The sequence below is a fragment of the Pseudomonas sp. RT4P38 genome (assembly GCF_054897765.1).
The window spans coordinates 1,602,279-1,658,232 of record NZ_CM142703.1 but is presented as its reverse complement, the minus strand read 5'-3'; the positions used below and the strand labels follow the sequence as shown (position 1 = coordinate 1,658,232).

The 55,954-nt window shown below is 57.0% G+C and carries 60 protein-coding genes (1 of these 60 running past the window's edge); 42 read left to right on the top strand and 18 right to left on the bottom strand.

From position 1 onward, the window contains the following. Positions 1-262: 262 nt before the first annotated feature. Genes ACYZT7_RS07635 through ACYZT7_RS07615 form a run of 5 tightly spaced genes read right to left on the bottom strand, consistent with a single transcriptional unit; the run spans position 263 to position 4,483 of the window. Complete coding sequence (locus ACYZT7_RS07635; RefSeq protein ID WP_462040562.1) at positions 263-625, bottom strand: Mor transcription activator family protein; 363 nt, start codon at positions 623-625, stop codon at positions 263-265. A 30-nt stretch (positions 626-655) separates the two neighbouring features. Then, entirely contained in the window at positions 656-973 is a 318-nt protein-coding gene (locus tag ACYZT7_RS07630; protein WP_462040561.1) for a hypothetical protein, read from the bottom strand. Position 974: 1 nt separating this feature from the next. Beyond that, on the bottom strand, positions 975-2,156 hold the full coding sequence (locus ACYZT7_RS07625; RefSeq protein WP_462040560.1) for an ExeA family protein: 1,182 nt from the start codon (positions 2,154-2,156) through the stop codon (positions 975-977). Further along, entirely contained in the window at positions 2,156-3,931 is a 1,776-nt protein-coding gene (locus ACYZT7_RS07620; protein ID WP_462040559.1) for a transposase family protein, read from the bottom strand. The genes ACYZT7_RS07625 and ACYZT7_RS07620 overlap by 1 nt, the downstream gene beginning before the upstream one ends. A gap of 3 nt (positions 3,932-3,934) precedes the next feature. Further along, the gene (locus ACYZT7_RS07615; protein WP_462040558.1) at positions 3,935-4,483 is read right to left on the bottom strand and encodes a hypothetical protein; all 549 of its coding nucleotides are present in this window, start codon (positions 4,481-4,483) and stop codon (positions 3,935-3,937) included. 100 nt (positions 4,484-4,583) lie between these two features. Between ACYZT7_RS07615 and ACYZT7_RS07610 the strand changes: the two genes are divergently transcribed. The 9 genes from ACYZT7_RS07610 (at position 4,584) to ACYZT7_RS07570 (ending at position 11,654) form a co-directional block, all read left to right on the top strand. Continuing rightward, positions 4,584-6,136, top strand: a protein-coding gene (locus ACYZT7_RS07610; protein WP_462038968.1) for an IS3 family transposase whose coding sequence is annotated in 2 segments (ribosomal slippage) — positions 4,584-5,046 and positions 5,046-6,136 — 1,554 coding nt in all. Because the reading frame shifts where the segments join, the coding sequence is not laid out codon by codon here. Between the two features lie 289 nt (positions 6,137-6,425). Then, positions 6,426-6,851 (top strand): structural protein, encoded by a 426-nt coding sequence (locus tag ACYZT7_RS07605; protein WP_462040557.1) that lies wholly within the window; start codon positions 6,426-6,428, stop codon positions 6,849-6,851. Continuing rightward, complete coding sequence (locus ACYZT7_RS07600) at positions 6,842-7,060, top strand: DUF7940 domain-containing protein (RefSeq protein ID WP_462040556.1); 219 nt, start codon at positions 6,842-6,844, stop codon at positions 7,058-7,060. The genes ACYZT7_RS07605 and ACYZT7_RS07600 overlap by 10 nt, the downstream gene beginning before the upstream one ends. 25 nt (positions 7,061-7,085) lie before the next feature. Next, a complete protein-coding gene (locus tag ACYZT7_RS07595) occupies positions 7,086-7,391 on the top strand; it encodes a DUF2730 domain-containing protein (protein ID WP_462040555.1) in 306 nt (101 codons plus the stop codon). Further along, positions 7,388-7,681, top strand: a complete 294-nt coding sequence (locus ACYZT7_RS07590) for a VpaChn25_0724 family phage protein (RefSeq protein ID WP_462040554.1) — start codon at positions 7,388-7,390, stop codon at positions 7,679-7,681. Before ACYZT7_RS07595 ends, ACYZT7_RS07590 begins: the two co-directional genes overlap by 4 nt. A 2-nt stretch (positions 7,682-7,683) precedes the next feature. Beyond that, positions 7,684-8,235: a phage protein Gp27 family protein gene (locus tag ACYZT7_RS07585; protein ID WP_462040553.1), complete on the top strand. Its 552-nt coding sequence runs from the start codon at positions 7,684-7,686 to the stop codon at positions 8,233-8,235. After that, positions 8,232-9,836 (top strand): hypothetical protein, encoded by a 1,605-nt coding sequence (locus ACYZT7_RS07580; protein WP_462040552.1) that lies wholly within the window; start codon positions 8,232-8,234, stop codon positions 9,834-9,836. The genes ACYZT7_RS07585 and ACYZT7_RS07580 overlap by 4 nt, the downstream gene beginning before the upstream one ends. Beyond that, positions 9,833-11,254 (top strand): DUF935 domain-containing protein, encoded by a 1,422-nt coding sequence (locus tag ACYZT7_RS07575; RefSeq protein WP_462040551.1) that lies wholly within the window; start codon positions 9,833-9,835, stop codon positions 11,252-11,254. The genes ACYZT7_RS07580 and ACYZT7_RS07575 overlap by 4 nt, the downstream gene beginning before the upstream one ends. Position 11,255: 1 nt before the next feature. Beyond that, on the top strand, positions 11,256-11,654 hold the full coding sequence (locus ACYZT7_RS07570; RefSeq protein WP_462040550.1) for a phage head morphogenesis protein: 399 nt from the start codon (positions 11,256-11,258) through the stop codon (positions 11,652-11,654). Here ACYZT7_RS07570 and ACYZT7_RS07565 read toward each other — a convergent pair. Next, positions 11,568-13,120, bottom strand: a protein-coding gene (locus tag ACYZT7_RS07565) for an IS3 family transposase (protein ID WP_462037356.1) whose coding sequence is annotated in 2 segments (ribosomal slippage) — positions 11,568-12,658 and positions 12,658-13,120 — 1,554 coding nt in all. Because the reading frame shifts where the segments join, the coding sequence is not laid out codon by codon here. The genes ACYZT7_RS07570 and ACYZT7_RS07565 overlap by 87 nt on opposite strands. A gap of 105 nt (positions 13,121-13,225) precedes the next feature. On the opposite strand from ACYZT7_RS07565, the gene ACYZT7_RS07560 reads away from it, so the two are divergent. Continuing rightward, positions 13,226-13,768: a phage head morphogenesis protein gene (locus tag ACYZT7_RS07560; protein WP_462041759.1), complete on the top strand. Its 543-nt coding sequence runs from the start codon at positions 13,226-13,228 to the stop codon at positions 13,766-13,768. Between the two features lies 1 nt (position 13,769). Further along, complete coding sequence (locus ACYZT7_RS07555) at positions 13,770-14,252, top strand: phage virion morphogenesis protein (protein ID WP_462040549.1); 483 nt, start codon at positions 13,770-13,772, stop codon at positions 14,250-14,252. Between the two features lie 173 nt (positions 14,253-14,425). On the opposite strand, the gene ACYZT7_RS07550 is transcribed toward ACYZT7_RS07555, so the two are convergent. The 3 genes from ACYZT7_RS07550 to ACYZT7_RS07540 all read right to left on the bottom strand — a co-directional run bounded on the left by ACYZT7_RS07550 (position 14,426) and on the right by ACYZT7_RS07540 (position 16,875). Further along, on the bottom strand, positions 14,426-14,812 hold the full coding sequence (locus ACYZT7_RS07550; protein ID WP_462040548.1) for a hypothetical protein: 387 nt from the start codon (positions 14,810-14,812) through the stop codon (positions 14,426-14,428). Continuing rightward, positions 14,809-16,191 carry a hypothetical protein gene (locus ACYZT7_RS07545; protein ID WP_462040547.1) on the bottom strand — a complete coding sequence of 461 codons (1,383 nt, stop codon included), beginning with the start codon at positions 16,189-16,191 and terminating at the stop codon, positions 14,809-14,811. The genes ACYZT7_RS07550 and ACYZT7_RS07545 overlap by 4 nt, the downstream gene beginning before the upstream one ends. Before the next feature lie 324 nt (positions 16,192-16,515). Next, entirely contained in the window at positions 16,516-16,875 is a 360-nt protein-coding gene (locus ACYZT7_RS07540; protein WP_462040546.1) for a DUF6124 family protein, read from the bottom strand. A 585-nt stretch (positions 16,876-17,460) separates the two neighbouring features. Between ACYZT7_RS07540 and ACYZT7_RS07535 the strand changes: the two genes are divergently transcribed. The 12 genes from ACYZT7_RS07535 to ACYZT7_RS07480 all read left to right on the top strand — a co-directional run bounded on the left by ACYZT7_RS07535 (position 17,461) and on the right by ACYZT7_RS07480 (position 27,268). After that, positions 17,461-18,861, top strand: coding sequence for an AAA family ATPase (locus ACYZT7_RS07535; protein ID WP_462040545.1), 1,401 nt, complete (start codon positions 17,461-17,463; stop codon positions 18,859-18,861). Positions 18,862-18,864: 3 nt separating this feature from the next. After that, positions 18,865-19,509, top strand: a complete 645-nt coding sequence (locus tag ACYZT7_RS07530) for an HNH endonuclease (RefSeq protein ID WP_462040544.1) — start codon at positions 18,865-18,867, stop codon at positions 19,507-19,509. A gap of 166 nt (positions 19,510-19,675) precedes the next feature. Then, positions 19,676-20,482, top strand: a complete 807-nt coding sequence (locus tag ACYZT7_RS07525) for a Shedu anti-phage system protein SduA domain-containing protein (protein WP_462040543.1) — start codon at positions 19,676-19,678, stop codon at positions 20,480-20,482. Between the two features lie 218 nt (positions 20,483-20,700). Continuing rightward, positions 20,701-21,402 (top strand): hypothetical protein, encoded by a 702-nt coding sequence (locus ACYZT7_RS07520; RefSeq protein WP_462040542.1) that lies wholly within the window; start codon positions 20,701-20,703, stop codon positions 21,400-21,402. Between the two features lie 395 nt (positions 21,403-21,797). Next, positions 21,798-22,814 carry a phage protease gene (locus ACYZT7_RS07515; RefSeq protein ID WP_462040541.1) on the top strand — a complete coding sequence of 339 codons (1,017 nt, stop codon included), beginning with the start codon at positions 21,798-21,800 and terminating at the stop codon, positions 22,812-22,814. 9 nt (positions 22,815-22,823) lie between these two features. Next, positions 22,824-23,192 (top strand): head decoration protein, encoded by a 369-nt coding sequence (locus ACYZT7_RS07510; protein ID WP_462040540.1) that lies wholly within the window; start codon positions 22,824-22,826, stop codon positions 23,190-23,192. A 13-nt stretch (positions 23,193-23,205) separates the two neighbouring features. Then, positions 23,206-24,186, top strand: coding sequence for a major capsid protein (locus ACYZT7_RS07505; protein ID WP_462040539.1), 981 nt, complete (start codon positions 23,206-23,208; stop codon positions 24,184-24,186). 3 nt (positions 24,187-24,189) lie between these two features. Continuing rightward, positions 24,190-24,621 (top strand): gp436 family protein, encoded by a 432-nt coding sequence (locus ACYZT7_RS07500; protein ID WP_462040538.1) that lies wholly within the window; start codon positions 24,190-24,192, stop codon positions 24,619-24,621. Next, on the top strand, positions 24,621-25,109 hold the full coding sequence (locus tag ACYZT7_RS07495) for a Gp37 family protein (RefSeq protein WP_462040537.1): 489 nt from the start codon (positions 24,621-24,623) through the stop codon (positions 25,107-25,109). Before ACYZT7_RS07500 ends, ACYZT7_RS07495 begins: the two co-directional genes overlap by 1 nt. Next, positions 25,106-25,312, top strand: coding sequence for a hypothetical protein (locus tag ACYZT7_RS07490; protein ID WP_462040536.1), 207 nt, complete (start codon positions 25,106-25,108; stop codon positions 25,310-25,312). The genes ACYZT7_RS07495 and ACYZT7_RS07490 overlap by 4 nt, the downstream gene beginning before the upstream one ends. A gap of 6 nt (positions 25,313-25,318) precedes the next feature. Next, positions 25,319-26,743, top strand: a complete 1,425-nt coding sequence (locus ACYZT7_RS07485; RefSeq protein WP_462040535.1) for a phage tail sheath subtilisin-like domain-containing protein — start codon at positions 25,319-25,321, stop codon at positions 26,741-26,743. Then, positions 26,744-27,268, top strand: coding sequence for a phage major tail tube protein (locus tag ACYZT7_RS07480; protein WP_462040534.1), 525 nt, complete (start codon positions 26,744-26,746; stop codon positions 27,266-27,268). A 261-nt stretch (positions 27,269-27,529) separates the two neighbouring features. On the opposite strand, the gene ACYZT7_RS07475 is transcribed toward ACYZT7_RS07480, so the two are convergent. From ACYZT7_RS07475 to ACYZT7_RS07465, 3 genes are all read right to left on the bottom strand, one after another. Then, entirely contained in the window at positions 27,530-28,243 is a 714-nt protein-coding gene (locus tag ACYZT7_RS07475; protein ID WP_462040533.1) for a hypothetical protein, read from the bottom strand. A gap of 101 nt (positions 28,244-28,344) precedes the next feature. Next, positions 28,345-28,767 (bottom strand): hypothetical protein, encoded by a 423-nt coding sequence (locus ACYZT7_RS07470; RefSeq protein ID WP_462040532.1) that lies wholly within the window; start codon positions 28,765-28,767, stop codon positions 28,345-28,347. A gap of 64 nt (positions 28,768-28,831) precedes the next feature. Next, positions 28,832-30,100, bottom strand: a complete 1,269-nt coding sequence (locus ACYZT7_RS07465; RefSeq protein WP_462040531.1) for a phospholipase D-like domain-containing protein — start codon at positions 30,098-30,100, stop codon at positions 28,832-28,834. Between the two features lie 409 nt (positions 30,101-30,509). Here ACYZT7_RS07465 and ACYZT7_RS07460 point away from each other — a divergent pair, with 409 nt between their 5' ends. The 3 genes from ACYZT7_RS07460 to ACYZT7_RS07450 all read left to right on the top strand — a co-directional run bounded on the left by ACYZT7_RS07460 (position 30,510) and on the right by ACYZT7_RS07450 (position 32,929). After that, the gene (locus ACYZT7_RS07460; RefSeq protein WP_462040530.1) at positions 30,510-31,289 is read left to right on the top strand and encodes a hypothetical protein; all 780 of its coding nucleotides are present in this window, start codon (positions 30,510-30,512) and stop codon (positions 31,287-31,289) included. Between the two features lie 81 nt (positions 31,290-31,370). Continuing rightward, a complete protein-coding gene (locus ACYZT7_RS07455; RefSeq protein WP_462040529.1) occupies positions 31,371-31,955 on the top strand; it encodes a hypothetical protein in 585 nt (194 codons plus the stop codon). A 92-nt stretch (positions 31,956-32,047) separates the two neighbouring features. Beyond that, on the top strand, positions 32,048-32,929 hold the full coding sequence (locus tag ACYZT7_RS07450) for a TIR domain-containing protein (RefSeq protein ID WP_462040528.1): 882 nt from the start codon (positions 32,048-32,050) through the stop codon (positions 32,927-32,929). 569 nt (positions 32,930-33,498) lie between these two features. Here ACYZT7_RS07450 and ACYZT7_RS07445 read toward each other — a convergent pair. After that, positions 33,499-35,051 (bottom strand): IS3 family transposase gene (locus ACYZT7_RS07445; RefSeq protein WP_462038968.1). Its coding sequence is split into 2 segments (ribosomal slippage): positions 33,499-34,589 and positions 34,589-35,051, totalling 1,554 coding nucleotides; the frame shifts between segments, so codons are not numbered across the junction. Positions 35,052-35,625: 574 nt separating this feature from the next. Here ACYZT7_RS07445 and ACYZT7_RS07440 point away from each other — a divergent pair. Then, positions 35,626-35,994, top strand: coding sequence for a DUF6124 family protein (locus tag ACYZT7_RS07440; protein ID WP_462040527.1), 369 nt, complete (start codon positions 35,626-35,628; stop codon positions 35,992-35,994). Between the two features lie 98 nt (positions 35,995-36,092). Here ACYZT7_RS07440 and ACYZT7_RS07435 read toward each other — a convergent pair whose 3' ends face one another. From ACYZT7_RS07435 to ACYZT7_RS07425, 3 genes are all read right to left on the bottom strand, one after another. Further along, complete coding sequence (locus tag ACYZT7_RS07435) at positions 36,093-36,530, bottom strand: hypothetical protein (protein ID WP_462040526.1); 438 nt, start codon at positions 36,528-36,530, stop codon at positions 36,093-36,095. Between the two features lies 1 nt (position 36,531). Beyond that, on the bottom strand, positions 36,532-36,735 hold the full coding sequence (locus ACYZT7_RS07430) for a hypothetical protein (protein ID WP_462040525.1): 204 nt from the start codon (positions 36,733-36,735) through the stop codon (positions 36,532-36,534). A gap of 75 nt (positions 36,736-36,810) precedes the next feature. Continuing rightward, positions 36,811-37,104 (bottom strand): hypothetical protein, encoded by a 294-nt coding sequence (locus ACYZT7_RS07425; RefSeq protein WP_462040524.1) that lies wholly within the window; start codon positions 37,102-37,104, stop codon positions 36,811-36,813. 160 nt (positions 37,105-37,264) lie between these two features. Between ACYZT7_RS07425 and ACYZT7_RS07420 the strand changes: the two genes are divergently transcribed. Next, positions 37,265-37,579, top strand: coding sequence for a phage tail assembly protein (locus ACYZT7_RS07420; protein ID WP_462040523.1), 315 nt, complete (start codon positions 37,265-37,267; stop codon positions 37,577-37,579). Positions 37,580-37,638: 59 nt separating this feature from the next. Here ACYZT7_RS07420 and ACYZT7_RS07415 read toward each other — a convergent pair whose 3' ends face one another. After that, complete coding sequence (locus ACYZT7_RS07415; RefSeq protein WP_462040522.1) at positions 37,639-37,899, bottom strand: hypothetical protein; 261 nt, start codon at positions 37,897-37,899, stop codon at positions 37,639-37,641. A gap of 22 nt (positions 37,900-37,921) precedes the next feature. Here ACYZT7_RS07415 and ACYZT7_RS07410 point away from each other — a divergent pair, with 22 nt between their 5' ends. Genes ACYZT7_RS07410 through ACYZT7_RS07390 form a run of 5 tightly spaced genes read left to right on the top strand, consistent with a single transcriptional unit; the run spans position 37,922 to position 43,186 of the window. Further along, positions 37,922-40,510, top strand: a complete 2,589-nt coding sequence (locus tag ACYZT7_RS07410; protein ID WP_462040521.1) for a phage tail tape measure protein — start codon at positions 37,922-37,924, stop codon at positions 40,508-40,510. Further along, positions 40,510-41,391: a phage tail protein gene (locus tag ACYZT7_RS07405; protein WP_462040520.1), complete on the top strand. Its 882-nt coding sequence runs from the start codon at positions 40,510-40,512 to the stop codon at positions 41,389-41,391. The genes ACYZT7_RS07410 and ACYZT7_RS07405 overlap by 1 nt, the downstream gene beginning before the upstream one ends. After that, on the top strand, positions 41,391-41,597 hold the full coding sequence (locus tag ACYZT7_RS07400; protein WP_462040519.1) for a tail protein X: 207 nt from the start codon (positions 41,391-41,393) through the stop codon (positions 41,595-41,597). Before ACYZT7_RS07405 ends, ACYZT7_RS07400 begins: the two co-directional genes overlap by 1 nt. Further along, positions 41,585-42,616 (top strand): phage late control D family protein, encoded by a 1,032-nt coding sequence (locus ACYZT7_RS07395; protein WP_462040518.1) that lies wholly within the window; start codon positions 41,585-41,587, stop codon positions 42,614-42,616. Before ACYZT7_RS07400 ends, ACYZT7_RS07395 begins: the two co-directional genes overlap by 13 nt. An 18-nt stretch (positions 42,617-42,634) precedes the next feature. Next, on the top strand, positions 42,635-43,186 hold the full coding sequence (locus ACYZT7_RS07390) for a phage baseplate assembly protein V (RefSeq protein WP_462040517.1): 552 nt from the start codon (positions 42,635-42,637) through the stop codon (positions 43,184-43,186). Between the two features lie 10 nt (positions 43,187-43,196). Here ACYZT7_RS07390 and ACYZT7_RS07385 read toward each other — a convergent pair whose 3' ends face one another. After that, positions 43,197-43,949, bottom strand: a complete 753-nt coding sequence (locus ACYZT7_RS07385; RefSeq protein ID WP_462040516.1) for a hypothetical protein — start codon at positions 43,947-43,949, stop codon at positions 43,197-43,199. Positions 43,950-44,093: 144 nt separating this feature from the next. On the opposite strand from ACYZT7_RS07385, the gene ACYZT7_RS07380 reads away from it, so the two are divergent. From ACYZT7_RS07380 to ACYZT7_RS07340, 9 genes are all read left to right on the top strand, one after another. Continuing rightward, a complete protein-coding gene (locus ACYZT7_RS07380) occupies positions 44,094-44,471 on the top strand; it encodes a GPW/gp25 family protein (protein ID WP_462040515.1) in 378 nt (125 codons plus the stop codon). Then, positions 44,455-45,576 carry a baseplate assembly protein gene (locus ACYZT7_RS07375; protein WP_462040514.1) on the top strand — a complete coding sequence of 374 codons (1,122 nt, stop codon included), beginning with the start codon at positions 44,455-44,457 and terminating at the stop codon, positions 45,574-45,576. The genes ACYZT7_RS07380 and ACYZT7_RS07375 overlap by 17 nt, the downstream gene beginning before the upstream one ends. Next, positions 45,569-46,114: a phage tail protein I gene (locus tag ACYZT7_RS07370; RefSeq protein WP_462040513.1), complete on the top strand. Its 546-nt coding sequence runs from the start codon at positions 45,569-45,571 to the stop codon at positions 46,112-46,114. The genes ACYZT7_RS07375 and ACYZT7_RS07370 overlap by 8 nt, the downstream gene beginning before the upstream one ends. Beyond that, on the top strand, positions 46,114-47,058 hold the full coding sequence (locus ACYZT7_RS07365; protein ID WP_462040512.1) for a glycine-rich domain-containing protein: 945 nt from the start codon (positions 46,114-46,116) through the stop codon (positions 47,056-47,058). The genes ACYZT7_RS07370 and ACYZT7_RS07365 overlap by 1 nt, the downstream gene beginning before the upstream one ends. A 47-nt stretch (positions 47,059-47,105) precedes the next feature. Continuing rightward, positions 47,106-47,306, top strand: a complete 201-nt coding sequence (locus ACYZT7_RS07360; protein ID WP_310263617.1) for a Com family DNA-binding transcriptional regulator — start codon at positions 47,106-47,108, stop codon at positions 47,304-47,306. Next, positions 47,267-48,118: a DNA cytosine methyltransferase gene (locus ACYZT7_RS07355; RefSeq protein WP_462040511.1), complete on the top strand. Its 852-nt coding sequence runs from the start codon at positions 47,267-47,269 to the stop codon at positions 48,116-48,118. Before ACYZT7_RS07360 ends, ACYZT7_RS07355 begins: the two co-directional genes overlap by 40 nt. Positions 48,119-48,565: 447 nt before the next feature. After that, positions 48,566-50,089, top strand: a complete 1,524-nt coding sequence (locus ACYZT7_RS07350) for a fumarate hydratase (protein WP_462040510.1) — start codon at positions 48,566-48,568, stop codon at positions 50,087-50,089. Positions 50,090-50,298: 209 nt separating this feature from the next. Continuing rightward, positions 50,299-54,918 carry a SpvB/TcaC N-terminal domain-containing protein gene (locus ACYZT7_RS07345; RefSeq protein WP_462040509.1) on the top strand — a complete coding sequence of 1,540 codons (4,620 nt, stop codon included), beginning with the start codon at positions 50,299-50,301 and terminating at the stop codon, positions 54,916-54,918. Beyond that, positions 54,915-55,954, top strand: the 5' end (the start) of a protein-coding gene (locus tag ACYZT7_RS07340) for an RHS repeat domain-containing protein (protein ID WP_462040508.1). Its footprint extends 1,765 nt past the window's final position; only the first 1,040 of its 2,805 coding nucleotides appear in the window; the start codon lies at positions 54,915-54,917; the stop codon falls past the right edge of the window. Before ACYZT7_RS07345 ends, ACYZT7_RS07340 begins: the two co-directional genes overlap by 4 nt.

Below are 55,954 nucleotides of genomic sequence, written 5' to 3'. Positions count from 1 at the left end.
AAGCCATGACTTCGTGTGTGAACCATTTCCCCTCACCCTAACCCTCCCGAAGCGTCGGACCGCCCCAAGGGGCGAGGGGACTGACCGATGTGTTTATAAGAAATTCTGCGACCTGAAATATCGAGTCGAACTCAAGTGTTTAGGGCTGAGATAAATCCCAACGTATAAGCGAGATAAATCCGGTCCATTCCGGGATAGGCTGGCACAAATTGGGACACCCCGTGCAATAGAGTTGCAGCCTACGCAACAAAAGGAGCCCCGTTCAGTCATCAACTGACGGGGCAAACATATCGACCTGGCGACGGGCTATCTCATCCTTGCGCACCGCCTTCACTATCTTATAAATCCACTGAAGCGACACTCCCCACTTACGCGCCAGGTCGCTCTGGTTGGTGCCGTTGAATTCTTCAAAGATCTGCCGATCTCGCCGGCTCAGCTTGACCGCCAGCCCCATCGGAAAATAAACATTCTGACCACCCCAATGCGCCGCCATACGATCGGCGACCTCCTTGGCCACATGACGGGCAGAACCCTCATCCATCGACACCAGCTCTTTCAGCGCAGCCGCAACGTGTTCAGTCAGATCAATCAGCAGTTCCGGCCCCTTGCTTCGGAAGTCACTCATACATCACCACCGCGGCATCAAGGGCCTGGCTCATTTATCCTGCTCCTTCACCAACGACAACCAGACCACATCAACACCCCGAACCGCCACGCTATTGCAGGTAAATTTCCCCGAAGGCACATAACGAATCCCCCGCAGTTGATCCCCGAAACGACGCAGAAACAACCCGACACTGTCCGGTTCAATAAAAATCCTGTTGTCCAGAAACACCAAATGCTGGACCGCAATCCCAACCTCACGCAAATCCCGAGTCAACTCATTGAAGGCCGAAAGCTTCGCCGGGAACTCCTCAGTCAGGATGCTCAACGGCCCAACCATCGGCGCAACTGCCACATTCAGATTGGTCATATCACACCCCCTTCACGACATCGGCAGTGACCATAGGCACACCCAGTTGAACGGCCAAATTCATCGCCGCAATCACCAGGTTGCCGATCGCCAAGGGGTAAAGCAGCGACACAGTCACATCCCGCCCTCCATGGCGTGTTGGCTGAGACAACCGCGCCGCAATCGCCTGAATGGCACCCTCATCGATGACTTCCCCCAGCGCCTTACCCGCCCGATCGAAGCGAAACGTCAAAAACTCCGCCAAGCGCGAATTTTCAACCGGCGTCAGCGAGACCCGTTCACAACGCTGCACCACCTCACGCACATCGGCATTGCGCTCACTCAACTTCACCCCCAGCTCAGGCTGGCCAATCATGATAATGCTGACCAACTTAGTGAACCCGACCTCCAACTCCAGGATGCGCTTAAGGTGCTTGAGTGTCGGAATCGGCAAGCTATGGGCCTCCTCAATCACCAGACAATGGCGATACCCGGCGGCATGCGACTCCTTCAAAGCCTTATGCAACTGGGCGAACCGCGCCTCAGGGCTGCTCTTGGGCTTAGCCAGCGGCGAGATAGCGGCCATCATCGACTCGGCAATGTGCGTGCTCTTCAGCGACTTACCCTTGGCATCGTTATCCTCAGACGCCAACACATAAGGCTCAATGACAATCACCGGGTCATTATTCTCAGCAAGACGATTCACCAAATCCCGGCGGAGCGTGCTCTTGCCAGCCCCCGATTCCCCCTCAACGGCCAGAAACCCACCATGTCGAGCCGTCTGATACATCACCTCGCGCACATAACGAATATCCGGGCTCACCCACATATCCTGCGCACACTGCAACTCATCAAACGGATCGCGAAACAAACCAAAGGCCTTACGAGTCGTTGGCTGTAACGTCTGCTTTGGCAACAACATCACTTCGTCCTCCCCGGACGGCTCTTTCAAAAGGGCCGGCCCCTTCGTGTTGGCGCACGGCGGGTCCACTTCATCAAACGCATGGGCGACAGCGGCATCATTGGCCCCTGACTCAGTCAAAAACACCCGAATACGCCCCTGTAACTCGTCACAGTCCAGGCTGCGCGGCCAATACCCGTGATTCACCAACTGCGCAACCGTCGCCCCGCTCAGGCGCAGCGACTTGGCCAACGCCGATTGAGGCTGGCCCACCGCCTGCAAAATCTTCTTAAGCTTCAACATCACTCACCTCCAACCACCGCCCGAACCAGGCTGAACGGCTTACGTGGGACCTCAACGGGTCGATTCAGCTCAGCCTCAACGGCGTCCAACTGCTCCTCAAGAACACCTTCCGGATAACGCTGCTGCAGCCAGCCAAACGTCTCGGCCGTCCAAAGATGGCCAAGCCGCGGGCGCAACAACTTCGCAGCCTCAACATGACTGAGCGGCACAAACTCAACGGAAGGTGCATCAACATTAAGCGCGGTGCCGCGCCGTGGCAGAAAAGCCGGCAGCACCGTGTCATTAACGTGTTTATGTGGATCAATCAGCCCACCGAACGGCACAGCCTTCGCCTTACGGGCGGCCTGCGCATCGGCCTGATTCGTCGTGCCAGTCGCAATCTGCTCCAACACCTTGCGCGACACCTGAGCCGGCGTTTCGCAATGACGCTTGAACTGCTCACCGATCATCGCGGCCGTCTCGGCAAACCCAAACGCATCCACCCCAATGCGCTCAATAACGTGATACCTCTCACGCCCGTCATCACCCACCAACACCGCAATCGCCGCATCCTTGTCCCGCCAGCAATTGCGAGTGATCAGCAGCTTTTCACCCACCATCACCCCTGGCACCGAACTCACATCAAACTGAGCCCCCCGGAACGAAACCCGCAGCAAATTGCTCACCTTGCGCAGCTCAGGCGTACTCACCGCCAGCTCACGACACACCTCAACACTCGGCGCCAGACGCAACTGCTCCTGCTTAATCAACTGCCAAACGCCATACCGAGTACGCCGCGTGCGGGTATGAATAGAAGTCGCGTTGAAGTACCGCATCCACTGACCGGCCCACGCATTGATCTGCCCTAGACTGTTCGCCGCCTGAAACTTCAGAGCACTTTCAAACTCGCGCTCAACAATGTTATGCGCCTGCTCGACCTGACCCTTGGCCCGCGCATTACCGACCCGATTAATAATCAAATCAATCGACAAAACACGGCAAAGATTTCGGAAAATGCCACTGGTCATCGCGGCCCCAGGGTCCGTCATCAACACCCAAGGCACCCCATGAAAAGGGTCGGACTCACTGCGCTTTTGCATGGCATTAATCAACACGCCGCACAGATTCTCAGCCGACTCTGCCCCCAACACATACTCCACATACAGCGTGCCGCTGGTGTGATCAGTGATCACATAACGCCACAGCCGCTGGCGTTCGATCTTCTTCAGATTGGCCGGCTTACCGTCGTAAAACTCAGCCTTGTTCATCACCCGTGCGCCGTCATCGGCCAGATAAAACTGCGTCGAAATCGACGCATCGATCTGCCAAACATGATTGGGATGCTGACTCGCCAACGACACCGCCGGGGCGTCTTGCAACAGCTGTTCGGGGTGCAACTTATAACCCCGCAACGCTCGGCTGATTGCGCTACGGCTCAAGGGTCGAAACTCACCCGTCTGCTCGTCCAACCGGCCAGCCTTCACCAGGTTATTACTGCGCAAACGCTCAACGGCCCGCACAATCGTCGACAACTGCTTATTGTTGGCCCGGATCGACTCCAGCAACACCGCCGAAATCAACCGCGCCTCCTCAAGCGGCAACGCGCTGCAACCCGCATCACTGCGCCGCTTACGCGGCTTAGCCAAGCGCACCGCCTTCAACTGGCGTTGCAGTGTAGAAATAGACACCCCCAGCGCCAGCGCCCCAGCCTGGTAAATGGCCGTACGCTCACCGTGCACAGCCGCATCAGCGCGACGTGCTACCTGCATCAACTGCTCAATGTGTACCGGATTCATAGATCAGGCCTCCGCAGGCGTCAGCCAGACCGCGGCGCCATCCACCTGATCAAGCAAGTTGAACTCACTGCGAACCGCCCCCAGCGTGATCTCCAACTGCCGAATCAAACCGGCCTTAAAAGCGCGGTGATCCTCACCGTCGACGGCCAACGCCTCAAGCTTGGCAAACCCCTCACGCAGCGGCCCCAACACACTGACCTCCGCCTCATAAGCGATCGCCGCCACTTCCCCGCGCAGCGCCTTTGCGGTTTCATCCGCCGGCATCGCCTGAATCCTTTTGCGAGATATCTCCAGCTCCCGCCGGGCCTTATCCAAATCGCTCGTCTTCTTCGCCATCACCTCGCTCTGCGCGGTGTAATCGGCATTCGTCTCATCAAGGCGCCGGCCCAACGCCTCCTTCTCCTTGGCGTGCTTGGCAATAATCTCCTCGGCAAGATCAACAAACGCCTCCTTATCACCGGCTTTCGCCACCTCAATCAGCGCCGCCTGCTGGTCCTGCGGCAAACGCCGAAATTGACCCAACTCCCGATAACCAATCCCCATACGCGACATCGAATCCAGCGCCTCCTCACCAAAGCCCCCGGTGTCAGGATAGTTGTCGCCTCTCCGAATTTTCCTGAAAAAGCATATCGGGGGCGGAAAGAGACTGGTCGTGCCGTACTATTCACCTGAACGCAAAGCCGCATTACTCAAGATGCTGCTTCCCCCGCTGAACCTGACGATGGCCGAGGTTTCCCGGCGTGAAGGGGTTAGCGAAATGTCTTTGTCCAACTGGCGCAAGAAGGTCAGTTCTGAAGGAAGCGCAGTGCCTGAAGACAAGCCACTCCCCGAGAACTGGTCTGCTGAAGCCCGGTTCGCTGTCGTCCTTGAAACCGCCGGTCTGTCGCAGCTCGAACTGGGTGAGTACTGCCGACGAAAAGGTCTGTACCCCGAACACGTCAGCGCCTGGCGCCAAGCCTGTATCACGGGGCAGCAGAGTGTTCAGAACCAACAAAAGGTCGACCGCGAACAATCTCGCAAGGACAAGAAACGTATTCAGCAACTTGAGCGCGAACTGCTGCGTAAAGACAAGGCGCTGGCCGAAACCGCCGCGTTGTTGGTGCTGCGAAAAAAGCTCAACGATTACTGGGGGATCGACAACGAGGACACCTGACCTCTTTGCCGGAACGGCAGTTGTTGGTGGCTTGGTTGATCGAAGCCATCGAGGCCGGTGCTCGAAAAATCAGAGCGTGCCAAGAGGTGGGGCTGTCGCTCAGAACCTTGCAGCGATGGACGCAGAGTGAGGATCTTCAAGCCGATGCCCGCACAACCACCGTGCGGCCCACGCCGCGTAATGCGTTGAGCGAGCTCGAACGACAAGCGATCGTGACGCTGTGTAACAGCCCTGCGTATGCCCATTTGCCGCCGAGTCAGATCGTACCGAGGCTGGCTGACGAGGGGCGTTATCTGGCGTCGGAAGCGACGTTTTATCGCATCCTGCGTGCAGCCGGTCAGCAACATCATCGGGGCCGTAGCCAGCGACCCAGACGGCATGCGGCACCGACGACGCATGTCGCCAAAGCGCCCAATCAGGTGTGGTCGTGGGACATCACGTATTTGCCGTCGCCGATACGCGGCAAGTACTACTACCTGTATTTGATCGAAGATATTTACAGCCGCAAGGCCGTGGGCTGGGAAGTTTACGAAGAGGAAAGCGGCGAAAAAGCCGCTGCGCTGCTGCAACGCAGCGTGATCGGCGAGCAGTGTTTACACGAGCCGCTGGTGCTGCACTCGGACAATGGTGCGCCGATGAAATCGCTGACGCTGTTGAGCAAGATGTACGACCTGGGTATCACGCCGTCCCGTGGCCGACCGCGAGTGAGCAACGACAATCCGTACTCGGAGTCGCTGTTTAGAACGCTGAAATATTGCCCGCAATGGCCGCAGGAGGGTTTTGCCAGCTTGGACGCCGCACGCGCGTGGGTGAGAGATTTTATGCGTTGGTACAACAACGAGCACCGGCATAGCCGGATCCGCTTCGTGACACCGACGGAGCGGCATCGAGGGCTGGACCAGCAGATCCTGGCGCGGCGGCATGAACTGTACCAGCGAGCGCGCAAGAAAAGCCCGGAACGTTGGTCAGGCCAGACGCGGAACTGGGAGCCGATAGGAGCGGTGATGCTGAATCCGGATCGGGAGCAGCAGTACGAGAAAAGAGCGGCATAGTTGAACGGTTGACGCGACAACTACCTTGAAAAACGCCGGGTTTTTGATTTCTGCGAGAGCAGTATCCAAAACCCGAAGCGTAAAAAGGAACCAGAGCCCACTCCTTAAACCCGATTAAAAGCCCCTCCAGCCCACGCCGTCCACCATAGCGGCGTGTGCATTTCTAGCGCCTCACATCCCGGGGCGCCCTGACTGGAGGCGACCCCCCATGCGACCCGAACACCCCCGCGGCATCCGCAACTACAACCCCGGCAACATCCGCCACGCCAAAGCCGTCCGCTGGCAAGGCATGGCCCCCACCCAAACCGACAACCAATTCGTCCAATACCTAAACCCCCGCTGGGGCATCCGCGCCATGGGCCGGGTCCTCATCACCTACCAAGACAAACGCCTCGCCGCCAACGGCACCCGCATCGATACCGTGCGCGAAATCGTCGAGCGCTGGGCACCGCCCTCCGAAAACAACACCGACGCCTACGTCATCAGCGTGGCCCGCGCCTTGGGTCTGGACCCCGATGTCGACAGCGTCGACGTCTACGACTTCGACGTCATGCGCGCCCTGGTCACCGTCATCATCCGCCACGAAAACGGCGCGGGCCCGTTACCAGGTGGCCGCTGGTACGGCGACACCGTCATCGCCGAAGGCCTGTCACTGGCCGGCATCGAACGCGGCATCACCCACGGCCAATCGATGGAGGCGCCCACATGCCACTGATCTACAACTGGCGGCGCAGCTACAGGCTCTACAGCATCCAGATCGGCCTGGTCATCGCCCTGGTCGCGCTCGCCCAACTGGAACTCTTACCCCTCTGGCAGCCCCAACTGTCACCCAACGCCTACGCCGCCCTCAACAGCGCGCTGGCCATCCTCCTGTTCGTCGCACGCCTGATCAAACAAGGCCCCGACCAACCAGCCTTGCGCTAAACCGCATACCCACCGCAGGTGTTGAATGAACCTGAACGACCTCAACTTCGGTTTCCAGACAGTGCAGTGGCTGATCCTCACCGTACTGGGCGTCTACACCTTCATGACCAAACGCCAGGCCGCCAGCGCCCAGGAACTGCTCGAACTGCGCACCCGCATCGTTGCCCTCGAAGAGCACATCCGGCACCTGCCAGACCCAACCGCCGTCACCGACCTGTTGGGCGACATGAAAGCCGTACGCGCCGAGCTGTCCGGGGTCAAAGAGGCCCTCGGCCCATTAGCCCGATCGCTCGACCGCATCAACGACTACCTGCTGCGAGAAAAAACATGACCCACTACGCCGACTTCCTGCGCCAGGACATGCGCCTGGTCATCCTGCGGCTGCTGGTAGAAATGCCCGGCTACCGGGCCAACAGCTCCGTCCTCAACACCGCCCTCGACAACTTCGGCCACACCGCCAGCCGTGACCAAGTCAAAACCGAACTGCAGTGGCTCGCCGAACAAGGCGCCATGACCCTCGCCGACATGGGCCCGGTGCTCGTCGCCACCCTCACCGAACGCGGCCAAGACATCGCCGCAGGCCGCGCCCGCGTGCCCGGCATCAAACGGCCGGGGGCCTGACCATGGCCGGCAAATCCTCCATCAACCGTCTGCCGCCCATGGTCAAGGCCTACATCCAAAAGCTCTTGCGCGAAGACCGCCTGACCCTCGACGACATGCTCGCCGACATCCAAGGGCGCTTCCCCAACGAAAAAGCCCCCAGCCGCAGCGCCTTGGGCCGCTTCAAAGTGGGCTTCGACGAACTCATCGACAAAGCCCGCCAGCAACGCGAAATGGCCGAAGCCTTCGTCGGCGCCTTTGGCGAAGACGCCTCAGACAAAACCGGCGTCCTGCTGGTTGAAGCCATCTCAACCCTGACCTACCAGGCCGCCATGGGTGCCCACGAAAAAGACGACGTCACCATCGCCGAAGTCTCCGCCTTGGCCCGCGCCGCCAAAGCCACCATGGAAGCGCGAACCCTCAGCGTCAAAGAGCGCCAGGCCATCGAAAAGGCCACCCGCGAACGCCTGCTCCAAGAGCAAGCCACCGAACTCGACAACGCTGTCAAAACCCAAGGCATGACCGAAGACCAGGCCCTGTTCTGGCGCCAAAAGTTCCTCGGCGTCAAACCATGAAACCCTCATCCAGCACACTGCGCGTCATCGAATGGGACGAACTGCCACCCAGCGTCCGCCAGATCCCCGAGGGCTACAACCCACTGCTCGACGGCATCCTCATGGCCCACCAGTCCGATTGGCTGGCCATCGACGCGCACATCAAACTCTGTGAAAAAGGACGCCGCACCGGCATCACCTTCGCCGAAGCACTGGACTCAGTCATCACCGCCGCCTCGCAAAAAATCGCCGGCGGCATGGACTGCTTCTACATCGGCGACACCAAAGAAAAGGGCCTGGAATTCATCGGCTACTGCGCTAAATTCAGCCGCGTGATCGCCGAAGCCCAAGCCTCGGGCGTCAGCCAAATCGAAGAATTCCTCTTCCAAGACCAGGACGACGCCGGCAACACCCGCCAGATAAACGCCTACCGCATCCGCTACGCCTCAGGCTTCAAAATCGTCGCACTGTCCAGCAACCCGGCGGGCGTGCGCGGCCTGCAAGGCAAAGTCATCATCGACGAGGCCGCCTTCCACCGCGACGTCTCCGCCGTACTCGATGCCGCCACCGCGCTGCTCATCTGGGGTGGCCGCATCGTCATCATCAGCACCCACAACGGCAAGGCCAACGCCTTCAACCAAATGGTCAGCGACATCCGCGACCAGCGCTACGGCGGCAGCGCCCAGGTCTTCCGCGCCACCTTCGACGACGCCGTCGCCAACGGCTTGTATGAACGGGTGTGCTTCATGGCCGCGAAGGTCGCCACGCCAGAAGGCAAGGAAGCCTGGTACAAACAAATCCGCAACGCCTACGGCCCGCGCAAAGCGCAAATGCGCGAAGAACTCGACGCCATCCCGCGCGACGGCAACGGCGTTTGCATCCCAGGCGTCTGGATCGATGAAGCCATGCGCCCCGGTCGCACCGTGCTGCGCCTGGCGCTGGACGACGATTTCACCCAACAGCCGGTCTATCGGCGCGAGGCCTACGTCAACGACTGGATCGAGCGCTACCTGGCGCTATTGCTACAACCGCTCAACCCCGAGCTTCGCCACTTCCTCGGCATGGACTACGCACGTCACCGTGACTTCTCCATCATCTGCCCCATGTCCGTCGACCAGGCGCGGCATCGCGATGTGCCGTTCGTGGTCGAAATGCACAAAGTGCCCACCCGGCAACAGCAGCAGATCCTGTTTTACATCCTGCGCCGACTGCCGCGTTTTGTCGGCGCCGCGCTGGACGCCACCGGCAGTGGCGAAACACTCGCCGAAGACACCGCCGACGAGTTCGGCCACAACCGCATCCAGCAAGTGAAAATCACCCGCGCCTGGTACGGCGCCTGGATGCCAAAATTCGTGCAACTGTTCGAAGACGCCACCCTCACGCTGCCCAAAGACGACTCCCTGCACCAAGACATCCGCGCCATCGAAACCGTCGACGGCATCCCCATGATCGTCAAAGCCCGTAAACAAGACCTCAAAGACCCGGACCTCTACCGTCACGGTGACTTCGCCGGCGCGGGTGCACTCGCCAACTTCGCCACGCTCGAAGTCGCCAGCGGTCCGGTCAACGTCAAATCCCGCCGCCCACGCCAAGGCCCACACATCACCCAGGGGTACGCATGAACACCAACGGCCTGTGGGTCAGCCCCACCGAATTCATCAGCTTCGCAGAAGCCAAACGCAGCCCCTCACTCAAGCACCACATCGCCACCCGGGGCCGCGCCGAAACCGGCGGCGTCAACGGCGCCCACTTGCCCAACCCAGACCCCATCCTCAAAGCCCAAGGCAAAGACATCACCGTCTACCGCGACCTGCGCAGTTCCGCCCTGGTCGGCGGCAACATCCGCCGCCGCAAGGCCGCGGTACTGTCCCTGGAACGCGGCCTCAAACGCGGAGAGGCGCCCCTCAACGTCGAGCGCTTCATCAGCGACTGGCTCACCGACCTCGACCTGGACCGCATCATTCGCGAGGTGCTCGACGCCCCGTTATTCGGCTATCAGCCCATTGAACTCATGTGGCAACCCATCGGCCTGCACCAGGTGCCGGAAGACCTGCTCGGCAAACCGGCTGAATGGTTCTTCTACGACAAAGACAACGCACTGCGTTTTCGCGCCAAAGACGCGGGGCCGGACGGTGAGCTGTGCAACCCGCAACGCTTCATCGTCGCCCGCCAAGACGCCACCTACGCCAACCCCTACGGCTTTCCCGACCTGAGCATGTGCTTCTGGCCGGCCACCTTCATGAAAGGCGGCCTGAAGTTCTGGGTGCAATTCACCGAAAAGTACGGCAGCCCGTGGGTCATCGGCAAACACCCGCGCGGCGCCACCGACGGTGAAACAGAACTGCTGCTCAACAGCCTCGAAGCCATGGTGCAAGACGCCGTCGCCGCCATACCCGACGACGCCAGCGTGCAAATCATCGAAGCCGCCGGCAAAGCCGGCAGCGCCGAGGTCTACCGCCAACTACTGGAGTACTGCCGCAGCGAAATCAACGTCGCCATGCTCGGGCAAAACCAGACCACCGAAAAAGACAGCAACCACGCCAGCGCCACCGCGGGTGCCGAAGTCACCAAAGACATTCGCGACGGCGACGCCGCCATCGTCGCCACCGCGCTCAACGCCTGCATTCGCCAAGTCGTGGATATCAACTTCGGCACCGACGTCGTCGCACCGCTCTACGCGCTGTGGCAACAAGAAGAAATCGACAAAAGCCTGGCCCAGCGCGACAAGGCCCTGACCGATTCGGGCGTCAAATTCACCAACGCCTACTGGCAGCGCACCTACAACCTGCAAGACGGCGACCTCCAGCAAGCGCCAGCCACTACCGACTCAGCCGAATTCGCCGAGCCAACCCTACGGCCGCTACTGGATCAAATCGCACTCGACCAGGCCATCGACAGCCTGCCTGCAGACGCCCTCGGCGCATTAACCGAAGCCTTCCCACACCCAGACGGTCAGGCACCTGAACAACCGCTCGCCAACCTGATGTTCATGGCCGACACCTGGGGCCGTCTCAGCGCCAACGCCGATCGGGAAGACTGACATGTCCACCCCCGCGAAACGCCTAAACCCCACCGACCTCAAAGCCATCTTCGGCCTCGAACCCGCCAACGCCATTGCCTACTTAAAACACAAGGGCTACGCCATCACCTGGCACTGGCAAGACATGCTCGACCAGGCCCACGACCAAGCCTTCACCGTGGCCAAAGCCATGCGCCTGGACCTGCTCTCCGACATTCGCGCCGCATTGGAAGCGGCCCTGCAACAAGGCCAAACCCTCAAGCAATTCACCGCCCACCTGCAACCCATCCTCCAAGCGGCGTTTTTCAAGGTAGTTGTCGCGTCAACCGTTCAACTATGCCGCTCTTTTCTCGTCCTGCTGCTCCCGATCCGGATTCAGCATCACCGCTCCTATCGGCTCCCAGTTCCGCGTCTGGCCTGACCAACGTTCCGGGCTTTTCTTGCGCGCTCGCTGGTACAGTTCATGCCGCCGCGCCAGGATCTGCTGGTCCAGCCCTCGATGCCGCTCCGTCGGTGTCACGAAGCGGATCCGGCTATGCCGGTGCTCGTTGTTGTACCAACGCATAAAATCTCTCACCCACGCGCGTGCGGCGTCCAAGCTGGCAAAACCCTCCTGCGGCCATTGCGGGCAATATTTCAGCGTTCTAAACAGCGACTCCGAGTACGGATTGTCGTTGCTCACTCGCGGTCGGCCACGGGACGGCGTGATACCCAGGTCGTACATCTTGCTCAACAGCGTCAGCGATTTCATCGGCGCACCATTGTCCGAGTGCAGCACCAGCGGCTCGTGTAAACACTGCTCGCCGATCACGCTGCGTTGCAGCAGCGCAGCCGCTTTTTCGCCGCTTTCTTCTTCGTAAACTTCCCAGCCCACGGCCTTGCGGCTGTAAATATCTTCGATCAAATACAGGTAGTAGTACTTGCCGCGTATCGGCGACGGCAAATACGTGATGTCCCACGACCACACCTGATTGGGCGCTTTGGCGACATGCGTCGTCGGTGCCGCATGCCGTCTGGGTCGCTGGCTACGGCCCCGATGATGTTGCTGACCGGCTGCACGCAGGATGCGATAAAACGTCGCTTCCGACGCCAGATAACGCCCCTCGTCAGCCAGCCTCGGTACGATCTGACTCGGCGGCAAATGGGCATACGCAGGGCTGTTACACAGCGTCACGATCGCTTGTCGTTCGATCTCGCTCAACGCATTACGCGGCGTGGGCCGCACGGTGGTTGTGCGGGCATCGGCTTGAAGATCCTCACTCTGCGTCCATCGCTGCAAGGTTCTGAGCGACAGCCCCACCTCTTGGCACGCTCTGATTTTTCGAGCACCGGCCTCGATGGCTTCGATCAACCAAGCCACCAACAACTGCCGTTCCGGCAAAGAGGTCAGGTGTCCTCGTTGTCGATCCCCCAGTAATCGTTGAGCTTTTTTCGCAGCACCAACAACGCGGCGGTTTCGGCCAGCGCCTTGTCTTTACGCAGCAGTTCGCGCTCAAGTTGCTGAATACGTTTCTTGTCCTTGCGAGATTGTTCGCGGTCGACCTTTTGTTGGTTCTGAACACTCTGCTGCCCCGTGATACAGGCTTGGCGCCAGGCGCTGACGTGTTCGGGGTACAGACCTTTTCGTCGGCAGTACTCACCCAGTTCGAGCTGCGACAGACCGGCGGTTTCAAGGACGACAGCGAACCGGGCTTCAGCAGACCAGTTCTCGGGGAGTGGCTTGTCTTCAGGCACTGCGCTTCCTTCAGAACTGACCTTCTTGCGCCAGTTGGACAAAGACATTTCGCTAACCCCTTCACGCCGGGAAACCTCGGCCATCGTCAGGTTCAGCGGGGGAAGCAGCATCTTGAGTAATGCGGCTTTGCGTTCAGGTGAATAGTACGGCACGACCAGTCTCTTTCCGCCCCCGATATGCTTTTTCAGGAAAATTCGGAGAGGCGACAACTATCCTGACACCGGGGGCAAGCCCAAGGCTGGTGGGGCAAACAAGTCATCGTCGACAGCGAGGGCACAGGCGAACTCGTCCAACTCGGCAGCGCACGAAGGTTAAAAACCATCTACCAAACCAACCTGCAAAGCGCCTACATGGCCGGCCGCAAAGCCAGCATGGAAGCCACCGCCGAAACCCATCCGTACTGGATGTATATCGCCATCCTCGACGGCAAAACCCGGTCCAGTCACCGTGCAATGCACGGCCAGGTCTTTCGCCACGACGACCCCATCTGGTCATCCATCTACCCACCCAACGGCTTCAACTGCCGCTGCCGCGTCATCGCCTTGAGCGAAGCCGCCGTAAAGCGTCGCGGGTTAACCGTCGTAGGGAGCGAAGGCAAAATGTTCACGGCAACGTTAGAAACAGGCACCCACAAACACCCCGGAGAAATCCGCACCGCCACAGTCACCGGCATTCGCCTCAAAGACGCCCAAGGCCGGGCCATAACATTTCGCACCGACCCAGGCTTCAATCACGCGCCCGGCACAGGTTTGGCAAACGCCCTAAAACGCAAACAGGCAACCGCCGCTCAAGGGGCATGAAATGTTCACCATCGAATTGCAACACCAACGCATCCAGAACACCTTGCGCGAAGTAGAGTGGGCCGTCGGCGACCTCGCACCCTTGATGCAGGGCATAGCCGCCGAACTGGCTCAGCAAACCGAGGAAAACTTTGAAAAAGAAGGCCGTCCCGATTGGGCCGACCTATCAGACACCACCACCGAGCGCCGAGCAAAAAACGGCAACTGGCCCGGCCAGATCCTGCAGGTCAGCGCCGCCGGCCTGACCGCCTCAATCACCACTCACGCTACAGACAGTTCGGCGCTGGTTGGCAGTAACAAACCCTACGCCGCGATGATGCAGTTCGGTGGTGATCAAGCAGACTTCCCGCACTTGTGGGGCGACATACCGGCTCGGCCATACCTGCCCATGGATAAGGCAGCGGCGCTACAACCAGAAGCGCAAGAGGCCATACTTGATCTGGCCCTCACGCATTTGAAACAGGCCGTTCGGGGGGCTACTTGAGTACGCCAGATTTTGTTCAAGCCTCACGTCCATTTTTGTGAAGGCCATATACAACGCCACCCAGATCCAGATGAACATGCAAACAAGCACTATCCCGCACAGACCGCCTACCACCAGTTCCCCAGTATCCAATGAGCAATTTCGTCATCACTTCCGGTCGAAACCCGCATAATTTACGTATGCCAACCCACAATTTTACCAACGACCCAGAGCGCCAATGCGAAACTCAAGATCCCTATGGCACTCCACTGCATCCATGCAAATGTTCGCTTGAACGGCGCAGGTAAACGGTCCAAATCGTCAGCACTCAGTTCACCTCTCTTGAGGTAAAAACCGGGAAAGGTAACGATCCCGGAGATCCCCCCAATCAACAAGAGCTTCCCCCAGGGGCCACCGTTTCTTAACGGGGCACGAGCCATAACGGCAGAACAATTTTTCAGAAAACCCAAAAGCTCATCCATTTTGGTATAGGCCATGTGCAGCGCAATACTGATCCAAACAAATGCGCCGAGAATCATCACTCCACCTAGATACCCGAAAACCAAATAAGACGTACTCATTTACTGGTCTCATAAATCACATCACCTAGTTTCTCACCGGCGGCGCCGAAAACTGCGCCACCCGCTAACGAACCTGCACCTACGGCAATAACGCCGCAAGCCAAGGTCGCTAACCCACCCGTTGGCACGCCCAGCGCAACACACAATGCTCCGACCGCCGGGCCTGTAAGTACCGCACCGGCCAGCGCGCCACCGGCGACTCCACCTGTAAAACTTCCAGTCTCAGTGTATTTGATTCGGGCACAAGCCTCGGTATTGCCGGCAGCACACACCTCTTGAACCTTCAAATAAGAAGCCCCACCGCCAACAGCCGTACCCATCCATCCACCGTACTTAACGAATTTAGCCGCCTTGGCCACGCCTTCAATATGCGTGGCATAACCCGGTATTTGCTCTGGGGCACCCGCCTTGGTCCATCGATGCACCAAGCTACGACTGGAAATTCCCAGCGCACTTTTCAAGTTCGGATGATCGGGGAAGCCGATACCTTTTCGCGTCAAAGAGGTCAGTTGAATATCGAGCTGGCCCATCAGTTTTTTGCGCTCAGCAAAGAACTCCGGGGACCGCAAATGCCCATCCTTTTTGAACGTACGTTGATGCAGCGCTTCAATGTCACTCAACGTGGTTTTCACAGTGCTCAGGCTCTTGGCAAATATCGACTCACCAATACCGATACCGGTCGAGCCCGTGGCCAGAAACGTCTCTATTTCGTCCCGATGCCGCGCCATAAAGTCAGCCTCATCCGCGCTCAGCGGTTTAAGGGCCTCATTCGTCTTCGCTGCAGCCTCCATCAACAACGCTTCTTCGCGTGTGCATTGCAGGTTGTTTGGGTCACTGAGCACAATCATCGAGCCGGCTTTAACGTCGCTCAAGTTCGGGTTCAGCGACTCAAATTTACTGATCACCGCCGGGTTGCGGGCGCTAAAAAGTGCAGCCTCAAGCTGTTCACGGGTCGTGCTCTTGGGCACAACGTAAAAGCCAGGCTCTTGTGGTTGAGGTTTTACAATAGGTTCGGCATCAGGCAACGCAGGTTTAGTGGTTTCCTCTGCGCGATACCCCAAAGAGCCCGCAGTCCATCCCTTTCCGGTGATGTGCGAATACTTGCCGAACATGTCATCACTCAAAGGAACGAAAGGATCATTCGAGACCAGCAGCCATTCGCCATTTTCTACGGCGGCTAACATTCGGCGCAGATCATCATTAGAAAGATTTCCCCGCGAACGTCCGTGAGCACGCAGCAAATCATCCACTCCCGTGATGCTGCCGTACTGCATAAGGGCTTTTTGCACTTTGGACGTGGCGAAAAATGGCGATTCGATTTTGTTAAAAGCAATACCTAGACGCTTGCGATCTTCCCTGCGGATAAGGCGCAGTGACATAAACCATCCTCCTTAATAAACGACGTGCTCAAACACACCATTGAACACGTCAAATCCATTGACGAACTGCGCAGGATAACGGTCCTACCGATCAGCCAAAATACTGGCTATTCGCTACTCAAGAGAATCAGGGAACAATAAGTCGCATAGAAGCCCAACCATCTATGCCAGTTTTATAGCGGCTACCCAGCTCACCAAGAGTAGAACCAGCGCCGCGTAAACAGTGGCGAGGGAGCTTGCTCCCGATGGGCCGCGCAGCGGCCCCCAACAAGGGACCACTGCACAGCCCAACGTCAGTTACCCACTCACCACAGCAGACTGCACCTACGCGGGTGGATCAATTTGATCCAGCAATCGGTTTGCCGTGATCTCCGCCACCATGATGCTGTTTGAAATGCCCAGCAGGGCGTAGCGCGATTCACTCTCTAGATGATCCACCAACTGGTGAACCATCACATCGACCGAGGCCAGCGTCTCGACCAAATAAACCGCCAGGGTTTCGGTCGTGGCCTCTGGGTCCACGGAAAACAGGGTGCTGCGTGTTCGCGGGGTGGCTTTGATGTCGGCAATCGACGGGAAGTGGTAATCGAGAGCTCGCTCGGCGGCTTCGTTGAGTTTTTTTGAATCGGGTTCGTACGGGGAGACCGGATCGGTGTCCGGTGGGTTGGGTGTGACCTTGAACATATCTCAGGTTCCTAATGGTGTGCCAACGCTCCTGCTGCTAAACGAAGAGGGTGGCAGCTGCACGCAGGTTAGCAGACCGGGGAACCTAAGAAGCCGGCGCGCCCAAAGGCGCCCTGCGTACAGCTACCATCAAAATGCAGGCGCAAAGCCCGACTGAATAGAAGCGTCGTACGTCTTAGGTTATCCACGGGCTGCTATACCCGATCACTGATGAGCAGTGACACGAATCAAGTTACCGAGTGACCCCAAGGCGCACAAGCCGGCGGATTCTGGCGTAACCGTAGGCAACGGCGCAAGGTCTTGTAGCTTTCAGGAAGTAACCTATAGCGCTTTTAAACAACGACTGTCGAATGATGTTGAATGACAGATCATTCGGGTCCTACGGGCGATCATAAGCCTCAAAAAATATGAGCCGCTAAAGCGTATTAGGGTCGAATGTAGCAAGTATCTGTAGCCAAAAGCCACTATTGAGATTTACCATCCAAGCCATAAAAGCTACGATGCTCATCACTCAAATTTTTTTCGATCGACGGCTGCCATTATCCAAAGTACCGTCCGACGTCTATAAACTATCCGAGATCCAGTATGGGGCAGATTAACGAATTTCCATTTGAAAGCAATTTCATACCACTATCCAAAAAAGGGAAAAGCTCAAAATCCAACACGTTCTCCGTACTCATAGGAAAAAACGGTGTAGGAAAGAGCCGGCTTTTATCAGACATCGCAGAGAACTATTCAAAAAAAATATTTGAGGAAGATGCTTTCTATTTTGATGATGGGTTCACACCTTCAAAAATTCTCGCAATTTCAACTAGCCCCTTCGACAAATTCCAAACTACAAAAACAAATACAAAGCAATGGGAAAACCGATATCACTATGTAGGCATGAAAGGCTCACTGGCGTACTCAAACAATGCCATGGCTCTTATATCGTCCGCAGCCAAAGGCCTTTTAAACAAATGTCTAAAATCAACCAGAACAAATAATCTCGAAGAGCTTTTTAGTCTTTTGCATCTTGAAAAAAACCTCACATTTATTTTTAAGTTAAATATAAAGCCACACTTGGAAGTAGCGCAAAAGCCATCAGCAAAAAAATATATTCTAGACTATGAAACGACTGGTATTGATTTGTTCAATTACCAAGGCGCCCCAAGCGACGATGCTTTTAGAGAGTTGCTCGAAGATCGGGCCTATGAGGCATACATAAAGTCGAGCCAGACCGTTAAAAAGGAAATTGCCAAATCTCTAACCTATGTGTGGGGGCATTTGGAAACAAAGAAAAACGCATTATTCGGCCTGAATTTTGATTATCGAAATAGATTTTCCAAGGGGTTCCTTGACAAGGAAATGGTTGAGTCGGTTCTAGCATTGCTCAATTCTGGAATAGTGAGATTGCTTGACTTAAAGCTTCGAAAAATAAAAAACAAAAAAGAAGAGTTTCAGGAATTATCACTTAGACGTGCTAGCTCTGGCGAGCAATGCCTTCTAGTTATCATGCTTGGTATTGCAGGGCTAATAGAAGATAACGCTCTAATACTAATTGATGAGCCAGAAATCAGTTTGCACCCTTCATGGCAAGAAAAATTTATGAACTTGCTGATGACCGTTTTTTCTGACTATAACGGATGCCATTTTATTATTGCAACACACTCACCACAAATAGTATCTCGTCTTGCCGCTGAAAACTGCTTCATTACCATAATGGGCGAAAACAAAATGTACTCAGCATCCGAGTACTTTCACAGATCAGCAGATTATCAATTAGCCGAGCTGTTCGACGCCCCTGGAATAATGAATGAATATGTTACGCGATTAGCATTCAATCTTCTCTCAAAGGTAAAAATGCATAAAGGTGTCGACTTCAAAGACCAAGCAGAAATGAAAAAGCTAGAAAGCATATTGAATAAACTTGACTCCGAAGACCCTAATTACGAGCTATTGACATCCGTAATTGAAACATGCGTATTCTTTATGGATAGGGGTTAAATAATGCCTCTCATTAGAAATCACTTTGTATACGAAAATGATGAGCTGGCGTTAATCAGAGCGAAGAAACTTGAGGGGTTTACACACCACGACTGGAGTCATGAGACTCTTATGTCATTAAGATCTCGAATTCGAGATTTTTACAGGAGAGAACAAAATGGACATTGTGCGTATTGCATGCAGCCTATATCTCTTCAAGCCGCCGCGAATGCCCAAGTCGAGCACATACTCCCAAAATCAAAACATGAAGCGTTCATATTTGAAGTAAAAAATCTTTGTGTGATTTGTGCCGACTGCAACCAGGCTAAAGGTGCAAAAAATGCTCTTATTGGCGAGGAGATTGATACTGTCCAGAATCTACCCCGCCGTTATCCGACCAGTTCTGCTAGATTTCTGATTATTCATCCTGCCATTGATGTGTATCGCGAGCATATCGCTATCAATGGCAAGATTTATATAGACCTTACTCCAAAGGGGCACTTCACGATAGGGGCTTGCAACCTCAATAGATTTACGCAGAAATTTGGCATCGCGCAATCAATGCTTGATGATTACGGTATATTCCAACTACTTGAAAGTTATTCAAGCGGAGGAGCGCAAGAAAAGCGGAATGCCTTCGAGAGAATTAGAGAGTTGCGTGGAGGGTAATATTTAAATCGAAAACACGATTGAATTTTTTTTGGGACGTGGTCACCTGCCGAGCGACGATACTGCAGAAACTTTCATCATCTAAATAAATTTAAGTGCCGAGAGCAATGGACAAAACATTTCATACACCTTGGGAACTCCTTGCCGGAAGCCAGTATTAGATGCCGTGCTATCAGACTGGACAAATCTTTTAGCGGACAAATCTCAACTGGAGCTAGCATATCAGACGTTCCTAAAACGTCACGCAGGGATGTTCTTTCCATCTATGCCTTTACATGATGAGATTATTTTGTCAGGTCTCAAGCTTGGAGCGGACCACGAGGTGGATTTTGTTATGGCTCACAGCGAAAGAAGCTTGGGATTTATTTATACGTTGATTGAGATTGAAACACCGCATGATACGGCTTTCACAAAAGCTGGTGATCCTAGGGCTCGCCTGAGTCATGCAATTCAACAAACGAATGATTGGAAGTCGTGGTTAGAAGAAAATCGCGATCAGGTTCAACGACTGTTCCCCTCTAAGAGGCTGAGAGTGACAGGCAAAACCCACTTTCGCTATATGGTGATCATGGGAAGAAGGTCTGATGAGTTCAATGAAAGAAGGAATGTGTGGTCCGAAAAAACTGGCGTTCAAATTCGGTCTTTTGATTGGTTTACTGACAATCTACTCAACAAGCAATTTCACTCTTTCAATTCGTATACCTCGGACATAATTAAGCCGAGTTACGAAGAAGACAATCAGTTCACCAATCCTTTTGCCGTTGCATACACAGATGCCGACTGGCGCAAAATTGTTGATGATCCTAGGCTAACATTAAGTCATATGGTTGGGCACAACCTAGAAATTCTAGCAAAACACCGTTCTTATAATCGTGATCGCTGGATTCCATTTATTGATTATATAAACTCACTTCCGGGCAGCCTGCTTTTCCCATCCGAAAGGGAATATTGGAGAATGAGTCATAGGTGTTAAGAGTTACGCCGGGCAAAATCGGGGCCTGACCCGATTTATCCTGACCCGATTTATCCCGACTTGGGGCTAGTATGATTTTAGAAGTTATGGTTCAGGCTGTTGATTTGTTACATTCGATACCTGATGTGATTTGGTCAGGAATCATAGCTTCCGGGCTGACTTTGAGTGGTGTATTAATATCTAACAGGAGCAACACGAAGCGGTTGAGGATGCAGTTAATGCATGACTCTGCCGAGAAATCACAGGAACGGATAACAGGTATTCGACGTGAGGTTTATTTGCGCGCAGCGGACGAAGCGCATAAAACAATCAGGCACCTTATCAATTTACCCTACATAAATTTGGCGGAGACGAATCCATCAGAGGAACTTCACGGCTTTTATTCTATATTGTCAAAGCTGAAGCTTGTCGCGGTGCCGAGCACCTTATCCCTAGTGACTGAGTTGGATGCAGAGTGCAATAGACTTTTTGTGAGGTTGCTGATGAAGGTCCAACCGATACAAGATGCACGTACTAATTTATTAGGATTTGAGGAGAAGCGTGATTTTTTCAATAAGAAGGCAGTAGAAACGTTCGCAGAGATAAAAATTCTCAGCGAAAGTGCTAATCCTGACACCTTACGTCTAGACGCATTAATGAAAGATCACAAAAGCTACTTGTTGATAGTCGCTGCGCAAGAGCAAACCCGAAAAGATCAACAGGAAGAGTTGGATCATCTTCTCAAGGCGTACAGTAATGTAATTTATCCTGAGCTGGCGCCATTTGGAAAGCTTTTGATTCAGATAGAAATAGAGATGCGCGGTGAGCTTGGACTGACAACAGATGTTGTTGCCTATGCAGCGCAAATGGACCGACAACGAGCTGAATTAGGAGATTTGGTCGAAAGAACTCTGAACTCAATGCATTCATCGGATAAATGACTAGTTTGGAAGGAATAACGCTCAAAAGTAATGCCTAGTTCATTTGAAAATGGTGGGGCCTTGAATGCTCTGCCGGTCTCATTCACTGTCTGTGTAACCTAAAGGAGATCGGACTTACGCTCAGACGGCTTAGACGACACGGAAATGGGCAAGCTGCGCGTCGGCTCACGGATGAGCAAAGAAGACAACGTAAATGCTTTATAAAGCCAGCCAGCCGCATAGCGCAGCACTGGCTCTCCTCGTCATCACTTCCCATTTCGTCTCGCTCATCAAAACCATCACAGCCGCCGCGAATCTCGCCTGGCACTCCCACCCAAACCCTTTAAACCCGATTAAAAGCCCAAGCCTACCTTCAAGCCCAAGCTCTGCTCATTACTCCAGTGCAGCGCTCAACCATGAAACCCATCCACATCTTCAAACCTGGCACCCACACCGCCATGTGCGGCGCCAGCTTCAACTTCACCGAGTCCGACCTAACCACCACCGTAGCCGCCTACAACCCATCGCTCCACGAAGCCCCCATGGTCATCGGTCACCCCAAGCACGACGCCCCAGCCGCTGGCTGGGTGAAGTCCCTGTCGGCCACCGCCCAAGGCCTGATCGCCGAACCCCAACAAGTCGACGCCACCTTCGCCGAGCAAATCGCCAAAGGCAGCTACAAAAAAATCTCCGCGTCCTTCTACCACCCAGACGCCGCCAACAACCCCGTGCCCGGCGTGTACTACCTGCGCCACGTCGGCTTCCTCGGCGCGCAGCCACCTTCGGTGAAAGGCCTACGCCCCATCGAGCTCGCCGACGACGAACAAGGCGTCATCGAGTTCAGCGACCGCGGCCACGAACTCAGCGCCGACCTCTGGCGCCGCTTCCGCGAATGGCTCATCGGCCAATTCAACAAAGACACCGCCGACCAGGTCACGCCCTCATGGGCCATCGACAGCCTCGCCGAAACCGCCCGCCAGCCAGAACAGCCCCTGCAAACTGCCTTCTCAGAACCCACCCAAACCACACAGGTCACCCACATGCCCGAGCAAGACACCGCCCTCGAAGCAGAAAACAAACGCCTGAAAGCAGACATCGCCCAGCGTGATACCGCGGCTCGTATGGCCGCGCAAAGCGCCATCCACACCGCCAGCGTCGACTACGCCGAGAAGCTGGTGGCGGCAGGCATGAAGCCCGTGCACGCGCCAGCAATCATCGCTGCACTGGATTACGCAGAGTCCAATGAGACGCCACTGGAATTCGGCGAAGACGACGCCCGCCAACCCTTGAGTGAAGGCCTCAAAGCCCTCTTCAACGACCTGGCAGGCACCGTCAGCTTCACCGAAGTCGCCACCAAAACCCGCGCCGACAACACCATCACTTCAACCACCAACCCATTACTCGCCGACGCCGAAGCCCGCGCCCAACGATAGGAAGTCCCCATGGCCACATTCATCCAACCCAAAGACCTGGGCGACTTGCTGCTAGTCGAAGTCAGCCCCGGCTGGACCAGATCCAAAGCAACGCTAGTGGCAGGCACCAACTACCCGCTAGGGCAAGTGCTGGCCAAGGTCGGCAGCAAATACCAACTACTCGATGCAGCTGGAACTGGCCCAGCAAAGAAGGCCGCCGCCGTACTGGCCGAACCCATCGACGCCACCGCAAGCGACCAGCCAGGCATCGTCATCGCCCGCGGCGCCGTCTTGGCCTTGGCCGAACTCGCGTGGCCCGCCGGCATCACCGAAGCGCAAAAAACCACCGCCCTCGACGAACTCAACGCCTTAGGCATCGTCGCCCGCGCCACCCTCTAATCAGGACTCATCCATGAACCTGCAAGACCTGTTCAGCGTCGCCAACCTCACCGCCGCCGTGAACAAACTCCCAGCCATCCCCGGCAAGGTCGGCGCCATGGGGCTGTTCGACGAAAAAGGCGTCACCAGCACCAGTGTCATCATCGATGAACGCGAAGGCCGGCTGGTGCTCGTGCCCAACACCTCGCGCAACGACGACCCGGCCCCCATCAAAGGCAACAAACGCAAACGCCGCACCTTCGAAACCCTGCACCTGCCCATCAACCGGCCGCTGCTGCCCAGCCAGCTGCAAGGCATCGCCGCGTTCGGCCAGGAAAGCGCCACCGCGCCCATCGCCACCGTCATCAACGACCACCTGCAAGACCTCAAAAACAGCATCGAAGCCACCCGCGAGTTTCAGCGTGTCGGCGCCTTGCGCGGCAAATTGCTCGATGCCGACGGCGAAACCATGTTCGACCTCTATAAGGAGTTTGAAGTCAGCCAAAAGAAAATGACCGTGCCCTTAAGCGCCGCGGGCACCAACGTGCGCAAAGCCTGCCTCGACGCCAAACGCCATTCTGAATCCAAGCTCGGCGGCGTGATGGTCACGGGTTTTCGAGCCCTGTGCGGGCCGGACTGGTTCGACGCGCTCATCGACCACGAAAAGGTCAAAGCCGCGTTCGCCAACTACCAGGAAGCCCAAGACCGGCTCGGCGGCGACATGCGCACCGGCTTCACCTTCGGCGGCATCGAGTTCATCGAATACGACGTCACCGTCAGCGGCCAGCGCTTCATCCCGGCCGACATCGCCCAGGTCTTTCCCATGGCCCGCGGTGTGTTCCGCCTGTTCAACGCCCCGGCCAACTACAACGAAACCGTCAACACCCTGGGCCAGCCGTTCTACAGCAAAGCCGAGCCACGCAAGATGGGCAAAGGCTGGGACCTAGAAGCCCAGGCCAACCCGTTGGCCATGTGCTTGTTCCCCGAAGCGCTGGTCGAGCTGAAGGCGGGTTGACCCATGCGCTACTGCACCCGCGCCGATCTCGGCCACGCCATCCCGCAGATGACGCTCATTCAGCTCTCCAACGACGACCCGGCCGCCACGCAGCCCAACGAAAGCGTGATCGACGACGGCGTACGTCACGCAGAAGAGTTGGTCGATGGCTACCTGCGCGGGCGCTACCACCTGCCGCTCGATCCAGTGCCCACCATGCTGCGCGATGCCGTGGTCTACCTGGCGCGGCACTGGCTGTATCAACGCCGCCCCGAAGGCGCATTGCCCGACGCCGTAAAAGACAGTCGCAAAGACACCCTCAAATTGCTGGAAAACATCCGCGACGGCGTCGTCACCTTAGGTCTGCCCACCGGCCACGCCGCGCCAGAGCCGGGCGAGATCCGCGTGCGCTCACGCCCTCAACAATTCAGCGCCGAGACCTGGGGGCGCTACTGATGACACAGGCTCTGGCCAAAACCCAAACCGAGCAACTGATGGACGCCATGCTCGCACGGCTACAACACGACTTCGGCCACGAGCTGATGGTCGAGCTGTTTCCCGAAAACCCGCTTCAATACCGCCTCAATCACCCACGCGGTGCCGTCTTGCTGGCCTACGGCAAGTCAACTTTTGGCCGCTCCGAAAGCACCGACGCAACATTCCAAGCCCGCAATGTGGTGCTGCGCCTCACGCTGATCTTCCGACAACTCAACGGCTCAACCGGCGTGGTCAGCTACCTCGACCGTATCCGCGCCTGCCTGACCGGCTGGTATCCGCCCAACGCCGACCAGGCCTGTCGTCCACTGTCCGAACAGTTCATCGGCCACATCAACGGCGTGTGGCAGTACGCCCAGGATTTCGCCACCCGCGCCACCCAACTGCAACCCATGCCCCCCGACCACGGGCCGCGGCTCAAACACGCTGCCTTCGAGGAACACCCATGACCCTGACCCGTTATCGCTACACCGGTCCACAAAGTGCCGCCTCGCTGAGGGTGGGCGACACCGGCGAACTAGACGTCCAGCTAATGCCAGGCAAGCCCGTCGAACTACCGGCCGACCACGAATACACCGTGGTGCTATTGGCGCTCAAACACCTGACACCGCTACCGCCCAACGCCAAGCCAAAGAAACCAGAGAAGGAATAAACGCCCATGCCAGCCAGCTATTTGCACGGCATAGAAACCACCGAAGTTGAGCACGGCCCGCGGCCTGTTCGGGTGGTCAAGTCAGCGGTCATCGCCTTGGTCGGCACTGCGCCGGTCGGGCCCGTCAATGAACTCACCTTGTGCTTGAACGACACCCACGCCGCCCAGTTCGGCGCGCACCAAAGCGGCTTCAGCATCCCCGAAGCGCTGCAAGGCATCTACGATTTCGGCGCCGGCACCGTGCTGGTGGTCAACGTACTTGACCCGGCCATCCACAGCGCCAAGGTCGCCGATCAGTTGCAGCAATTCGCCGACAACGATCGACTGCAACTGGAACATGGCGCGCTGCAAACGCTGCAAATAAAGTCCGCCGACGGGTTGGTCACGCACCTGCCAGGCACCGACTACACCGTCAACATGCTCACCGGCCAAGTCAGACGCCTGGCAACCGGCCGCATGGCCGCCAACGCCCAGATCAAAGCGGACTACACCCACGCCGACCCCAGCAAAGTTACCCCGGCCGACATCATCGGCGGCGTCACCCTCGCGGGGCGGCGCACCGGCTTAAAGGCCTTTCAGGACAGCTACAACCAACTGGGCTTCTTCCCAAAAATCTTCATCGCCCCAGGCTTCAGTACCTTGAAAGCAGTGACAGTCGACCTGGCCACCTCGGCCGGCCAGGTAGGTGGCGTGGCCTACGTCGATGCCCCCATCGGCGCCACCGTGCAACAAGTGCTGGCCGGGCGTGGACCGTCCGGCGCCATCAACTTCAACACCAGCAGCGATCGGGTCCGCCTGTGCTACCCGCACGTCAAGGTGTACGACGCCGCTACCAATGGCGAACGTCTGCAGCCACTGTCGATACGCGCCGCCGGCCTGCGCGCCAAAGTCGACCACGACAACGGCTACTGGTGGAGCAGTTCCAACCAACCGTTGCTGGGCGTCATCGGCTTGGAACGACCACTCACCGCACGCATCGACGACGCCTCCAGCGAGGTCAACCTGCTCAACGAAAACGGCATCACCACCGTCTTCAATTCCTACGGCACCGGTCTGCGTTTATGGGGCAACCGCACCGCGGCCTGGCCCACCGTCACCCACATGCGCAACTTCGAAAACGTGCGCCGCACCAAAGACGTCGTCGACGAATCCATCCGCTACAGCGCGCTGCAATTCGTCGACCAGCCCATCACCACCTCGCTCATCACCAGCATCACGGAAAGCGTCAACTTGTTCCTGCGCAAACTCATTGGCGACGGCGCCTTGCTCGGCGGCGAGTGCTGGTACGACCCGGCACGCAACCCGCAAACCGAACTGGAACAGGGCCACGCACTGTTCAACTACAAACTCACCGTGCCGTTGCCGTTTGAACGCGGCACCTTTGAAACCGAAATCACCGGGGATTACCTGGTCAACCTGGGGGCCGCATAAATGGCAGGCTTTAGCGCACACCGTATTTCCAACGCCAACGTCTATCTGGATGGCACCAGCTTCTTTGGCAAATGCGAAGAGATTGATCTGGGCACCATCAAAACCGTGATGAGTGACTTCCAAGGGTTGGGCATGGTCGGGCTGATCGAATTGCCCGATGGCATCGATAAACTGGAAGGGAAAATCACCTGGAACAGTCTGTATTTTGAGGCGGCTAAAAAGTTGGTGACGCCGTTCAAGAGCGTGCAGCTGCAATGCCGGTCTAACGTTCAGGTGTTCAATAACGGGGGGCTGGTGAACGAGATTCCGCTGGTGACCACCATGACCATTACGGGTAAGGAGTATCAGCTGGGCACGCACAAACCACGAGATCCGACGAAATATGAGACGCCGTTTTCGGCCACCTATGTGCGGCAGATGATCAATGGGGATGAGGTGGTGTTGCTGGATTATTTGGCGAATATTTTTCGCGTGGGCGGCGAGGATCAGTTGGCTAGGTACAACAAAAATCTTGGAATTTCTTAAGTCTTAAAGGAAGCGGAGCTGTATGAGATTTGCTCGGAGCAAAGCAGAATGATAGAATCCTTCCGTCATCTACGCTCCAGGCCGTCCGGTTCGCTGAATCCAATACGTTGGACACCGATCTGGCAAGTGTGGTCCCAGTAGCTAGGAAAGCTCCGAAACAAATGTTTCAGTGCAGTGATCCTTTCTATTGACGCAGCGGGTGGAACATTGCGATAGGTGCATAAAAGCGGAAATCAATTAATTGGTTTCCGCTTTTTTTTGCTAGTAATAATCGTTCATGAACATATTCAGATGTGTCGTTTTCGTCACATCCCTCCACTCGCAATGGCAATTTGGGAAAGAGCCTTTGATGGATGGGTTTTTCCCCGGGCCTCGCGTGACGTTGAAGTGCCGCTGGATATCTGCAACTCTTCTACCGAATCGAAATGTGAAATTCAGCTCGCAAGAGAGCGCGTGCGGAGTTCCAGTGGCAGGAAGACTGTGATGCTCTGTGCCATATTCGAAGTGTTTGTCATCATCGTCGATGAAGTAGCGGGTCGAGTAGCTAGACTTGCGTCGAGGTTTTCGCCGCTGCTTCAGCAGCACAAACAACGCCTTGGTCTCTTCAACGAAGGTCGGAGTTTGGGTTCGTAAACGCACGAGCTCAACCAAATCGCGCCACTCCTCGGCATCGAAATTGCGCTCCGGTAACAATGACGCCTGCTGATTTTGACCGTTCAATACTTCAATACAAAACGCTGAGAACGTGCTGAGCAGGCGGTTAATCTTCTGGACCAGATAGCTCTCGGCATTTTCTACTCGAGACGGAATTCCCACCCGATGTATAAAGAGCGCTGTGCGGGTAAATTCCAGGCATGCGCCGCAACGGTCATCTCCTATCACAAGCAGTGCATCACTCGTGCTGGATTTACTGTGAAAATAGCGCTCTAGGTTTGGCTCCTGGTTGAGATCAGGCGCTCCCAATTCCAAGGTCAACGTCCCTCCTGGAAAATTCGAAGGTGCAGAGATCTTGTTACGAAGCTTTAAGAACTCACGTCGCAGAAATTCATTCCCTGTGGCTAGTCCGATGAACACTCTCATGGTTGTTTGAATAGCTTCGCCAGCACAGACACAGGTATGTCGATTTTCTCCAGATCGTCTGCATCCAGCTTGCTCAGGATATTCAGCAAGGCGATTGCGTCATTTTGCACAGGGGCGATTTCTGAAGGGGCAGCTTCCTGCGCTGGCTCAGGATCAACTTCAAATTCGTAGTTGACATCGGGTGGCACCAAACCGATTTTGGCTCGATGAACCGGGTGCGTAATCACTTTATAGGTAGCAGCATCGGACGTTCGTCCCACAAAATATTTCAGAGTCTCCCCATCCAGCTCGGTCCGGTAATCCACCTTTAACTCTGCAAAAATTACAGGTAGGTTGCTCAGCAATAGCGGCCTTTTATTGGCATCCCAGTAGGCTCGGGTAGCGGCCTGCAGGGTTGTAACAAACGGTGAGAGTTCCATGATTTCTTCCATAAATAAATCAGTCGACCAAGATACAGCCGATTGGCTGGATGTTGCACCCCATTCAGGCTGCGCGCACATCAAACCCAAGAAACCGCAACGCCTTAGCCATCCGGCCATTGATCGGCGGCACCTGCTCGGGCTTAAGCGTCCCCACCAGCTCCAACGCACAAAAACGACCGAAAGCGCCTAATTTGTATCTCTGGTCGTACAGCACTGCACAGATGCGCTCTGCAAAGTCGTCGCTGCCATGCACCAAGTAGATCAACGAGTTTTGCACCCGAGGTAGATCGCCGTGGTTCAGCTCCCAAAACTTCGTCGGCAACGCCTCTGCACCGCCCTTAGTAAAGCGCAGTTGCTCCTTGAAGGCATGCACACAGATCAGCGCGCTGGCTAACTGGTCATGAGTGCTGGACCGTATAGATTCAGGCGTTCCCATAACCGCTTGCAACTCCGCCAGCAGCTGAAAGTAATCATCTGGGATATGTTGATTCGTAGCTGTTACCCACTGCTCAGCAAGGCTCCCGACCATGTGTCGCCGATCTTCCTCAAACCGAAGTGGCGCCTCCTGCCACGACGCGTCTCCAACGGCGTGTTCAAGGCGCACCCAGTTCAGAAAGCGGTTCGTCTCGACCGCCAGACTAAGTTCCGCAAATTCGGGCCGACGCAACCCTCGGTCACGAAGCACCCCAGAAACTTCCGCGAAGGCTGGACTGTATTCCTCGTAGATGGACTTCTGTAGATCACTGAGATAATGCTGTTGCGCAGACTTGTGTCCGCTACCGGAAAGCACAGTGGGCGGCTCCACATCACGCAACACCTGGAATGGTGCATCCGGGTTACCCAAACGGGACGCTTTTTCCCAGGCATCCCGGAACTGCTTAAACACCTCGGGCGTCAGCACTTCGGCACTGTCCCAGACCTGCGCGAAAAAAAGCTCGATATCGAGAATGCGGTCTTCATCTCCTGGTTGGTCAAGCACAAGGACTGCTTCTCGGTTGCTGGCCATTCCGCCTTCAGTGAGATTGGCCGACCCAAGCATGACCACGCCGTCGAAGAGAAACACCTTGGCGTGGAAACCATCCGTGAAATAGCGCACTACGCAGTTAGGGGCATCAAGCACACGACGTAGAGCCGAAGGATCTGTGCTCTTATTGAGACCCACCAATAGCTCAACTTTTGCCCCGCGAGCTGCCGCCTGCAAAATCTCCGAATAGCGATTGAAATACGGCACCGCAATTCTAATTCTGGACGCCGTAGCCATATGGGACGCGTACGGCCGCAAAACTTGATCCTGTCCAGGGCTATTGGTGTAGATGCCGGAGTCTGTCATCGGTGAAGCCCTGTTCGAGTGAATGTACTTCGGCTGGAAGCAGCCTGCTATGAACGCAATCTTTGCGCAGCGTATTAACTCAGAGGGAGTACAGATGTGGCTCTACACTTCCCAGTCGAAGCAGCAGCATAGCAATAGCACGGCAAGATCTCGTAAGCGTTTGAATTTCGCTACAAAAAGCCGCTTCTGAAGGCGATCTTCCATGCCTAAGTGAAGCCATCAGGGCGAGCATGCCAAAGTTGGTATTCACACCGACCCCAGCAGATGCCTTGTTGACTCGGCAGATGGCCATTACTATCGCTTTCGCGCAAAGCAGTCAGCGCAGCGGTATCAAGCGAGGGAACGGGCCTACCTATCGGGGAGTGAGAAGCAAATGGCGATATCGAATTTGGAGAAGTACCGAAAGGACTTGGACCTGCTGATCTTGGAAGGCTCAGCGGTCCGCACCTCGCTTGTCAAACTGGCGTACGGAAAGGAGTTCGAGGAACTCATTTTGAAAGAGCAAGGGGCTGACAAGGCGAAAGCTAAGAAGAAGCTCGACAGTATCAAGCCATTCGTAGAGGTCTACCATCACTGGTACTCCGAGGCACTGGTCCTGATTAAGCAATTGCTTCCGGATCGTCTTGCAGACTTTGTGCGGTTATACGAACGGCCCAAAACGCGGAAAGAAGTGAGCCACGATTCGTACCGTCTTGAGGATGCCTGCCAAGGCTTATCGGTGACTTTCGCAGGGCAAGTCAAGGTCGGCATGAAGGCTGGTGTGAATCTTTTGGATCAGCAAATCGCCATCGTAGAGTCAATCAAGCGTCGCTTTGAAAGCTCACTATTTGACATCAAACAGCTTGTTCAGGCGGATCTGTTTGACTCGGAGTTAGGGGCAGCCCGCGAGCTACTTAAGAACAAATTCACCCGCGGCGCGGGCGCTGTTGCAGGAGTCGTACTCGAAGGACACCTAGGCCAGGTTTGCGAGAATCACGCACTGAAGCCAGCGAAGAAAAATCCTTCGATCTCTGACTACAACCAAGTATTGAAAGACGCAAATGTGATCGAAACTGCACAGTGGCGCTTCCACCAGCACCTCGGCGACATCCGCAACAAGTGCGACCACAGCAAAACGGATGAACCGACCGTTGACGAGGTGAGAGATCTAATTGATGGCGTAGCCAAGGTCATCAAGACCGTCTTTTGAGTACCACTAGGCGTGCTCGACTTCGTCACGCGCCACTATCACGATTGGCGCGGCGCAAGTGGCAGGGAAAAAGGGAATTAGATGGATCAGTGCTGCGAATGTAAGGAAGACATAAAAAATGGTGCGACTAAATGCCCGCACTGTTCGGCGATTCAAGGGTGGCGACGTCTCCTAAGGACTCCCCTGATTGTCTGCGGTTTTATTTTGACCATTGTATCCATTTTGGCGGCCGATCCAGTTAAGCGATTTACAGATCCAAAAAAAGCAGATATTCAGCCTTCCATAATAGGTGGTGATTACCTTCGAACAAAGATCATGCTAACCAATATGGGGACTCGTGCGGCTACCCTTGTAAACATAAAAATAGATGGAGAGACAAAGCAAGGGCATACGGGGACGTGGTATCTGAAAAGCGATCTGGACGGAGAGCTATTGGAGCCTGGTAAATCCTACGTTACGGAAGCGTCCAACGGCGACGTAATTCCGGGCTTTGTCGAACGCTTCCGTAGCGCTCCGCTAAAACATATTTATGGAGTCACAGATAATTGTCGACTGCTGATCGACTATGTTGAAGTGAACGGAAAAGAGTTCACGCTCTCGTATCCATTCATGTGTGACCCCGTAGACATGGACGCACGAGGAGGTCTTCATAAAAGCACTCAGTAGCTGCTCGCAAACGCCTGGGCAGGTGTACAACTGACGCTTTCCCAGTTTTCTACCATTGAAAATCTCCTACCAAACATAATAAGGACGCCACCATGGCCCGAGCGAAACCGCCCGCCACTGTTGCCCCCAAGTTGAAGCAGTCCGCTCGTGAGATCGAATGGGCGCTCAAGCGTATCGATGACAGAATCAGTGAACTGGAAAAGTTCGATATCACAAAAGTGACCCGTTCAACCCCGGAACTGGCTGCACTATCAACTTCCATCGCCGCTACCCTGGAAGGTGCTTTCGGCGAAAACACATCCGCTTACCAACGCTACGTGACAGCGACAAAGCTGCAACACGTGGAAATGGCAATATCGATGAGCGGCCACTCCCGCCAAATTGACTACCAGACTCCCACCAAGGCGAACATTACTCGATCAATCGCACTGATGAGCGCGGCACAAAGCGCATTGAAGGAAGACCTAGCGTACCTTCAAGAGACCACGGACCCCGAGCCTTCAGCTAACTCAGTCACTTCAGCCTCTTCGCACCGTGTTTTTGTGGTGCATGGTCACGATGATGCAGCGTTGCAGGGGCTGGCTCGTTTTCTAGAAAAGCTTGGACTGGATGCCATAATTCTCAAGGAACAACCGGATCAGGGCCGAACCATCATCGAGAAGTTCGAGGCTTCGGCAGCCGATGTAGGCTTTGCAGTCGTGTTATTAACGCCTGACGATTTGGGTGGCTCCGTGAAATCGGAAACACCGGACGCTAGAGCTCGGCAAAATGTGATTTTTGAGCTCGGCTTCTTTGCCGGGAAACTCGGCAGAGGCCGTGTTTGCCTACTTCGCAAAGGTCATGTGGAAATCCCTTCAGACCTGTACGGCGTCATCTATACCGATATGGACTCGGGGGACGGTTGGCAAACAAAGTTGGTGCGAGAGCTCAAGGCAGCGAAATTGGAATTTGATGCGGATAAGCTTTGGCAGTAATGGGTGTCAGATCAAGTCGAGACTTTTACAATTTAACGCCATGGCCTACAGAGGAAACAGAATCGGCCGGCTGACACGCCAGGTTCCCGTCGGTAAATTGTCTCTCGTCACCACTCGCAGTGACCGGGCGGAGCAGCCCGTAGCACGTTAGGTTGCACGTGCCTCTTTTGAAAGGACAGGCAGCTCCATGCCTGATGTTGATGGTAACTGTACGCCGGGTGCTCTCGGGCAAACCGGCATTGCGAAGCTCCTCCTCGGTTCCATTACCGGCGTACAGCTACCATCTTTTTTAGCAGTCCGGCTACGTTATGGTGGCTGTGCGAGGGTTCTACCGTTTACATCGATTCAGCCTCTTTGTCGGTGACCTCGCACAGCTGCCTCCCTTATCATTGCGAAAGAGGGCCGCGTCATTAAATCCCAATGAATGACGCCCAACGCGACAGCCCATCTTCCGGGTGAAAGTCCGACCTCCCGCCCCAAATCCTCGATTCGAAAAACGCTACGCTGCTGCGAGCACGGCCTTAATCCGTCCGGCGTTTTTCAAGGTAGTTGTCGCGTCAACCGTTCAACTATGCCGCTCTTTTCTCGTACTGCTGCTCCCGATCCGGATTCAGCATCACCGCTCCTATCGGCTCCCAGTTCCGCGTCTGGCCTGACCAACGTTCCGGGCTTTTCTTGCGCGCTCGCTGGTACAGTTCATGCCGCCGCGCCAGGATCTGCTGGTCCAGCCCTCGATGCCGCTCCGTCGGTGTCACGAAGCGGATCCGGCTATGCCGGTGCTCGTTGTTGTACCAACGCATAAAATCTCTCACCCACGCGCGTGCGGCGTCCAAGCTGGCAAAACCCTCCTGCGGCCATTGCGGGCAATATTTCAGCGTTCTAAACAGCGACTCCGAGTACGGATTGTCGTTGCTCACTCGCGGTCGGCCACGGGACGGCGTGATACCCAGGTCGTACATCTTGCTCAACAGCGTCAGCGATTTCATCGGCGCACCATTGTCCGAGTGCAGCACCAGCGGCTCGTGTAAACACTGCTCGCCGATCACGCTGCGTTGCAGCAGCGCAGCGGCTTTTTCGCCGCTTTCCTCTTCGTAAACTTCCCAGCCCACGGCCTTGCGGCTGTAAATATCTTCGATCAAATACAGGTAGTAGTACTTGCCGCGTATCGGCGACGGCAAATACGTGATGTCCCACGACCACACCTGATTGGGCGCTTTGGCGACATGCGTCGTCGGTGCCGCATGCCGTCTGGGTCGCTGGCTACGGCCCCGATGATGTTGCTGACCGGCTGCACGCAGGATGCGATAAAACGTCGCTTCCGACGCCAGATAACGCCCCTCGTCAGCCAGCCTCGGTACGATCTGACTCGGCGGCAAATGGGCATACGCAGGGCTGTTACACAGCGTCACGATCGCTTGTCGTTCGAGCTCGCTCAACGCATTACGCGGCGTGGGCCGCACGGTGGTTGTGCGGGCATCGGCTTGAAGATCCTCACTCTGCGTCCATCGCTGCAAGGTTCTGAGCGACAGCCCCACCTCTTGGCACGCTCTGATTTTTCGAGCACCGGCCTCGATGGCTTCGATCAACCAAGCCACCAACAACTGCCGTTCCGGCAAAGAGGTCAGGTGTCCTCGTTGTCGATCCCCCAGTAATCGTTGAGCTTTTTTCGCAGCACCAACAACGCGGCGGTTTCGGCCAGCGCCTTGTCTTTACGCAGCAGTTCGCGCTCAAGTTGCTGAATACGTTTCTTGTCCTTGCGAGATTGTTCGCGGTCGACCTTTTGTTGGTTCTGAACACTCTGCTGCCCCGTGATACAGGCTTGGCGCCAGGCGCTGACGTGTTCGGGGTACAGACCTTTTCGTCGGCAGTACTCACCCAGTTCGAGCTGCGACAGACCGGCGGTTTCAAGGACGACAGCGAACCGGGCTTCAGCAGACCAGTTCTCGGGGAGTGGCTTGTCTTCAGGCACTGCGCTTCCTTCAGAACTGACCTTCTTGCGCCAGTTGGACAAAGACATTTCGCTAACCCCTTCACGCCGGGAAACCTCGGCCATCGTCAGGTTCAGCGGGGGAAGCAGCATCTTGAGTAATGCGGCTTTGCGTTCAGGTGAATAGTACGGCACGACCAGTCTCTTTCCGCCCCCGATATGCTTTTTCAGGAAAATTCGGAGAGGCGACAACTATCCTGACACCGGGGGCCGTCGACGATCACAGTCGCTGCGCCATGCTGTCGTTGAGGGGTGTTGCGACCTCACATCAACGTCCTGCTAAACACCATGTTTGCGCCAACCCACCAAAAAACGGGCGTAGAAATTCTCGGCTTTTGATGCGCATAAACACGTATCAAGGTGCGCGTTTAAAGACACTCGGTGTTACGTCCTAACGGCTACAACACCTTGCGTCGTTACCTACGCGTGCGCCAGAATCCGCTGGCTTGTGCGGCTGTGGGGCGGGCTATATCGTTTGCTGGTCACTGCAAAACAGTGATCGGGTTTGGTAGCCCGCTACGAAGTCGCATGGCAACACCTTATGCAGTCTCTTTTCGGGACTCTGCTTTTATGGTGGTCATGCGTGGGGCTCCATTGTGAGCGCCGGGTTTTCCCAACTTCGACCGGTCTACCAACCCACGTATGGCCGCCACCCTCGTTTGGTAGCGAGGGTGATGGCTCCTCAATATTGCAAGTTGGAGCTTCATCTATGTTCAAAGTTACCCCCAACCCCCCGAATACCGATCCGGTACCCTACGACGCCTTTCTTGATCTTGACCCCAAGAAAATGACAGAGGCGGCCGACCGCGCACTCAGCTTCTACCTCAACCCCGGGGCGTCGAAAACGCAGATACCGCCCCGCAAGCCCAGCATCATTTTCACCATCGACGCAGCGGTGGATGACGAAACGTTGCTCGTCGAGGCCTGCGAATCGTTGGCAGCTGCCAGCGCCATAGTCAACGATCTCACCGACTTGACCGACGGCCCACGACGCCAAACGATGCTGGTGCTGCAACGGGTCATCATGTTGGGGGAGTTAGCGGTCAATCGCGTACTGGATAACCACAAGCCTGGGTAGCAGCCAGGCACTGTAGCGAGGGCGCTTGCGCCCTCGCTACACAAGAAACACTCAATGGTCGCTACCGTAACCATAGCCAGGCTAACGCTGGGCCGAGCTTAGGAAGTTGCCCATTCGGTCGCGGCTTTGGTGCCAAAAACAACGGCTTTACTTAAGAAGTCAGACGCGAGCTCTTTGACCTTTCCGGTCAACCCTTCCTTCGTTGCACTGATCAACTCATCACCCAAGGAAGTGCCTTTATTTTCAAGAGCAGAAGGCAATGCGTTGAGCAATTCCAAAGCGCGAGCAGTTAACGAGCAATTCAAAACCGTGCCATTGCTTACAGTGTTCCCCCTGCTCAGGTAGCCATGATCACCCAGCCATATAACGGTTGAGGTAAAAAATCGAAGGTCGAGAAATCGAGGAGCGTCAGAAGCAATCATCTGGTCAACAAAGTCGTGAGCAGAGAGTTCAACGGGGACCGGAAACTCCTCATAAAGCTTGGCGAAAATTGCGCCAGCCAATGCGTTAAAACGCTCAATATTGGGGGCCGACACGCTAAACCTCCTGGTTTTTATGTTTCGTAACACTGCCAACGTAGGCGCGCAAATGGACCCTCGCTGCGCTGATGGGGTTAAGCCCCCGAAGCTGCGTAAAACGCTGGCTTCCGTCAGGTAACGACACCGTCAAAGTGTCGTCAAATACGTTGTACATGGCGGTGTATTGCACACCGTCGATTTCAATAGTGAATTCGTCTTCCATTACGGTCTCCGATCTTCTCGCTTTAGTTCATGAAGGGGCGATCGTTCCCACAGAACCGGGAACGATCGCATGCAATCAGTTTGTTTTTAAGCAGTCAGGCAAGCTGTTGAACATTTCCAAGCCATAGCTGGTCGCTACGTATTCGTGCTCCCCACGTATAAACTCTTCAGCTTTAAGCCACCGAATACAATCGTACAAAAATGCCTCATCAGGCGTTTCGTGATAGTAGCCAGTTTCACTATCTTGCTCGCCTTTCTGAAAGCCAAAATCTTCCGGCCCGAGGCTCCTAAATACTGGGCAAGCGTCCACCAATACACTCATTATTTTATCAATGAGCTCGTTGAATTTTTCTTTATTTGAGTCACTCATAAATCCATTTTTCCTTGTGTTTTCGGGTCTGGTTAACAGGTTCAAACGCAATCCGGATCGTCTCTTTAAATCCGATTAAAAGCCAGCGCCACAGCGGTGCACCATCATCAGGGTTCATTCACTGAGCAACCGATCACACCTATCAACCTGGAGCAAAAAGATGGCTGACACCCTGGGCTTCACCCTCAAATTCCCCTTCAAAAGCGCCAGCGGCGAATTGATCTCGACACTGCCCATCAAACGCCTCAAACGCAAAGACATCAGCGCCGCTCAGGCCGTAACCAAAGACGAAGGCGCGATGGAAGACATGCTCGTGGCCAAGTTGCTGGGCATCACACTGGAAGACCTGGGGGAGTTCGATATCGCTGACTCCAAGTCAGCCACCGAGGTGTTGCGGGAAATGTCCAACGGAGCAGACCTTGCTGCACTCCTGGGACGAGGCGTTGTTGCTGGTGCTCAGGCTTCAACCGTCTGAGATCGCCCGGCTAGACATGGTCGACTATTGGCGCTGGGTAGAAGCGTGTGAGCGTGAGATCAATCGTCGTATCGAACTCGCCGCACAAACGCACGGCGCATAACGGCCACCAGCCCGCCCACCACACCCGCCAACAACGCGCCGCCCCCCGCAACAGGGGCGGCTACCAGCGCCAGCAATGGCAGGCCCAAACAGAACATCACCACCGCAGCCCACAGCGGCAAGTGCGTCAGGCACAGCCAGGCAAGCCACACCACTCCCGTGCCGATGGCCAGTGCATAAAAGGTGTTGGCAGTGCGTCGTGCGGCTTTCTCAAACATGCCCAAAGCGTAGCAAGGTTTTATGGCGAATGAAGTGCTGGTCGGGTTAAAAATCGGTGCTGCTGTCTCGGGCAGCCTCAATGCTGCCTTCAGTTCGGCCAAGTCCACCGTGCGGCAGCTCGGCCGTGCCACGGATGGCCTCACGGCCAAGCAACAGGCGATCGGTCACCAGTTATCGGTGTCCTTGGCACGCGGCGGTACCGGCGTTGAACGCCTGCGCCGTCAGTACGATTCAGTCGGCCGCACACTCGACCAGCTCAAAAACAAACAAGACCGGCTCACTGCCAGCATCGCCCGTGGCGAAACCCTCAAAAACAAACGCGGTGCACTGCGCGGCCAGGCCATGGAGGTGGCCGGTACCGGCGCAGTGTTGGGCGCACCGGTTTTTCAGTCGATGAAAACAGCCGTCGACTTCCAGGACCAGACCCGCGACATCGCCATCACCGGCGGCTTCAACCTGGCGCAAGAAGCCCACCTCAGCCATGTGATGCGCGGGGCTGCGCTGCGGTGGAACCAGACGCAAACCGAGGTCGCCAATGGCACCGCCATATTGATCGCGGGCGGCATTGCCAGTGCCAAAGAGCTGGCCGAGTACGCACCCGTCATGGCCAAAACAGCCACCGCCACCCGCGCCAGCATGAATGACCTGGGCTCAGTGGCCATCGCGCTCAACGACAACCTGGGCATTGGCGCTGCCGGCCTGGAACGGTCCATGAACATGCTGGCGTTCGCCGGCAAAAGCGGCCAGTTCGAACTCGCCGACATGGCCAAATGGCTGCCGCAATTGACGCCTCAGTTTGCCGCGTTGGGCATTACCGGGGAGCGCGCCGTGGCGGAAATCGGCGCGTCTTTGCAGATCGCTCGCCGTGGTGCCGGCAGTAATGACGAGGCCGCCAACAACTTCAAAAACTTCCTTTCAAAGATCACCGCGCCCGAGACGCTTAAATCATTTGAAAAGGCCGGCATTGATCTTAAAGGCAGCATGAAGAATCTGGTCAGCGAAGGGCTTTCACCGGCGGAGTCGATGATGAAAATCCTCACCGCACACCTCGGCAAAAAAGCCCCGGCCGCAGCCGCCGAGTACGGCAAGGCGCTGAACATCACGGACGAGCAAGAACGACAGATCGCACTGGCACGGCTGGATGAAGCCTACAAACTCGGCGCGTTGTTTGCCGACCAGCAAGTCTTGTCATTTGTCCGGCCTGCATTGGCCAACCAAAAAGACCTTGGCGACATCAAGCAAGGTAGCAAAAGCGCCGCGGATAAAGGCGTGCTGGATCAGGACTGGGCCAAGCGCATGGGCAGTTCCAAGGAGCAACTGAAAGAACTGCGCAATAACCTGACAGACATCGGCATCTCGGTAGGCAACGCGCTGCTCCCCGCGATTGTCGAGGTGAGCCGTGCAGTGGTGCCGCTCATGCGGTCGTTCTCGACATGGGCTGAGCAAAACCCTGAACTCATCAGAGGCGTGGTCGGCCTGGTCGGCGGCCTGTTACTGGGCAAAATGGCCTTCATTGGCGTGGCTTATGGGGCCAACCTGGTAATGTCGCCCTTTGTCGCCATGACCAACACCATCACGACGCTCTCCGCCAAATGGACGCTGCTGCAGGGGATGTGGCAGATGGGCAAGTTCACGCCACTGATCACCGGCTTAAGCCGCGTCGGTGGTGGCATGCGCACGGTGGCCAGGTACGGCGGGTTGTTCTTGCGCGGCCTGACCACCGCCTTGGGCGCACCGCTGATGATGATCGCCCGCGGTGGCCTGTTCCTGGGCAAGATTCTGGGCGGTGCCTTGTTGTCCGGGTTGAAGCTCGCCGGGCAGGCTGTCCTATGGCTCGGCAGAGCCTTGATGATGAACCCCATCGGGCTGTTGATCACCGGTATCGCCCTGGCGTCGTATTTGATTTACCGCCACGGGGCACCGATCAAGACGTTCTTCACCGGCCTGTGGGGCGAAATAAAAGCCGGGTTCAGCGGTGGTCTGTCCGGCATCGTCGGGGTGTTGGTTAACTTCTCGCCGCTGGGTATGTTCTACCGAGTCTTTGCCGGCGTGATGAGCTACTTCGGCATAGAGCTACCGGGCAAGTTCACCGAGTTCGGCGGCATGATCATTAAGGGGCTGGTCAATGGCATCAGCAACATGGCCGGCGCCCTTAAAGACAGTGTCGTGGGCATCGGGTCATCCGTTAAAGGCTGGTTTACCGAAACACTCGGCATACAGTCGCCCAGCCGCGTGTTCATCGGCTACGGCGCCAACATCAGCGAAGGCGCGGCCCTCGGCATCAGTGCCCAGTCTGGACTGGTCCGTCAGGCTGCGTTGGGCATGGCAGCACAAAGCGCGGTCGACATGGCACCGCCCAATCCAGCAGATGTCTCCAAGGCAAGCATGATGGGCGCCGCCGGGGGGCGATCCTCTGGCGCGAGTCCTGGTGCGGCCGGTCAAATGAATTTCCATTTCTCGCCTCAGATCAACGTGCCTGCCGGCGCTGGCATGGACCAAATCAACCAAGGCTTACACGCCAGTTATGCCGAATGGATGCGCTTGATGGAACGCTACCTGCACGACAAACGCCGCCGAAGCTATGGCCCGTCAGATGAGGTCACCGCGTAATGTTTGCCATCCTGGGCGATATCGAATTCACCGTCGCGGGCGGTATCAGCGGCATGGAGCACAGTGGCTCGGCCGACTGGGCAGAGCATGCGCGCATACAGGGCAAACCCTTGCTGGAGTGGATCGGTGAAGGGCTCGATGAATGCAACCTCACCATCGAATTGCACCCGGTGCTGGGCAATCCAGAACAGCGCTTGCGTGCGCTGCGCCAAGCCAAAAGTCAGCATCAACCGCTGGCGTTTGTGATGGGCAGCGGCGAGTACCTGGGCGCCTACGTCATCACTCACCTCTCCAATGCAATCCGCCGCACCACGGCCGTGGGCCAGATCAAAGCGGCCACGGTCCAACTGACCCTCAAGGAATACACCGGGGCGTTCACGCGTAAGGTCGCCCGACCGGGCCTGCTCGACTCAACCCTGAACGGTACATCGGCAGCCGCCGCCGGTAAGCCCGGCCTTATCTCGCGGCTGATGCCATCGCCCAGCGCCGTACAAGCGGTGATCGGTCACGCAAAAACAGCCGGGAACATCCTCAAGGCCGGCCAGCAGGTGTACCAGGCGGTCAAAAGCGGTAACGCCTCGATGATCCTTGGCCAAGTCCCGCAATTGTTGGGCGTTACGGCCAGGGCCATCGAGCCACTGCAAGGGCTGAAGGCAGTCGCCGGGTTGCTCGAGGATGGCGCCGATCTATCGCGTCTGGGCGAGGATGTATTGGGCAGCGTGATGGGCGCTCGCTCGGCCCTTCATCCGGTCGACCTGGGCAACATCGTCGACCGCTTCGAGGCCTCCCATGCATCGCTTGACCAAGCACTCACCACACTGCACGGCGCCCGTACCCGCCTGGCGGGCTTGGCAGCTCAAGTCTTGACGAGGAGGTCTTGATGTTTATCACCCATGTCACCACCGAAGGTGAACGGTGGGACCAGTCGGCCTGGCGTTACTACGGCGATGCTCATCGTTATTTGTCGATCGTTCAAGCCAACCCTCATGTACCGATCACCGCCATCTTGCCGTCGGGCTTGACCCTGGCCATTCCAATCCTCGAACCCGTGGCCACCGCCCAGGATCTACCCCCATGGATGCGATGACCCCCACGCAGGTACCGCAAGCCCGTTTCGTGCTGACCTATCAACAGCGCAACATCACCCGTAACGTCAGTCAGCATTTGCTCTCTGTGACCTATCACGACTACCTCACAGGCCAGGCCGACAGCCTGGCCGTCGAACTGGAAGACGCCGAAGGTAAATGGCGTGATCAGTGGTACCCGGGCCATGGCGACAGCCTCACCTTGTCCATGGGTTGGGAAGGTCAGCCATTGCGCGCCCTTGGCCGTTTCGAAATCGACGAAGTCGAACTCAATTGCCCACCCTCGACCATCACCATTCATGGTCTGGCCACCGGCATCAGAGCGGCATTGCGCACCCCCTCACACCACGCCTATGAAAACACCACACTGGCCGCCATCGCCCAGCAGATCGCACTACGTCAGAGCTTGGAGCTGATCGGCAATATCCAACCGATCCAACTCGACCGGCTGACCCAGCAAGACTCAGACCTGACCTTCCTCCGCAACCTTGCGGCCGAGTACGACTACGCCTTCAAAGTCACGGGCCAGCGCATGGTCTTCCACGCCATCAGCGATTTAGCCAAAGCGCCGCCGGTGGCAACACTCGTGCTGCAGGACTTAAGCAATGTGAACCTGCGCGACCAAATCAAAAGCGTGCCCCAGGCCATCGAACTCAAACACAAAGACCCCGCCACAAAAGCACTGGTGACCTACAAGATCGAAAACAACCAAACCGTCGCGGTACCCAGCAGCGTGAGCAAAACCACCACCAGCGGCGACACCCAAAAAAGCCGCAAACGCAGCGCCTCGACCGAAGAATCCAAAGCAAAAGCCGAAGCCGAACGGGCCAAAGCCAACCGCGAACGCACCACCGGCAACTGGACATCCATGGGCCGGCCCAACCTGCTCAGCGGCAACGTCGTCACCCTGGTGGCCGCGGGCAAATGTGGCGGCCGCTACCTGATCAGCGCCTCAAAACACCGCATGACCCGCAGCGGCTACACCGTAGGCCAATCAGTCTGCCGCGTGTCCGCGCCCTGACAACAGAGAGCCAAACACATGAGCGTTGAACTTGAATACGGCGAAGTCAGCGCCATCGACCACCTCAGCTGCCGCATCCGCGTACGCCTGGATGATCGCGACGGCGTCCAGAGTTATTGGCTCAACGTGCCACAACGCAACACCCAAGGCACACAACGCCGACCGTTGATGCCCGAACTGGGTGAACAGGTTGCCGTGCTACTTGATGCCGATGGCGTGGGCGGCGTGTACCTGGGCGGCATCTACTCAACCGCCGAACCACCGCCGGTTGTCGATGAAGACACGGACTATGTGCGGTTCAGTGATGGGACGGTTTCGACTTACGACCGCGCGGCCGGGGTGATGACGCTGGATTGCGTGGGGGCTTTGCTTTTGAAATGCGGGCGCAACATCACGGTTGAGTCGGGTGAGCCAGTGGTGGTGAAAGCGCCTTCGGCTACGTTGGACATCCCGCAGGTCACCTTGAATGGCAACCTGCAGATTGATGGAAACGTAAGTGTGGGGGGCAACGTTGACGTGAAAGGTACGGTCATGGACGTTGGCGGGAACTCAAACCACCATAGCCACTAGGCGGGACCAGTCACAGAGCGCCATTCAAAACCGCGCCGCCACTCAAAGTGTTTTCGTTCCAGTCAACATCACCCGTCGCGTCTCTTGGAAAATCTTCTTCGACGTCGGTGTGAATAATTTCCCCTTGAGGATGGATGACTCGAGTTGCCAATCGCCACTCATCGTTCACACGGCGAAATCTGACTTGTTGGGTAAGGTTGCCGTTCCTCGCGTATAAAAAGACATTAAAACTTCGCGCATCTCCCGTTCCCAGATCGAAGCGATCGAATAAGATCTCCGTAGTGCCTAGAGAGAACTCACCAATGTTGAAGTTCTGCTCTATTTTCCGCCCGAGCATCAAATTTTTATGGAATGAATCCAAGTCCACAATTGATACGCTCACCGCATACATCGTAAACGGGGTATCCCCTCTGTGCTTGAGGATCCATCTTGTTAAATTGCCGCCCTGAAGGTTTGGATGACCTACCTGCACGTAGCAATAGCTGGTGCCTCCTGTAACGTGACCGACGAGCTCCTTTGTCTGAGTTTCAAGGCGCTCTGTGACGGCTTGAATCCGACCTTCAACAGCTAGAAGACTGCTTTCGACTCCAGCTTGCTTACGAACCCTAAAAATTTGCCCGGTCATCCAGCTAGCAAAAAAGAATGCGGATCCGAAGTTGCCCACAACGGACTTCGTATCTACAACCTCATCCCAAAGGGCGAGCATAGTCCACGCAACAGCAATGACGAATGGCAGCCAAAATTCTTTGGCAAGCTGGGTCATCGTTTTAATCGTTTTTGCAGATAACGGCTTCAATCCCGTGCCCCCGGTCTTTTAAAGCGTGCGATTCTGCCTGAACACGGGATTGTGGGGCATCTTTAAACCTGATTAAAAGCCGCCGCTCGTTGGCTCGCACACCCTGTGCCTATGACGACGCCCACTTCCCACACCAGCATCACCGCAGCCCACTGGCAGCCCGCCCTCGGTACATCCGGCGAGGTGGTCGAGGGCTTGCGCGATATCGACCAATCCATTCGCATCATCCTGAGTACGCCCAAGGGCAGCGATCCCCATCGCCCAGAATTTGGCAGCGACCTTCACCTGTACCTCGACTGGCCCACCAACCGCGTCACGCCGCATCTGGTACGCGAGTCGGTCGACGCTATTCGCCACTGGGAACCCCGCGTCTCAGTGGCCCAGGTGCAAGTCCAGATCAATGCGGCGCAGATTACCGTGCAGGTGCAATGGCGCGTAGCCGGCGAAGTGCCCCAGTTGACCGAGGTGCCGTATGCGCGAACTGCCTAAACCCGAATTCATCAAAATAGACCCCGCCGCGCTAGAGGCCCAACTGATCGCCCGCTACGAACAGAAGTCGGGCAAAACCCTGTACCCGGCCCAGATCGAACGGCTGTACATCGACCAGATCGCCTACGCGGTGTCCCGTTTGCAGATGGGCATCCAAAATGCCGGCGAACAGCTGCTGGTGCGATTCGCCCGCGGCCCGATCCTCGACTACCTCGGCGAACTGGTCGCCACACCCAGGCTGCTGGCCCAAGCCGCCCGTTGCACCTTGCGCTTCAGCATGCCCACGGCCGTGACACAGCCACTACTAATCCCGATCGGCACCCGGGTCAGCACTCAGGATGCCAAGCTCACCTTCATCACGGATCGGGACGTGGTCATGGCCGTCGGCCAAACACAGGTAACAGTCACCGCGACCTGCCTGACCGCCGGCGAACTAGGCAATGGCTGGACCGTCGGCCAGATCAGCGCCCTCGGCAGCTCGCCAGCGGTAGGCCTAACGGCCAGCAACGCGACGGTCACCGCCCAAGGTGTCCAGGATGAAGACGATGACCGCTACCGCGAGCGAATCATCCTGGCCCCCGAAGCCTTCAGCAACGCTGGCAGTCGCGCTGCCTATCGCTATCACACGCTGGCCGTGCACCAATCCATCATCGACGTCGCCGTGCATGGCCCAGATGAAGGTCAGCCGGACGGCCACGTCGCGCTGTACCCGCTGACAACCACCGGGCTGCCGACAGAAGATCTACTGCAACGAATAAAGAATCAGGTCAGTGGCGAGAAACTCCGTCCTTTGTGCGACACGGTCAATGCACTGTCGCCCACCGAGGTCGGCTATCAGGTCAAGGCACACATCACCTTCTACGCCCATGCAGACCGCAGCAATGCCATGGCCGCCGCGCAAGCCGCCGCCCAGGCCTATGCCGTCGAGCGTCGGGCCGGGCTCGGTCGCGATCTGGTACCGGAACAACTGACTGCATTGCTTCAAGTCATCGGTGTGTACCGTGCCGATCTGGAGTTACCAGCAGGTCTACGCGAGTTACAGCGCAATGAATGGGCGAACTGCTCATCCATTCAACTGATCGATGCCGGGGTGGCTTATGGCTAATCAGCCGCTGCCACCCGCGTTGGCGGGTGATGAACGCTTCGCGCTGCTCTGTGAGCTACTCCACCAGGCGTTGGCCGACCTCGATCTCAACGTGATGCTGGTCTACCTGATCGACCTGGTGAAACCCTCGCTGCTACCGACCTTGGCCGATCAGTTCTCGCTGCTCGATGAAGCGGCCTGGGAACTGGCCGAGTCCGAAGAAGCCAAGCGCAACTTAATTAAAAACGCCGCCGAACTGCATCGTTTCAAGGGCACGCCCTGGGCGATCCGCGAGGTCATTCGTTTACTGGGCTTCGGCGAGGTCACCCTCCAGGAAGGCTTACACACCCAACCCGGCGCAGATCCTTCAACCTGGCCGCTGTACCGGGTCGTTCTAAAACGTGTCATCACCAACGATCAAGCGGTGCTCCTGCGCCGCCTTCTACTTTCCGTCGCCCCGGCACGCTGCCTTCTGGTATCGCTCGACTATCAGTCAGTTGCCATTCGCTACAACGCAGTCGCGCGCTACGACGGCCAATACAATCATGGGAGTAGCTAATGGCCGACTTACCCGAATCACCCGACTGGGCGCCTGGCGTCTACCAACTCGAAACATCCGACCCGGTACTGGGTGGGCCAGAAGGCATTACCAACCTACCGGCCAAACAACTGGCGAACCGGACAAGCTGGCTCAAGAAAAAAATCGATGCCTTCCTTGATGGCACCGGCATTCCCTTTGCCAGCCAGCCTGAAGCAGAGAACGGGTCTGATACCAACAAGCCGATGAATGCGCTCAGGGTGTTCCAAGCCATCCGCGCCAAGGTCGTTCAGGCAACGGCGGAGGCAGCAGGAATTGCACGGATTGCAACTCAACGATTGATTCAAGCGGGTACTGATGACCACACGATCGTGACGCCGAAAGCGCTCGCGGCAGCATTCCCGTTCCGTGGCATTAAAGTCTATTCGTCGGCTGGAGAGTTCACTTGGGATGTACCGTCTGGTGTCACTAAAGCCTGGGTGACTGTTATTGGGGCCGGTGGTGGCGGAGCCCGGATTGCAATTCTACCCGGTCCTTCTGGAGGATCAGGTGGAGGTATTGCCAAAAAGCTTGTCGACCTGACTGGAGCAACGTCAGTGATCGTAAAGGTCGGAGCAGGTGGTATAGGAGGCAAAGTCGATGGCACTGCTGGCACCGACGGCGGCAATTCGGCATTCGGAAAAAACCCATGGGCCACAGGTGGCTATGGAGGTCGGATAGACGGAAAGGGACCGGAAGGGGGATACGGTGTTGGTGGAGATGAAACCAGCACCATCGGTGGAGGCTACCTTCCGGCTGGTGCTGCCGGTAACAACGCTTTCATTGGTGGCGCTGGCGGCGGTGGAGTATCTGGACCCGCAGGAATCGGCGACCACCGTCCGCGAAGTCCGGGACACGGTGGTGGTGGGCGTAACAATGGCCCGGCACCTGATGGTGCAGATGGACAGGTAACTATTCAATGGTAAGCGCTCGTCATGCTTCATAAGGAGGGCACAGCACAGGGGGTTTGATAATGCAGGAAATACGCTGTGGTGAATGCCACCGCAAACTCGCCGCCGTCCGCGGCTTCATCGAACTACAAATCAAGTGCCCGCGCTGCCGGACACTCAATCACCTGAAGGCCCCGAGCCTCCTATCCGAATGCCCTGAGCATCTGCCCATAGAAGCGCAGAAATGCCCCAGCCCACCATTGGAAGCCTGTTCGCAGGCATAGGAGGTTTTGATGTCGGATTCGAAAACGCAGGCTACCGCACCGCCTGGCAAGTGGAACTCAACCCCATCAACCGGGCTGTCCTTGCCGATCGATTTCCTCACGCCGCCCAACTCGAAGACGTCCGCCACTGCGGCGCCCACAACCTCTGTCCCGTTGACGTCATCACCGGCGGCTTTCCCTGCCAAGACATCAGCCTTGCCGGGGGCCGGGAAAGCAACCGAGCCAGCCGAGGGCTGCGAGGTGAACGCAGCGGCCTTTTCTGGGAAGTCATACGAATCCTCAAAGAGACACAACCTCGCTGGGTGGTGCTTGAGAATGTCGTTAACCTGCTCGCTATCAACGATAGCGAAGACTTTGAAACAGTCATCCGGGCCCTTGCGGACTGCGGGTATGTGGGATTTTGGCGAGTGCTTAATGCTCAATATTTCGGAGTCCCCCAGCAGCGTCGTCGCGTATTCCTGGTCGCAGGTCATCGACGAATGCCCCCCATGGAGCTGCTGGGTGACGCCGCGCCAGTGGAAGCAATACCTCCAGCGTCTAGCAAGATCCCGTGGCCACGCCAAGCGGATGCATGGGCTGCCAATACTCTATTGGCAAACAAAGCAGGCTCACAAATCGCTATGGGCTGTACCACTTTCGTCGCTCAACCGCACGGATGGCATCAGATGGCTGAGCGGCAGCGAACGTCTGAAGATGATGGGCTTTGCCTCGGACTGGATGCGTCCAACTTTGCAGAGTCTTTCGCTGCCGGAAACGCCGTCGTTACGCAAATCGCGCAATGGATTGCCGAAAAGCTAATCAGCGCAGACTAAAAACCAAGGCAGCGAAGACATCGTCTCCGCTGCTAAACCCAACACCTCAGATTTCGGTATTCTCTTGCACCAGACGCAAAAGATCCCAACCCCATTTACCTCGCACTAGAGCCCGAGTTTTTCGCGCTCGGCATCACTCAAGATATGAAAAGCCCCCGCTCGGCCCCCTATCCCCCTCTCCCCTCTTGGGAGAGGGCTGGTGAGGGGTAGCTCTTGCGTTAGAAATCCCATTTTAGATTTCACACCTCCCCAACCACCCCCGACCCTATGCGACCAACGATTGACTGCCGGCGCGTGTGCCCGCCACCGAGGCGCGGTATACTGCCGCGCCTTTTTAGCGTCGCGCCAGCAGCCCCGGCGTGCCTTGAAAGGTGCTTGCAACCGACCGATGCACCCAAGCTGCAAGCACCTTATTGAATGTTCCCGTCTTTTAGAGGAGCGCGACTCATGACCGTGATCAAGCAAGACGACCTGATTCAGAGCGTTGCCGACGCCCTGCAGTTCATTTCCTATTACCATCCCGTGGACTTCATCCAGGCGATGCACGAGGCCTACCTGCGTGAAGAATCGCCGGCAGCTCGCGATTCGATGGCGCAAATCCTGATCAACTCGCGCATGTGCGCCACCGGCCACCGCCCGATTTGCCAGGACACCGGCATCGTCACCGTGTTCGTACGCGTGGGCATGGACGTACGTTGGGATGGCGCCACCATGGGCCTGGACGACATGATCAACGAAGGCGTGCGCCGGGCTTACAACCTGCCGGAAAACGTCCTGCGTGCCTCGATCCTCGCCGACCCGGCGGGCGCTCGTAAAAACACCAAGGACAACACCCCGGCCGTGATCCACTACTCCATCGTTCCAGGTAACACCGTGGAAGTGGACGTGGCGGCCAAGGGCGGCGGTTCCGAGAACAAGTCGAAAATGGCCATGCTCAACCCGTCCGACTCGATCGTCGACTGGGTGTTGAAGACCGTTCCGGAAATGGGCGCTGGCTGGTGCCCACCGGGCATGCTCGGCATCGGCATCGGCGGCACCGCCGAGAAAGCCGCGGTGATGGCCAAGGAAGTGTTGATGGAATCCATCGACATCCACGAGCTGAAAAAGCGCGGCCCGTCCAACCGTATCGAAGAGATGCGTCTGGAGCTGTTCGAGAAGGTCAACCAACTGGGCATCGGCGCCCAAGGCCTCGGCGGCCTGACCACCGTGCTCGACGTGAAGATCATGGATTACCCGACTCACGCCGCTTCGTTGCCGGTGTGCATGATCCCGAACTGCGCCGCTACCCGTCACGCGCACTTCGTGCTCGACGGTTCCGGCCCGGCATCCCTTGAAGCGCCACCGCTGGACGCCTATCCGGAAATCGTCTGGGAAGCCGGCCCGTCGGCTCGTCGCGTCAACCTTGACACCCTGACGCCTGAAGACGTGCAGAGCTGGAAGCCGGGCGAAACCGTCCTGCTGAACGGCAAAATGCTCACCGGTCGCGATGCTGCGCACAAGCGCATGGTCGAGATGCTGAACAAGGGTGAAACCTTGCCGGTGGACCTGAAAGGTCGCTTCATCTACTACGTCGGCCCGGTTGATCCGGTGCGCGAAGAAGTGGTTGGCCCGGCTGGCCCAACCACGGCAACGCGGATGGACAAGTTCACCCGTCAGATCCTAGAGCAAACCGGCCTGTTGGGCATGATCGGCAAATCCGAGCGCGGCCCTACCGCGATCGAAGCGATCAAGGACCACAAAGCCGTTTACCTGATGGCTGTCGGCGGCGCGGCTTATCTGGTGGCGCAGGCCATCAAGAAATCCCGCGTGGTGGCGTTCGCCGAACTGGGCATGGAAGCGATCTACGAGTTCGACGTGAAAGACATGCCGGTGACCATTGCGGTTGATAGCAAGGGCGAGTCGGTCCACATCACCGGTCCTGCCATCTGGCAGAAAAAGATCAGTGAAAGCCTGGCGGTGGAAGTGCAGTAAGCACGACCTCACGCAGCGAAAAGCCGGCCTGTTGGCAACAACAGGCCGGTTTTTTTATGCCTGACAAAAAGTAATCAAAAGTACTCAATGTTGTATTGATATGTTCTAAGCAAATGCCATCGACCTGTCAGATCTGACAGGTCACAGCAACAGCCTCGCCTGATAAGTTGAACGCACTGGTTGCACTCTCTGTCATGGCGGATACCTGGATGGCCACGGAACAACAAGGCACGCTCGAAATCAATGCACCGTCCCTGCCCAAAGGGGGCGGCGCCATCCAAAGCATCGGCAAGGGCTGGGGCGCGGTGGGCACCAGCGGAGCGGCGTCGCTGGAGTTGCCGCTGCCGATCAGCAACGCGCCCAACCGCGGCATGGTGCCCGCCCTGGGTCTGGGCTACAGCAGCGATGTGGGCAACAGCCCGTTCGGCATCGGCTGGAGAATGACCACCAACGCCATCACCCTGCGCACCACCAAGGGTGTGCCCAGGTATGAAGGCAGTGACTCGGTGGTCGGCCCCAGCGGTGATGTTTGGATGCCCGAGAAGGGTGACAATGGCGAGATTCTCTTCAGAGAGGTGTCCGAATACAACGACGTTAAAAATCTGGGTAACCATCGTGTCGTGCGTTATTGGCCGCGGGTCGAAGGCTCCTTCGATTTGATCGAGCACTGGACCAACATCGACCATCCCGACAACCCTGCGGGGTTCTGGTTGATCCACGGTGCCGACGGCAGCCTGCACTGCTATGGCAAAACCGAAGCCTCGCGCCGGGCCGATCCTAACGACAAAACCCATGTCGGCGTCTGGATGATCGATGAAAGCCTCAACTTGCGCGGCGAACATGTGGTGTACGAGTACAGGGCTGAAGTCGAAGAGCCGCAAGCCCCACAATTTCGTGACTACCGCTCGCAGCGTTACCTGTACCGGGTCTTGTACGGCAACGCCGTGGCATCCGCCGACCTGTATTCATGGAAAGCCAACGGCTGGAAGGACGAGCAATGGCATTTCCACCTGCTATTCGACTACGGCGAACGCAGCGCTGACCTGACGCAAGTCCCCACCTATCTGCCGATCAACGACTGGCAAGTACGCAGCGATCCCTTCTGGAACTACGCCTACGGTTTCGAACTGGGCACCCGCCGCCTGTGCCGGCAGGTGCTGATGTTTCATCAGTTTGTCGATGAGCTGGGCGCCGAGCCGGTTCTGGTCGAGCGCATGCTGCTCGAACACCGCAAAAGCCCCTTGGGCTACAACCACCTGACCGCCGCCCACATCCAGGCTTATGACAACCAGGGGCAGATGGAAAGTCGCCCGCCCATGGAGTTCGTTTACAACCCCTTTGAACTCGATCCGGTGCGCGAGGGTTATACCGAGTTTCCAGACATGCCCGGCCTCGATGACGGGCAACATTATCAGCTGGTGGACGTGTATGGCGAAGGGATGCCCGGTGTGCTGTTTCGCATTGACCAGGCCTGGTATTACCGCGAGCCCCTGCGCGCCGAAACCGGCGATGACGCTGTGCATTATGGCGATTGGGCGCAATTGCCTCACATTCCGGTGGCCGATAGCAGCAAGCCGATTCGCCAGTCCCTCAGCGACCTGAGCGGCGATGGCAAGCTCGACTGGGTGATCGCCCGTCCCGGCATGTCCGGTTTCTTCACCCTAAATCCCGACCGCACCTGGTCGAACTTCGTGGCCTACGCGGCATTTCCCACGGAGTTTTTTCATCCCATGGCGCAATTGGCAGACCTGGTGGGCGACGGCCTGACCGACCTGGCCCTGATCGGCCCTCGTAGCGTGCGGCTGTATGCCAGCCGTCGAGAGGTCGGGTTCGCCAACGGCACCGATGTGCCCCACGATGACGATTCATTGCCGTTGCTAAGCAATGCCCCGACCGAGCTGGTGGCCTTCAGCGATGTGCTGGGCAGCGGTCAGCAACACTTGATCCGCATCCGTCACAATGAGGTCAAATGCTGGCCGAACCTGGGTCATGGGCGGTTCGGCAAAGGCTTCGTGCTGTGCGCCCTGCCCTTCGACTACGCCGAGTTCGACGCCTCGCGGGTGCAACTGGCGGACCTCGACGGCTCGGGCGCCGCTGACCTCATCTATCTGGAGTCCGACTATTTCCGGGTGTTCATGAACAACAGTGGCAACGGCTTCGATCTGACATCGGTCGACATACCGTGGCCCACGGGCGTGCGTTACGACCGGCTCTGCCGGGTCAGCATCGCCGACTTGCAGGGGCTGGGTTGTTCCAGCCTGATCCTGACCGTGCCACACATGGCCCCCAGGCACTGGCGCTACGATTTCGTCAAGGCCAAGCCTTACCTGGTGAATGCCACCTACAACAATATGGGCACCGCCACCGGCGTGACCTATCGCAGCTCGGCCCAGGAATGGCTGGATGAAAAGGCCGAGTTGATCGCGGCTGGCAAAGCCCCGGTATCGCACCTGCCGTTCGCCATGCACTTGGTCAGCCAGCAGACCCAGCTCGATGAAATCACCGGCAATCGACTGACCCAGTGCTTCACCTATCGCAAAGGCTTTTACGACAGTCTCGAGCGTGAGTTCCGCGGCTTCGGCCTGCTGCTGCAAACCGACACCGAAGCCTCGGCCGCCGAACGCGCAAGTGAGGGTTTCACCGCGCCGTTCCTAAGCAAAACCTGGTTCCACACCGGCAAAGCCGTGGACATGCGGGAGGACGATTACTATGCTCGTGACCCGCTGGCCGTGCCATTGGGCGACACCCTGCTGCACGAATACCACCTCAATGACGCGGCCGGTCGGTCAATCGTCCCCGACGAATCACTGGCCCGCGAAATGGCCCGTGCGCTTAGTGGTTCAGTGTTGCGAACCGAGGTCTTTGCCGCTGACGATGATCCAGAAATCGCCGTGCCCTACACGGTGGCAGTGAACCGTTTTCTGATCCGTGAATTGAGGCCCAAAGGTGACCACCAACCTTATGCCGTGCTGCAACCTCTGGCACTGGAAAGCATCGCCTATCAATATGAACCGGCGCTCGCCGACGACCCGTTAGTCCAGCACACAATCAATCTGACGTGGGACAAGTTCGGCAGCCTGACCCACGGTTTTACCGCGCATTACGCCAGGCGCAAAACCGTCGATGACACACCACCCTTTACCGTCTGCGAACCTGGTGATGAGCGCGATGAGTGTTATGAAAACACCTGGTGGACGGACGCTCACGATCCGGCCCAGCAGAACTGGTATTTGACTCAGGCCAAGGCCGAGTACCGTCACATCGAGCACCTCCAGAGTTGGCGGCTGGGTCTGCCTTATCGTCAGCGCGGTAACGCGCTGGTCCTGGAAAAGGCTGACCTTGATCCTGCCGACATCAACTATGAAAACTTCCTTGAGCGCAGCCAGGAGGGTGGGCAATGGGCAGCTCAAGCAGTGCTGACCGGTTTGTCCCTGCAGCATTATCAGAATCCGGCCACCGGCGATTTACTGGACCCGGACAAGTTGATTTTCGAAGCCCTGCCCGACTATCAGGAGATCGCCGAACTGGATGCCACCGCCCTGAATGCCTACGACAAGCTCAAGGACGAAGCCGGCCACATGCCGTTCAACCTCAAGGAAAAGCTCGAATCGCCTGAAGTGGGTTACCACATCATGGAGTGGTTCTTGCCTGATTCCGAAGCGGGCGAACCGGACGACCCGACTGACGCCAAAAACTACTTGTGGTCGGTACGCAAAGGATTCCCCACTTACCACAAGCTGGAGGGCTTCTATAACGTTGAAAAATTCCAGCAGACCAAAAGTCACGGCATCACTACGGTCGCTTACGACAAGTACTGGTGCCTGAGCACTGCCGTAACATTGCCGGACGGTTGCACCACGAAAATCCTCGACGCCGACTACCGGACGTTCTTGCCCGCCGGCATTGAAGATCCCAACCGTAATATCCAGGAAGCCCGTTACAACGCATTCGGCGAAGTGTTGGTGACAAGCTTTCATGGCACCGAATTGGGCGTCGAGGTGGGTTTCGAGCCGCTTGCCGAGTACCAGCCACCGGCTGACCGCAGCCCGGACACGGCCATCGCCGCGCCCAAGGACGCTATCGGCGACTACGCCACGGCGACTTTCTCCGCCCCTTTCAGCTGGATGGGCCAAGTTCCAAAAACTGCTTTGGAACCCTGGCTGGCGTGGGCTCGCACCGAAGGCTTTATGCTGCCCAGCGGCCACATTCGCACCCGCGCCCGTTTGCACCTCGAAGACCTGGAAACACCTTCGTCGAACGAGCTGCTGCTACAAAAATACATCGACGAGGCCCATCGAGAACCGGTGCATGTCGCGACCTTGCAGGCCGACCGTTACCCCGGTGACCCCGAACTGCAAATCCGTGTGGCCATCGCCTGTTGGGATGGTTTCGGCCGATCCCTGCAAGCCAAACAGGAGGTCGAACCAGGCATGGCCTGGGTGGCGAATGACAAGGGCGAGCTGGAACTCGACGAAGCAGGACGCCCCAAGGAAGCACACGCGACACGGCGCTGGCGGGTCAGCGAACGGGTCGAGTACAACAACAAGGGAGAAACGGTGCGGATCTATCGACCGTACTTCGCGAACGTGTACCGCTACATCAACGACGAGGTGATCCGCGAATCCGGTTACCACGATCAACAGTTCTACGACGCCGCCGGCCGGCCGACGCACACCGTACTGGCGAAAAAAATGCCGCAAGGTGAACACTCGGAACTAAAACCGTTGCGCCGGGAACAGCGCTACCGCTGCTGGTACACCATCGCCTTCGATGAAAACGACTTGTTTGACCCGCCACCCACGCAACGGACAAAAAGGACCGTGGGATGAACAGTGTCCATCGCCATACCCCTGCCCTGAACGTGACCGACAGCCGCGGCCTGCCCGTGCGCCAAGTGAGTTATCTGCGCCGAGTGGTCATCGATGCCCCCGTCGCGCACGTCACCCGCCAGCAACACGACGCCGCAGGAAGGCAGGTGGCGCAACGCGACCCACGCTTGAAGGTGCCCAACCTGGTGACCCTTCATAGCCTGTCCGGGGCGGCATTGTGCACCGGCAGCGTGGACGCCGGATGGCGTCTGGGTTTGCCGGGCGAGGCACAGCAAGCCGTGGAGCGTTGGGATGGCCGCGGCAGTCATTGGCGCATTGAGTACGACGAGCAACGGCGACCTGTGGCCATTCATGAACAGACCAACGGGCAACCTCCGCAGGCCCTGGAACGCCTGAGCTACGCCAACGCCGATGCCGAGTTCGCCGACCGCAACCAGTGCGGTCAATTGCGGCGCCATGACGACGCGGCCGGGGTGATGCTGCTCGATCAACGCGCCCTGACCGGTGAGGTGATCAGCCAGACCCGGCGTTTTTTGCCCGATGCGCAAATGGCCGACTGGCCCCTGGATGAGGCTGCACGAGACACCTTGCTGGAGCCCGACAAACGCTATATCACCCGCCAGCGTTACAGCCCGCTGGGCGAGTTGATTCGCCAGACCGATGCCGGTGACCATCAGCAACGCTGGAGCTTCAACCGCGCTGGCCAACTCAACGGTATTGAATTGACCCTCAACGGCAAGGACGCACAGGCACTGCTCACCGCCACGGACTACAACGCCGCAGGCCAGTTACTCAGCCAGACTGCCGGCAACCGTGTCACCACCCTCGCCACCTTCGAACCCGACAGCGGCCGACTGTCGCACCTGAGCGCGGCAGCCCCGGGCAAAGACCCGTTGCAGAACCTGAGCTACAACTACGACCCCGTGGGTAACATTTCCCTGCTGATGGACCACCTTCAGACCGTGGGATATTTCGCCAATCAGCGGGTAGCACCCGAAACCACCTACACCTACGACAGCCTTTACCAGCTCGCCAG

Excerpts from the sequence above, each read along its gene's own strand:
- ACYZT7_RS07635 (WP_462040562.1), bottom strand. The coding sequence starts at position 625 with ATGAGTGACTTCCGAAGCAAGGGGCCGGAACTGCTGATTGATCTGACT.
- ACYZT7_RS07630 (WP_462040561.1), bottom strand. The coding sequence starts at position 973 with ATGACCAATCTGAATGTGGCAGTTGCGCCGATGGTTGGGCCGTTGAGC.
- ACYZT7_RS07625 (WP_462040560.1), bottom strand. The coding sequence starts at position 2,156 with ATGTTGAAGCTTAAGAAGATTTTGCAGGCGGTGGGCCAGCCTCAATCG.
- ACYZT7_RS07620 (WP_462040559.1), bottom strand. The coding sequence starts at position 3,931 with ATGAATCCGGTACACATTGAGCAGTTGATGCAGGTAGCACGTCGCGCT.
- ACYZT7_RS07615 (WP_462040558.1), bottom strand. The coding sequence starts at position 4,483 with ATGTCGCGTATGGGGATTGGTTATCGGGAGTTGGGTCAATTTCGGCGT.
- ACYZT7_RS07605 (WP_462040557.1), top strand. The coding sequence starts at position 6,426 with ATGGCCCCCACCCAAACCGACAACCAATTCGTCCAATACCTAAACCCC.
- ACYZT7_RS07600 (WP_462040556.1), top strand. The coding sequence starts at position 6,842 with ATGCCACTGATCTACAACTGGCGGCGCAGCTACAGGCTCTACAGCATC.
- ACYZT7_RS07595 (WP_462040555.1), top strand. The coding sequence starts at position 7,086 with ATGAACCTGAACGACCTCAACTTCGGTTTCCAGACAGTGCAGTGGCTG.
- ACYZT7_RS07590 (WP_462040554.1), top strand. The coding sequence starts at position 7,388 with ATGACCCACTACGCCGACTTCCTGCGCCAGGACATGCGCCTGGTCATC.
- ACYZT7_RS07585 (WP_462040553.1), top strand. The coding sequence starts at position 7,684 with ATGGCCGGCAAATCCTCCATCAACCGTCTGCCGCCCATGGTCAAGGCC.
- ACYZT7_RS07580 (WP_462040552.1), top strand. The coding sequence starts at position 8,232 with ATGAAACCCTCATCCAGCACACTGCGCGTCATCGAATGGGACGAACTG.
- ACYZT7_RS07575 (WP_462040551.1), top strand. The coding sequence starts at position 9,833 with ATGAACACCAACGGCCTGTGGGTCAGCCCCACCGAATTCATCAGCTTC.
- ACYZT7_RS07570 (WP_462040550.1), top strand. The coding sequence starts at position 11,256 with ATGTCCACCCCCGCGAAACGCCTAAACCCCACCGACCTCAAAGCCATC.
- ACYZT7_RS07555 (WP_462040549.1), top strand. The coding sequence starts at position 13,770 with ATGTTCACCATCGAATTGCAACACCAACGCATCCAGAACACCTTGCGC.
- ACYZT7_RS07550 (WP_462040548.1), bottom strand. The coding sequence starts at position 14,812 with ATGAGTACGTCTTATTTGGTTTTCGGGTATCTAGGTGGAGTGATGATT.
- ACYZT7_RS07545 (WP_462040547.1), bottom strand. The coding sequence starts at position 16,191 with ATGTCACTGCGCCTTATCCGCAGGGAAGATCGCAAGCGTCTAGGTATT.
- ACYZT7_RS07540 (WP_462040546.1), bottom strand. The coding sequence starts at position 16,875 with ATGTTCAAGGTCACACCCAACCCACCGGACACCGATCCGGTCTCCCCG.
- ACYZT7_RS07535 (WP_462040545.1), top strand. The coding sequence starts at position 17,461 with ATGGGGCAGATTAACGAATTTCCATTTGAAAGCAATTTCATACCACTA.
- ACYZT7_RS07530 (WP_462040544.1), top strand. The coding sequence starts at position 18,865 with ATGCCTCTCATTAGAAATCACTTTGTATACGAAAATGATGAGCTGGCG.
- ACYZT7_RS07520 (WP_462040542.1), top strand. The coding sequence starts at position 20,701 with ATGCATGACTCTGCCGAGAAATCACAGGAACGGATAACAGGTATTCGA.
- ACYZT7_RS07515 (WP_462040541.1), top strand. The coding sequence starts at position 21,798 with ATGAAACCCATCCACATCTTCAAACCTGGCACCCACACCGCCATGTGC.
- ACYZT7_RS07510 (WP_462040540.1), top strand. The coding sequence starts at position 22,824 with ATGGCCACATTCATCCAACCCAAAGACCTGGGCGACTTGCTGCTAGTC.
- ACYZT7_RS07505 (WP_462040539.1), top strand. The coding sequence starts at position 23,206 with ATGAACCTGCAAGACCTGTTCAGCGTCGCCAACCTCACCGCCGCCGTG.
- ACYZT7_RS07500 (WP_462040538.1), top strand. The coding sequence starts at position 24,190 with ATGCGCTACTGCACCCGCGCCGATCTCGGCCACGCCATCCCGCAGATG.
- ACYZT7_RS07495 (WP_462040537.1), top strand. The coding sequence starts at position 24,621 with ATGACACAGGCTCTGGCCAAAACCCAAACCGAGCAACTGATGGACGCC.
- ACYZT7_RS07490 (WP_462040536.1), top strand. The coding sequence starts at position 25,106 with ATGACCCTGACCCGTTATCGCTACACCGGTCCACAAAGTGCCGCCTCG.
- ACYZT7_RS07485 (WP_462040535.1), top strand. The coding sequence starts at position 25,319 with ATGCCAGCCAGCTATTTGCACGGCATAGAAACCACCGAAGTTGAGCAC.
- ACYZT7_RS07480 (WP_462040534.1), top strand. The coding sequence starts at position 26,744 with ATGGCAGGCTTTAGCGCACACCGTATTTCCAACGCCAACGTCTATCTG.
- ACYZT7_RS07470 (WP_462040532.1), bottom strand. The coding sequence starts at position 28,767 with ATGGAACTCTCACCGTTTGTTACAACCCTGCAGGCCGCTACCCGAGCC.
- ACYZT7_RS07465 (WP_462040531.1), bottom strand. The coding sequence starts at position 30,100 with ATGACAGACTCCGGCATCTACACCAATAGCCCTGGACAGGATCAAGTT.
- ACYZT7_RS07455 (WP_462040529.1), top strand. The coding sequence starts at position 31,371 with ATGGATCAGTGCTGCGAATGTAAGGAAGACATAAAAAATGGTGCGACT.
- ACYZT7_RS07450 (WP_462040528.1), top strand. The coding sequence starts at position 32,048 with ATGGCCCGAGCGAAACCGCCCGCCACTGTTGCCCCCAAGTTGAAGCAG.
- ACYZT7_RS07440 (WP_462040527.1), top strand. The coding sequence starts at position 35,626 with ATGTTCAAAGTTACCCCCAACCCCCCGAATACCGATCCGGTACCCTAC.
- ACYZT7_RS07430 (WP_462040525.1), bottom strand. The coding sequence starts at position 36,735 with ATGGAAGACGAATTCACTATTGAAATCGACGGTGTGCAATACACCGCC.
- ACYZT7_RS07425 (WP_462040524.1), bottom strand. The coding sequence starts at position 37,104 with ATGAGTGACTCAAATAAAGAAAAATTCAACGAGCTCATTGATAAAATA.
- ACYZT7_RS07420 (WP_462040523.1), top strand. The coding sequence starts at position 37,265 with ATGGCTGACACCCTGGGCTTCACCCTCAAATTCCCCTTCAAAAGCGCC.
- ACYZT7_RS07415 (WP_462040522.1), bottom strand. The coding sequence starts at position 37,899 with ATGTTTGAGAAAGCCGCACGACGCACTGCCAACACCTTTTATGCACTG.
- ACYZT7_RS07410 (WP_462040521.1), top strand. The coding sequence starts at position 37,922 with ATGGCGAATGAAGTGCTGGTCGGGTTAAAAATCGGTGCTGCTGTCTCG.
- ACYZT7_RS07405 (WP_462040520.1), top strand. The coding sequence starts at position 40,510 with ATGTTTGCCATCCTGGGCGATATCGAATTCACCGTCGCGGGCGGTATC.
- ACYZT7_RS07400 (WP_462040519.1), top strand. The coding sequence starts at position 41,391 with ATGTTTATCACCCATGTCACCACCGAAGGTGAACGGTGGGACCAGTCG.
- ACYZT7_RS07395 (WP_462040518.1), top strand. The coding sequence starts at position 41,585 with ATGGATGCGATGACCCCCACGCAGGTACCGCAAGCCCGTTTCGTGCTG.
- ACYZT7_RS07390 (WP_462040517.1), top strand. The coding sequence starts at position 42,635 with ATGAGCGTTGAACTTGAATACGGCGAAGTCAGCGCCATCGACCACCTC.
- ACYZT7_RS07385 (WP_462040516.1), bottom strand. The coding sequence starts at position 43,949 with ATGACCCAGCTTGCCAAAGAATTTTGGCTGCCATTCGTCATTGCTGTT.
- ACYZT7_RS07380 (WP_462040515.1), top strand. The coding sequence starts at position 44,094 with ATGACGACGCCCACTTCCCACACCAGCATCACCGCAGCCCACTGGCAG.
- ACYZT7_RS07375 (WP_462040514.1), top strand. The coding sequence starts at position 44,455 with ATGCGCGAACTGCCTAAACCCGAATTCATCAAAATAGACCCCGCCGCG.
- ACYZT7_RS07370 (WP_462040513.1), top strand. The coding sequence starts at position 45,569 with ATGGCTAATCAGCCGCTGCCACCCGCGTTGGCGGGTGATGAACGCTTC.
- ACYZT7_RS07365 (WP_462040512.1), top strand. The coding sequence starts at position 46,114 with ATGGCCGACTTACCCGAATCACCCGACTGGGCGCCTGGCGTCTACCAA.
- ACYZT7_RS07360 (WP_310263617.1), top strand. The coding sequence starts at position 47,106 with ATGCAGGAAATACGCTGTGGTGAATGCCACCGCAAACTCGCCGCCGTC.
- ACYZT7_RS07355 (WP_462040511.1), top strand. The coding sequence starts at position 47,267 with ATGCCCCAGCCCACCATTGGAAGCCTGTTCGCAGGCATAGGAGGTTTT.
- ACYZT7_RS07350 (WP_462040510.1), top strand. The coding sequence starts at position 48,566 with ATGACCGTGATCAAGCAAGACGACCTGATTCAGAGCGTTGCCGACGCC.
- ACYZT7_RS07345 (WP_462040509.1), top strand. The coding sequence starts at position 50,299 with ATGGCCACGGAACAACAAGGCACGCTCGAAATCAATGCACCGTCCCTG.